This is a genomic window from Rhodococcus sp. NPDC055112 (assembly GCF_053607505.1).
In genome coordinates, this window is record NZ_JBSGTR010000010.1 from 1 (window position 1) to 57,671 (window position 57,671).

Annotated in this window: 43 protein-coding genes and 6 tRNA genes (1 of these 49 running past the window's edge); 23 read left to right on the top strand and 26 right to left on the bottom strand. The window is 69.8% G+C overall.

From position 1 onward, the window contains the following. Positions 1 to 52: 52 nt before the first annotated feature. From pdxS to ACWFRB_RS07610, 12 genes are all read right to left on the bottom strand, one after another. Positions 53 to 955 carry a pyridoxal 5'-phosphate synthase lyase subunit PdxS gene (gene pdxS, locus ACWFRB_RS07555; protein ID WP_452639953.1) on the bottom strand — a complete coding sequence of 301 codons (903 nt, stop codon included), beginning with the start codon at positions 953 to 955 and terminating at the stop codon, positions 53 to 55. 78 nt (positions 956 to 1,033) lie between these two features. Beyond that, positions 1,034 to 2,071: an NUDIX hydrolase gene (locus tag ACWFRB_RS07560; protein WP_452639955.1), complete on the bottom strand. Its 1,038-nt coding sequence runs from the start codon at positions 2,069 to 2,071 to the stop codon at positions 1,034 to 1,036. Next, positions 2,068 to 3,198, bottom strand: a complete 1,131-nt coding sequence (locus ACWFRB_RS07565; RefSeq protein ID WP_452639957.1) for a glycosyltransferase family 4 protein — start codon at positions 3,196 to 3,198, stop codon at positions 2,068 to 2,070. The genes ACWFRB_RS07560 and ACWFRB_RS07565 overlap by 4 nt, the downstream gene beginning before the upstream one ends. Beyond that, the gene (locus ACWFRB_RS07570; RefSeq protein WP_452639958.1) at positions 3,195 to 4,100 is read right to left on the bottom strand and encodes a phosphatidylinositol mannoside acyltransferase; all 906 of its coding nucleotides are present in this window, start codon (positions 4,098 to 4,100) and stop codon (positions 3,195 to 3,197) included. The genes ACWFRB_RS07565 and ACWFRB_RS07570 overlap by 4 nt, the downstream gene beginning before the upstream one ends. After that, positions 4,097 to 4,777 carry a phosphatidylinositol phosphate synthase gene (pgsA, locus tag ACWFRB_RS07575; protein WP_452639959.1) on the bottom strand — a complete coding sequence of 227 codons (681 nt, stop codon included), beginning with the start codon at positions 4,775 to 4,777 and terminating at the stop codon, positions 4,097 to 4,099. The genes ACWFRB_RS07570 and pgsA overlap by 4 nt, the downstream gene beginning before the upstream one ends. An 85-nt stretch (positions 4,778 to 4,862) precedes the next feature. Then, entirely contained in the window at positions 4,863 to 5,402 is a 540-nt protein-coding gene (locus ACWFRB_RS07580; RefSeq protein ID WP_027499599.1) for an HIT family protein, read from the bottom strand. Continuing rightward, positions 5,399 to 7,450: a threonine--tRNA ligase gene (gene thrS / locus ACWFRB_RS07585; protein WP_452640076.1), complete on the bottom strand. Its 2,052-nt coding sequence runs from the start codon at positions 7,448 to 7,450 to the stop codon at positions 5,399 to 5,401. The genes ACWFRB_RS07580 and thrS overlap by 4 nt, the downstream gene beginning before the upstream one ends. Positions 7,451 to 7,539: 89 nt before the next feature. After that, positions 7,540 to 8,328 carry a (2Fe-2S)-binding protein gene (locus ACWFRB_RS07590; RefSeq protein WP_452639961.1) on the bottom strand — a complete coding sequence of 263 codons (789 nt, stop codon included), beginning with the start codon at positions 8,326 to 8,328 and terminating at the stop codon, positions 7,540 to 7,542. Positions 8,329 to 8,330: 2 nt separating this feature from the next. Further along, the gene (locus tag ACWFRB_RS07595; RefSeq protein WP_452640078.1) at positions 8,331 to 8,708 is read right to left on the bottom strand and encodes a TIGR02611 family protein; all 378 of its coding nucleotides are present in this window, start codon (positions 8,706 to 8,708) and stop codon (positions 8,331 to 8,333) included. 71 nt (positions 8,709 to 8,779) lie between these two features. Further along, entirely contained in the window at positions 8,780 to 9,280 is a 501-nt protein-coding gene (locus tag ACWFRB_RS07600) for a DNA-deoxyinosine glycosylase (protein ID WP_452639962.1), read from the bottom strand. A gap of 65 nt (positions 9,281 to 9,345) precedes the next feature. Further along, on the bottom strand, positions 9,346 to 19,929 hold the full coding sequence (locus ACWFRB_RS07605; RefSeq protein ID WP_452639964.1) for an SDR family NAD(P)-dependent oxidoreductase: 10,584 nt from the start codon (positions 19,927 to 19,929) through the stop codon (positions 9,346 to 9,348). Positions 19,930 to 20,087: 158 nt separating this feature from the next. Further along, a tRNA-Val gene (locus tag ACWFRB_RS07610) sits at positions 20,088 to 20,159 on the bottom strand. Between the two features lie 331 nt (positions 20,160 to 20,490). Between ACWFRB_RS07610 and ACWFRB_RS07615 the strand changes: the two genes are divergently transcribed. The 7 genes from ACWFRB_RS07615 (at position 20,491) to ACWFRB_RS07645 (ending at position 22,662) form a co-directional block, all read left to right on the top strand. After that, a tRNA-Gly gene (locus ACWFRB_RS07615) sits at positions 20,491 to 20,562 on the top strand. A 24-nt stretch (positions 20,563 to 20,586) separates the two neighbouring features. Further along, a tRNA-Cys gene (locus ACWFRB_RS07620) sits at positions 20,587 to 20,657 on the top strand. Between the two features lies 1 nt (position 20,658). Further along, positions 20,659 to 20,730, top strand: a tRNA-Val gene (locus ACWFRB_RS07625). A gap of 78 nt (positions 20,731 to 20,808) precedes the next feature. Next, positions 20,809 to 20,880 (top strand) — tRNA-Gly (locus ACWFRB_RS07630). Between the two features lie 30 nt (positions 20,881 to 20,910). Further along, positions 20,911 to 20,985: transfer RNA gene (locus ACWFRB_RS07635), tRNA-Val, on the top strand. A 172-nt stretch (positions 20,986 to 21,157) separates the two neighbouring features. Continuing rightward, on the top strand, positions 21,158 to 22,234 hold the full coding sequence (locus tag ACWFRB_RS07640; RefSeq protein ID WP_452639966.1) for a metallophosphoesterase: 1,077 nt from the start codon (positions 21,158 to 21,160) through the stop codon (positions 22,232 to 22,234). Positions 22,235 to 22,281: 47 nt separating this feature from the next. Beyond that, positions 22,282 to 22,662: a DUF2784 domain-containing protein gene (locus ACWFRB_RS07645; RefSeq protein WP_452639967.1), complete on the top strand. Its 381-nt coding sequence runs from the start codon at positions 22,282 to 22,284 to the stop codon at positions 22,660 to 22,662. Here the strand turns inward: ACWFRB_RS07645 and ACWFRB_RS07650 are convergent. Further along, positions 22,646 to 23,569, bottom strand: coding sequence for an alpha/beta hydrolase fold domain-containing protein (locus ACWFRB_RS07650; RefSeq protein ID WP_452639968.1), 924 nt, complete (start codon positions 23,567 to 23,569; stop codon positions 22,646 to 22,648). The genes ACWFRB_RS07645 and ACWFRB_RS07650 overlap by 17 nt on opposite strands. Then, positions 23,569 to 24,957 (bottom strand): GH1 family beta-glucosidase, encoded by a 1,389-nt coding sequence (locus ACWFRB_RS07655; RefSeq protein WP_452639970.1) that lies wholly within the window; start codon positions 24,955 to 24,957, stop codon positions 23,569 to 23,571. Before ACWFRB_RS07655 ends, ACWFRB_RS07650 begins: the two co-directional genes overlap by 1 nt. A gap of 40 nt (positions 24,958 to 24,997) precedes the next feature. Here ACWFRB_RS07655 and ACWFRB_RS07660 point away from each other — a divergent pair, with 40 nt between their 5' ends. Together ACWFRB_RS07660 and ACWFRB_RS07665 are read left to right on the top strand one after the other, a co-directional pair. After that, the gene (locus ACWFRB_RS07660; protein WP_452639972.1) at positions 24,998 to 26,257 is read left to right on the top strand and encodes an MFS transporter; all 1,260 of its coding nucleotides are present in this window, start codon (positions 24,998 to 25,000) and stop codon (positions 26,255 to 26,257) included. A gap of 4 nt (positions 26,258 to 26,261) precedes the next feature. Next, entirely contained in the window at positions 26,262 to 26,798 is a 537-nt protein-coding gene (locus ACWFRB_RS07665; RefSeq protein WP_452639973.1) for a GNAT family N-acetyltransferase, read from the top strand. Here the strand turns inward: ACWFRB_RS07665 and zapE are convergent. Beyond that, positions 26,795 to 27,808 carry a cell division protein ZapE gene (zapE, locus tag ACWFRB_RS07670; RefSeq protein WP_452639975.1) on the bottom strand — a complete coding sequence of 338 codons (1,014 nt, stop codon included), beginning with the start codon at positions 27,806 to 27,808 and terminating at the stop codon, positions 26,795 to 26,797. The two genes, ACWFRB_RS07665 and zapE, sit on opposite strands and share 4 nt — an antisense overlap. Positions 27,809 to 27,842: 34 nt before the next feature. On the opposite strand from zapE, the gene ACWFRB_RS07675 reads away from it, so the two are divergent. From ACWFRB_RS07675 to msrB, 4 genes are read left to right on the top strand one after another with little or no spacing between them, the layout of a single operon-like run. Then, positions 27,843 to 28,598 (top strand): pyrimidine reductase family protein, encoded by a 756-nt coding sequence (locus tag ACWFRB_RS07675; protein WP_452639976.1) that lies wholly within the window; start codon positions 27,843 to 27,845, stop codon positions 28,596 to 28,598. 22 nt (positions 28,599 to 28,620) lie between these two features. Continuing rightward, positions 28,621 to 30,192, top strand: a complete 1,572-nt coding sequence (locus tag ACWFRB_RS07680) for an alpha/beta hydrolase (protein ID WP_452639978.1) — start codon at positions 28,621 to 28,623, stop codon at positions 30,190 to 30,192. 59 nt (positions 30,193 to 30,251) lie between these two features. Continuing rightward, positions 30,252 to 31,490 (top strand): glycosyltransferase family 87 protein, encoded by a 1,239-nt coding sequence (locus tag ACWFRB_RS07685; RefSeq protein WP_452639980.1) that lies wholly within the window; start codon positions 30,252 to 30,254, stop codon positions 31,488 to 31,490. 13 nt (positions 31,491 to 31,503) lie between these two features. After that, complete coding sequence (msrB, locus tag ACWFRB_RS07690) at positions 31,504 to 31,923, top strand: peptide-methionine (R)-S-oxide reductase MsrB (protein ID WP_452639982.1); 420 nt, start codon at positions 31,504 to 31,506, stop codon at positions 31,921 to 31,923. On the opposite strand, the gene ACWFRB_RS07695 is transcribed toward msrB, so the two are convergent. Then, the gene (locus tag ACWFRB_RS07695; RefSeq protein ID WP_452639984.1) at positions 31,872 to 32,291 is read right to left on the bottom strand and encodes a hypothetical protein; all 420 of its coding nucleotides are present in this window, start codon (positions 32,289 to 32,291) and stop codon (positions 31,872 to 31,874) included. The two genes, msrB and ACWFRB_RS07695, sit on opposite strands and share 52 nt — an antisense overlap. Positions 32,292 to 32,416: 125 nt before the next feature. Here ACWFRB_RS07695 and sigJ point away from each other — a divergent pair, with 125 nt between their 5' ends. After that, a complete protein-coding gene (gene sigJ, locus ACWFRB_RS07700; protein ID WP_452639985.1) occupies positions 32,417 to 33,370 on the top strand; it encodes an RNA polymerase sigma factor SigJ in 954 nt (317 codons plus the stop codon). A gap of 3 nt (positions 33,371 to 33,373) precedes the next feature. Here sigJ and ACWFRB_RS07705 read toward each other — a convergent pair whose 3' ends face one another. Together ACWFRB_RS07705 and ACWFRB_RS07710 are read right to left on the bottom strand one after the other, a co-directional pair. After that, positions 33,374 to 34,624, bottom strand: coding sequence for a serine hydrolase domain-containing protein (locus ACWFRB_RS07705; RefSeq protein WP_452639986.1), 1,251 nt, complete (start codon positions 34,622 to 34,624; stop codon positions 33,374 to 33,376). A 49-nt stretch (positions 34,625 to 34,673) separates the two neighbouring features. After that, positions 34,674 to 35,939, bottom strand: a complete 1,266-nt coding sequence (locus ACWFRB_RS07710; protein WP_452640080.1) for an MFS transporter — start codon at positions 35,937 to 35,939, stop codon at positions 34,674 to 34,676. Between the two features lie 143 nt (positions 35,940 to 36,082). Here ACWFRB_RS07710 and ACWFRB_RS07715 point away from each other — a divergent pair, with 143 nt between their 5' ends. Then, entirely contained in the window at positions 36,083 to 37,015 is a 933-nt protein-coding gene (locus ACWFRB_RS07715; protein ID WP_452639988.1) for a LysR family transcriptional regulator, read from the top strand. A gap of 68 nt (positions 37,016 to 37,083) precedes the next feature. On the opposite strand, the gene ACWFRB_RS07720 is transcribed toward ACWFRB_RS07715, so the two are convergent. Further along, positions 37,084 to 38,040: an MBL fold metallo-hydrolase gene (locus ACWFRB_RS07720; protein ID WP_452639989.1), complete on the bottom strand. Its 957-nt coding sequence runs from the start codon at positions 38,038 to 38,040 to the stop codon at positions 37,084 to 37,086. Positions 38,041 to 38,087: 47 nt separating this feature from the next. Between ACWFRB_RS07720 and ACWFRB_RS07725 the strand changes: the two genes are divergently transcribed. Beyond that, a complete protein-coding gene (locus tag ACWFRB_RS07725; RefSeq protein ID WP_452639990.1) occupies positions 38,088 to 38,510 on the top strand; it encodes a MerR family transcriptional regulator in 423 nt (140 codons plus the stop codon). 75 nt (positions 38,511 to 38,585) lie between these two features. Here ACWFRB_RS07725 and ACWFRB_RS07730 read toward each other — a convergent pair whose 3' ends face one another. Then, positions 38,586 to 40,883: a molybdopterin-dependent oxidoreductase gene (locus ACWFRB_RS07730; protein ID WP_452640082.1), complete on the bottom strand. Its 2,298-nt coding sequence runs from the start codon at positions 40,881 to 40,883 to the stop codon at positions 38,586 to 38,588. Positions 40,884 to 40,978: 95 nt separating this feature from the next. On the opposite strand from ACWFRB_RS07730, the gene ACWFRB_RS07735 reads away from it, so the two are divergent. Further along, positions 40,979 to 43,321 carry a hypothetical protein gene (locus tag ACWFRB_RS07735; protein WP_452639992.1) on the top strand — a complete coding sequence of 781 codons (2,343 nt, stop codon included), beginning with the start codon at positions 40,979 to 40,981 and terminating at the stop codon, positions 43,319 to 43,321. A gap of 29 nt (positions 43,322 to 43,350) precedes the next feature. Here ACWFRB_RS07735 and hemQ read toward each other — a convergent pair whose 3' ends face one another. The 4 genes from hemQ to ACWFRB_RS07755 all read right to left on the bottom strand — a co-directional run bounded on the left by hemQ (position 43,351) and on the right by ACWFRB_RS07755 (position 47,294). Further along, complete coding sequence (hemQ, locus tag ACWFRB_RS07740) at positions 43,351 to 44,046, bottom strand: hydrogen peroxide-dependent heme synthase (RefSeq protein WP_452639993.1); 696 nt, start codon at positions 44,044 to 44,046, stop codon at positions 43,351 to 43,353. 4 nt (positions 44,047 to 44,050) lie between these two features. Continuing rightward, positions 44,051 to 45,406: a protoporphyrinogen oxidase gene (locus tag ACWFRB_RS07745; protein WP_452639995.1), complete on the bottom strand. Its 1,356-nt coding sequence runs from the start codon at positions 45,404 to 45,406 to the stop codon at positions 44,051 to 44,053. Next, positions 45,403 to 46,500 (bottom strand): uroporphyrinogen decarboxylase, encoded by a 1,098-nt coding sequence (gene hemE / locus ACWFRB_RS07750; RefSeq protein ID WP_452639997.1) that lies wholly within the window; start codon positions 46,498 to 46,500, stop codon positions 45,403 to 45,405. The genes ACWFRB_RS07745 and hemE overlap by 4 nt, the downstream gene beginning before the upstream one ends. Before the next feature lie 101 nt (positions 46,501 to 46,601). Then, positions 46,602 to 47,294 (bottom strand): hypothetical protein, encoded by a 693-nt coding sequence (locus ACWFRB_RS07755; protein ID WP_452639998.1) that lies wholly within the window; start codon positions 47,292 to 47,294, stop codon positions 46,602 to 46,604. Positions 47,295 to 47,409: 115 nt separating this feature from the next. Between ACWFRB_RS07755 and ACWFRB_RS07760 the strand changes: the two genes are divergently transcribed. Continuing rightward, entirely contained in the window at positions 47,410 to 48,003 is a 594-nt protein-coding gene (locus tag ACWFRB_RS07760; RefSeq protein WP_452639999.1) for a DUF3000 domain-containing protein, read from the top strand. Here the strand turns inward: ACWFRB_RS07760 and ACWFRB_RS07765 are convergent. After that, positions 47,972 to 49,237, bottom strand: a complete 1,266-nt coding sequence (locus ACWFRB_RS07765) for an alpha/beta hydrolase (RefSeq protein ID WP_452640000.1) — start codon at positions 49,235 to 49,237, stop codon at positions 47,972 to 47,974. The two genes, ACWFRB_RS07760 and ACWFRB_RS07765, sit on opposite strands and share 32 nt — an antisense overlap. A gap of 81 nt (positions 49,238 to 49,318) precedes the next feature. Between ACWFRB_RS07765 and ACWFRB_RS07770 the strand changes: the two genes are divergently transcribed. From ACWFRB_RS07770 to ACWFRB_RS07790, 5 genes are all read left to right on the top strand, one after another. Then, the gene (locus ACWFRB_RS07770) at positions 49,319 to 50,743 is read left to right on the top strand and encodes a WS/DGAT/MGAT family O-acyltransferase (protein ID WP_452640002.1); all 1,425 of its coding nucleotides are present in this window, start codon (positions 49,319 to 49,321) and stop codon (positions 50,741 to 50,743) included. A 54-nt stretch (positions 50,744 to 50,797) separates the two neighbouring features. After that, positions 50,798 to 52,072, top strand: a complete 1,275-nt coding sequence (locus ACWFRB_RS07775; RefSeq protein ID WP_452640004.1) for an HRDC domain-containing protein — start codon at positions 50,798 to 50,800, stop codon at positions 52,070 to 52,072. 70 nt (positions 52,073 to 52,142) lie between these two features. Further along, on the top strand, positions 52,143 to 53,348 hold the full coding sequence (locus tag ACWFRB_RS07780; RefSeq protein ID WP_452640006.1) for a thiolase family protein: 1,206 nt from the start codon (positions 52,143 to 52,145) through the stop codon (positions 53,346 to 53,348). A 2-nt stretch (positions 53,349 to 53,350) separates the two neighbouring features. Beyond that, the gene (locus ACWFRB_RS07785; protein WP_452640008.1) at positions 53,351 to 55,456 is read left to right on the top strand and encodes a 3-hydroxyacyl-CoA dehydrogenase NAD-binding domain-containing protein; all 2,106 of its coding nucleotides are present in this window, start codon (positions 53,351 to 53,353) and stop codon (positions 55,454 to 55,456) included. Positions 55,457 to 55,641: 185 nt separating this feature from the next. Next, entirely contained in the window at positions 55,642 to 56,709 is a 1,068-nt protein-coding gene (locus ACWFRB_RS07790) for an alpha/beta hydrolase (RefSeq protein WP_452640010.1), read from the top strand. A 179-nt stretch (positions 56,710 to 56,888) separates the two neighbouring features. Here ACWFRB_RS07790 and ACWFRB_RS07795 read toward each other — a convergent pair whose 3' ends face one another. Continuing rightward, positions 56,889 to 57,671, bottom strand: the 3' end of a protein-coding gene (locus ACWFRB_RS07795; protein ID WP_452640012.1) for an Ig-like domain repeat protein. Its footprint extends 1,359 nt past the window's final position; the window shows 783 of its 2,142 coding nt (coding positions 1,360-2,142); the start codon falls outside the window, past its right edge — the gene reads right to left on this strand; its stop codon occupies positions 56,889 to 56,891.

Sequence of the window (57,671 nt, forward strand, 5' to 3'; positions counted from 1 at the left end):
CATCAGGGATGCGGGGCCGCGTCGAGAATTCAGGCGATCGAAACGCCGCCGATCACCAGCCGCGCTCGGCGAGCCGATGCGAGACCGGCAGATCGTCGACGTTGATGCCGACCATCGCCTCGCCCAGGCCGCGGGAAACCTTCGCCAGCACGTCCGGGTCGTCGAAGAAGGTGGTGGCCTTCACGATCGCGGCCGCACGCTCGGCCGGGTTGCCGGACTTGAAGATGCCCGAGCCGACGAACACGCCCTCCGCGCCCAGCTGCATCATCATCGCCGCATCGGCCGGGGTGGCGATGCCGCCCGCGGTGAACATGGTGACGGGGAGCTTGCCTTCCTTGGCCACCTCGACCACGAGGTCGTACGGCGCCTGCAGCTCCTTCGCCGCCACGTAGAGCTCGTCCTCGCTCAGCGAACCGAGACGACGGATCTCACCGAGGATGGTGCGCATGTGCGTGGTGGCGTTGGAGACGTCGCCGGTGCCTGCCTCACCCTTCGAGCGGATCATGGCCGCGCCCTCGGTGATTCGACGCAGCGCCTCACCCAGGTTGGTGGCGCCGCACACGAACGGCACGGTGAACTTCCACTTGTCGATGTGGTTGGCGTAGTCGGCCGGGGTCAGCACCTCGGACTCGTCGATGTAGTCGACGCCGAGGGACTGCAGGATCTGTGCCTCGACGAAGTGGCCGATCCGGGCCTTGGCCATCACCGGGATGGACACGGCGGAGATGATGCCGTCGATCATGTCCGGGTCGCTCATCCGGGAAACGCCGCCCTGCGCGCGAATGTCCGCGGGCACGCGCTCGAGGGCCATGACCGCCACAGCACCCGCGTCCTCGGCGATCTTCGCCTGCTCTGCGTTGACGACGTCCATGATGACCCCGCCCTTGAGCATCTCGGCCATGCCGCGCTTGACGCGGGCCGTGCCGGTGGTCGGGGCGGTATCAGGGGTGCTCACGGCAAACTCCATCGGTAGTGACCTGTCAGGGGAACTCGTTCAATTCTAGGACGATGCGGGTTTCTGCCGGTCGGCCGGTCAGCGAATCGATCGGACCTCGGGTTCGACCAGCCTCGCGACCACGACATTCGCCTCCTCCAGGAGGTCCGGCAGCTCCTCCGGGTACACCACCTCGCCGGTCGCGGCGATCTCCCGGATGTCGCTCGGGCTGCACCAGCAGTGACCGGTGATCGCGCGCCGTTCGAGGTCGGTGAAGCCGCTGCGGGTGGGAGTGAACTCGGTTGTCTGCAACGCGAAGAACAGCTCCTCGGAGCGGATCAGCTCGCCGTCGTAGGGGAACACCGCGACCCGGCGCCACATCGGGCCACGCAGCACCGACTCGTCCACCGTCAGCCCGGTCTCCTCGGCGATCTCCCGGACGGCGGCCGCCCGCAGGGTCTCCCCCATCTCGACGGCGCCGCCGATGGTGAACCAGAAGTAGACGTCGGGCACCTGCGGGTCGTGCCCGCGCAGCAGCAGCACCCGGCCCTTCTCGTCGAGCAGCACCACGCGGGAGGACGTCCGCGTCTCGTCCACGTTCATGCCTGCGCCCACCACCGGGGCGGTGCGCTCGGCGATCTCGAAGTAGGTGGGTAGCGGGGCGGTGCCGCCGAGGTGCAGCCAGCGCACCGGTCGCCGGGTCCGCAGCGCGAGGGTGTCGCGCACCGCATCGTTGTGGAAGCGGCGGGCGATCAGCACCCTGGCCTCGGCATCGGCCAGCTCCGCCACCAGCTGGGGCGGCAACGCCTCGGCAGGCACCGACGCCAGCGCGACGGACAGCGCGTTCTCCTCGGTCTCACGGTGTCCGCGATCCGCCCGCTCGGCCTTTATCGCCAACGCCGCAAGGGCTTTTCCGTCCGGGACCGGGGCGACCCCATCAGGTGTGAGCGCGGCGGCCACCGCACGGGCCACCACCGACCTGCGCGCGAGCGAGGAGTCGAGCGCCTGCCAGGACAGGTCGGAACGCACGTGCAATCGGTCGAGCCTGTTGGCGGTGCCGTACGCCCACACGCCGATCGCGATGATGACCGCCGCGATCAGCGCCAGGACGAGGATCGAGGTCGCGGAGAAGGTCACGAGCGGACCTCCACGCCGACGCCGCTGCCGCCGACCGTCACCGTCTCGTAGACGCGCAGGATCTGCTCCGCGACCACCGGCCAGTCGTACTCGGCCACCACCTCGGTGGCCGTGCCGACCAGCGCGCGACGGCGGTCCGGGTCACTGAGCACCGAATCGATCGCGGTGGCAAGCGCGGCCGAATCGCCTACCGGCACCAGCATCCCGGCGGTGCCGTCGCGCAGCACCCGGCGGAAAGCGTCCAGTTCACTGGCCACCACCGCCGTGCCTGCCGCCATCGCCTCCACGAGCACGATGCCGAAACTCTCGCCGCCGAGATTCGGCGCACAGTAGACGTCCGCGCTGCGCAGGGCCGAGGCCTTCTCCGCATCGGTGACCTGACCCAGCAGCTTCAGGTGCCCGGCATACCTGCCCGCGTCCTTGCGCAGCCTGTCCTCGTCCCCGCGGCCGACGACCAGGATCTCCAGGTCGGGATGCTTCTCGACGAGCTCCGGCAACGCCTCGAGCAGCACCGCCATGCCCTTGCGCGACTCGTCGTAGCGACCGAGGAACAGCACGGTGCCGCCTGCGCGCGGGTACCCGGGTAGCGGGTCCGCGTTCGCGAACGCGGGCACGTCGACACCGTTGGGGATCTCGACGGCATCCGAGCCGAGCGACTCCATCTGCCACCGCCTCGCCAGTTCGGAGACGGCGATGCGGCCGCTGATCTTCTCGAGATAGGGCGCGAGCACGCCCTGGAAGGTGCTCAGCACCAACGACTTCGTCGTCGAGGTGTGGAAGGTCGCCACGATCGGGCCCTCGGCGATCTTCATCGCCAGCATCGACAGGCTCGGCGCGTTCGGCTCGTGGATGTGCAGCACGTCGAAATCGTTGTCGACGATCCACCGCCGGACCCGGGCATAGGAGACGGGCCCGAAACTCAACCGGGCCACCGAGCCGTTGTACGGGATCGCGACGGCGCGGCCCGCCGAGACCACGAAGTCGGGGAGTTCGGTGCCCTCCGATGCGGGCGCAAGCACGCTGACCTTGTGCCCCCGTTCGATCAGCACCGATGCCAACTCGACGACGTGGGCCTGCACCCCACCCGGCACGTCGAACGAATAGGGACAGACCATCCCGATCCTCATGGCGCTTCCATCCGCGCCAGCCTGCCCTCGGACAGGTCAGCGAGCCACAGCGGCTGGAGCATGTGCCAGTCCGCCGGGTGGTCCGCGATGTTGGCGGCGAAGCGGTCGGCGAGGGCCTGGGTGGCCGCGGCCACCCCGCCTGCGGTGTCCACCGGCGGATCGACCTGGAAGCCCCAGCCGTCGCCCTCGAAGTAGCAGTGCACCGAGAGCAGCGCGGCACCGGTGTCGATCGCGAGCTTGGCAGGGCCTGCGGGCATCCTGGTGGGTTCGCCGAAGAAGGTCACGGGCACACCGTGTTTGGCGAGGTCGCGCTCCCCCAGCAGGCACACCACCCGGTTCTGACGGAGCCGCTTGGCCAGCTGCTCGAAGGGCGGACGCTCCCCACCGCTGAGCGGGAAGATCTCGAACCCCAGCCCCTCCCGGAAGGCGAGGAAACGCTGGTACAGCGACTCCGGCTTGAGCCGTTCGGCGACGGTCGTCACCGAGCCGAAGCGGTGTACGGCCCACACGCCCGCCATGTCCCAGTTCCCGCTGTGCGGCAACGCGAGCACCACTCCGCGGCCGTCCGCGAGGGCCTTGTCCAGGTGCTCCTGGCCGTACACGTGCGCGTTGAGCCGCTTGGCGAGCTCGACATGATCCATCGACGGCAGCCGGAAGGCCTCCCGCCAGTAGCGTGCGTAGGAGCGAAGCGAGTCCCTGATCAGCTCGTCCGGCACCTCTGCGGCGGGTACCCCGAGTACCCGTGCCAGGTTGCGGCGCAGTTGATCCGGGCCGCCGCCGCGGCGGGCGGCCAGATCCGCGCCCCGGTTGAACAGCGACTCCGCCACCCCCTCCGGCAGCGCGCGAACCAACCGCCACCCGGCGGCGTAGCCGAGGTCACTTGCCCGTTCGGTCCAGCTCACGTCGTCGGCGCCTCTCCGCTCTCCGCGGTGCCGGTCTTCGTCGGCAGCGGATCCCGGGCACCAGGGGCGTTGCGCACCTGCAGGAGCCGCTGGACCACGGTGACGATGCTCGCCACCGCCAGCAGCCACATCGCCACGTAGACAGCCCATTCGAGCCAGTCGATGCCGAAGTGTCCCGCGAGGCCGGTCAGGCCGGAGCCGAGGAGGACGATCACCAGGCGGTCCGACCGTTCGATGAGGCCACCCTCCGCGGACAGTCCGCTCGCCTCGGCGCGCGCCTTGGCATAGGAGATGACCTGCGAGGTGACCAGGCTGATCAGGGTCGCCACCAGCAGCGACCGGCTGTTCTCGTGGTACACCGCCCACCAGGCGAGACCGGCGAAGATGGCACCGTCCGCGATCCGGTCACAGGTCGCGTCGAGCACCGCCCCGTACCGGGTCCCGCCGCCGCGTTCCCGCGCCATCGCGCCGTCCACGAGGTCGAACAGGACGAACGCGGCGATCACGATCGCGCCCCAGAACAGGTGTCCCGAGGGGAACAGGGTGATCGCAGCCACCACACTGGCCGTCGTGCCGAACACGGTCACGACGTCCGGGGACAGCCCGACCGCGACCAAGGCCTTGCCCACCGGCGCGATCACCTTCGACACCGCGGCGCGCCCGAGAACGCTCAGCACCTGTCGACCCCCGTTCCTGTGCTGGAAGTGACCCGATTTCGAGTTGATCTCGTCAACGATCCTGCCATGACGCAGGCGATACGGCTCACGCGTTCCAGGCTGCCGAGAGCAGCGCCCTGGTCTCGCGCAGGAGCTGGGGCATCACCTTCGCCCCACCGACGACGGTGATGAAGTTCGCGTCGCCACCCCAGCGCGGGACGATGTGCTGGTGCAGGTGCTCGGCCAGCGAACCGCCCGCCGCTGCGCCCAGATTCAGCCCGACGTTGAAACCGTCCGGACGCGAGACCCGCTTGATCACGCGGATCGCCTGCTGGGTGAACGCCATCAACTCGGCCGACTCTTCGGGGGTGAGGTCCTCGAGCGCGGCGACGCGGCGGTACGGAACCACCATCATGTGGCCGGGGTTGTACGGGTACAGGTTGAGCACCGCGTAGACGTGCTCGCCGCGGGCGACGATCAACCCCTCCTCGTCGCTCATCTTCGGGATGTCGGTGAACGGTCCCTCGCCCGGGGTCGTGACCTTCGGCGCCTCGGCGATGTAAGACATCCGGTGCGGCGACCAGAGTCGCTGCAGCCGGTCCGGGTCACCGGGTCCGGTGTCGACGACCGAGCCCTCGTCGCTCATCCGAGGTCTCCCAGCAGTTCCGCTGTGGGCGAGGCGTTCTCGCGCCTCGCGATCCAGCCGGTGATCGCCTCGACGGCGTCCGCGACCGCGATGCCGTTGATCTGGGTGCCGTCGCGGAAGCGGAAGCTGACCGCGCCGGCCTCCACGTCCCGCTCGCCCGCGAGCAGCATGAACGGCACCTTCTGCGTGGTGTGGTTGCGGATCTTCTTCTGCATCCTGTCGTCGCTGACGTCCACCTCGGCCCGGACACCGGCGGCCTTGAGCTTGGCCACCACGTCGAACAGGTGCTCCTCGAAGGCCTCGGCGACGGGGATGCCGACGACCTGCACGGGAGCCAGCCACGCCGGGAACGCGCCCGCGTAGTGCTCGGTGAGCACACCGAAGAACCGCTCGATGGAACCGAACAGGGCGCGGTGGATCATCACCGGCTGATGCTTGGCGCCGTCCGACCCGGTGTACTCGAGCTCGAAGCGCTCGGGCTGGTTGAAGTCGAGCTGGATCGTCGACATCTGCCAGCTTCGCCCGAGCGCGTCCTGAACCTGCACCGAGATCTTCGGGCCGTAGAACGCGGCGCCGCCTGGGTCCGGGATCAGGGTCAGGCCCGACGCCTCGGCGACCTCGGCAAGGGTGTTGGTCGCCTCTTCCCAGGTCGCGTCGTCGCCGACGTACTTGTCGGGGTTCTTGGTGGACAGCTCGAGGTAGTAGTCGTCGAGGCCGTAGTCCTTGAGCAGGCCGAGCACGAAGTTCAGCGTGCGGGTGAGCTCGTCACGCATGTCCTCGCGCGTGGTGTAGATGTGCGCGTCGTCCTGCGTCATGCCGCGCACGCGGGTGAGGCCGTGCACGACGCCCGACTTCTCGTAGCGGTAGACGGAGCCGAACTCGAACAGGCGCAGTGGGAGTTCGCGGTAGGAACGACCACGGGACCGGAAGATCAGGTTGTGCATCGGGCAGTTCATCGGCTTGAGGAAGTACTCCTGGCCGGGCTTGCGCACCGTGCCGTCCTCGTTCAGCTCCTCGTCGATGTGCATCGCCGGGAACATGCCGTCGCGGTACCAGTCCAGGTGACCGGAGACCTCGTAGAGGTGCCCCTTGGTGATGTGCGGCGAGTAGACGAACTCGTAGCCCTCCTCGACATGCCGCTGACGGGAGTAGTTCTCCATCTCCTGGCGGATGATGCCGCCCTTGGGGTGGAACACCGGCAGTCCGGAACCGAGCTCGTCGGGGAAGCTGAACAGGTCCAGCTCCGCGCCGACCTTGCGGTGGTCGCGACGCTCGGCCTCCGCGATCAGCTCCATGTGCTTGTCGAGCGCCTCCGAGGACTCCCATGCGGTGCCGTAGATGCGCTGCAGGTCCTCGCGGTTCTGGTCGCCGCGCCAGTACGCGGCCGAGCTGCGGGTCAGCTTGAAGGCGGGAATGTGCTTGGTGGTGGGGATGTGCGGGCCGCGGCACAGGTCGCCCCACACCTTCTCGCCGGTCCTCGGGTCGAGGTTGTCGTAGATGGTCAGCTCGTTGCCGCCGACCTCCATCACCTCGGGATCGTCGATGCCCGACTTGTCGTCGATCAGTTCGAGCTTGAACGGCTCGTTCGCCAGCTCGACGCGGGCGTCCTCGATGTTCTCGACCACGCGCCGCGAAAAGCGTTGCGAGCCCTTGATGATCTGCTTCATCTTCTTCTCGAGGCGGGCCAGGTCCTCCGGGGTGAACGGCTCGTCGACCCGGAAGTCGTAGTAGAAGCCGTCCTTGATCGGCGGGCCGATGCCGAGCTTGGCGTTCGGGAACTCCGACTGCACGGCCTGGGCGAGCACGTGCGCCGCGGAATGCCGGATCACGGTGCGACCGTCCTCCGAGTCGGCCGCGACCGGCTCGACCAGTGCATCCTCCTCTGGGATCCAGGACAGGTCCTTGAGCTGGCCCTCCGCGTCCCGGACCACGACGATGGCGTCGGCACCCTTACCGGTGAGCCCCGCCTCCCGAACCGCCGTACCGGCGGTAGTCCCCGCGGGCACCCGGACGTGGGCGGCTGAGACTGCGGATGCGGGCGTGGTCACGGCGATGTGCTCCTCGATGTTCTGCGCCGACTCGAAGTCGGCAGCTCGGTGAGCCCTCATGCTATCGGCACTCCGATCGGACGGGCCTGTCACCCGAGCAGCGCGCCGAGCCGAGCCGCACGAACCGACGGCTGCTGACGGGGACAGCTGGTGCACTTGACGCCCTCGGCGGCCACCGGGTCGGGTTCCGTTTCGTAGATCAGGCAGCAGGACGACCTGCGGATCACCCGCCGGGAAACCGGTGCGGGCGCGGCCAGTGGGTCCGCACCGGTCAGTCCCCCGCGGCCGACGTCGACGAACCGGGGGCGCGGCATCTCGGCGCCGATCAGATCTGCCAACCGCACCGCCAGCGCGCTGCCGAGCACCGGGCTGCCGAGCGCGGTGCCCGCGTCCAGCGCGCGGTTGCCGAGCGAGTCGGTCGCGATCGCCCACAGCGAGCGCACGCCGGCACCGCTGAGTTCACTCAATGCCGCGATGATCGGGGCGAGCGCGGCGCCGATCCGCTCGGCCAGCACCTCGTCGTCGCGGATGCCTACCTCGGAGCGAATGGTCCCCAGATACCCGTCGGGTCGCAACGTGCAGGTCAGCCCCTCGAGAGCGGGGTCGGGCGCGAGGCCCGTCGCCAGCAGCATCGAGGCGGGCACCGACAGCAACGTCGAGCTCGCCGAGTACCACCACAGCGTGGCGCAGACACGGGGATCCTGGCAGGCCCAGCGGCGCGCGGTGTCGGCGATCCTGGCCGCCAGCCAGTCCCGGTCCACCAGTACACCGCCGGGGTGTTCGACCGCGCCCGGCTCGGGTACGGTCGCCTCCCGCAGCGACGGGATCGCCGCGACCGCGCGCTCGTAGGCCTGGCCGAGTTCCTGATCCGGCACCACGACTAGAGCGGGCTGTCCAGGATCGGGTGCTCGATGCCCACCCAACCCCCGATCAGCCCGAAAGTTCCCAGCACCCACAGGGTTCCGATCACGATGGCACACGTCAGCAACGCGGACAGCGTCTTCACCACGACCGATTGGCGGCCGAACCACGCCATGAACCTGTCGTAGCGCTCCCGGGCGAACCGGAGCAGGCGGTGCGCCCACGCGAATTCCGAGGCGAGGATGCCCAGCCCGGCGAACACGATCAACCAGCCAGGACCGGGATAGGGAATCGCGATGATGCCGACGACGAGGACCAGTCCGCCGACCACGCCGACGCAGATGCGGTAGGCCAGGTTCACCGCGGTGTTGCCTGCGATATCCCGCCGCAGGCGCATCCATCGATTCTCAGTCGTCACCACCCGGCCAACAGTACCGACGGACCGGTCGCGGCGCGCCGGTCGTCGACCTACCTGGCGACCGCCCGCCACGCCGCGAGCTTGTCCGCCACCGGGGTGCCCGCGTTCGCCGGACTCGTCGATGGCAGCCGCGCCATGGCGACCGACTCCGGATGCAGGCCGCGTGCGACGACGGCGCGCCTGTACGCCTGTTCGGCCTTGGCCCCGTTGAAGAAGACCCGGCCGATCCGGGGGTGACGTTCGAACAGGGCCGCGAAGTCGTTCGCCACCTCGGAATCGGGGTCGATGCTCGAGTCGAGGCTGCCCTCCCGCCTGCACAGCTTCAGCACGTCCCACAGCGCGATGCCCTCGTCCTGCAGCCGCTGCAGGCGCTGCGCGTACGTCTGCCGGGGCCCCGCGTCGAACAGCTCGCCCATGATCGGCCAGAAACTGTTGCGCGGATTCGCGTAGTACATGCCCGCGGCCAGCGACGGAATGCCCGGCATCGACCCGAGGATCAAGGTGTCGGCGCGGTCGTCGAGTACGGCGGGAAAGCTGTGGACGACGGTCATGGGCGTCCATTACACCCCAACATCGGCAGGAGAAGAAGGGGGCGGTGTCCCCCACCGGCGCAGATTCACAGGCCACGATCGATCAGGTCGAGGATCTCCTCACTGGTCGCCGCGTGAATCTTGTCGACTGCGTCGGCATGCGCACCCTCGCCCGCGCCGACCTCGGCCAACAGGTTGGCCAGGCGTTTCGTGAGCGCCGCCCTTGCCTCGCTGTCCTCCCCGAACTCGGCGATGGTCGCGCGAAGTCGGTCGACGTCGGCGAACGCCACCGACACCGGATCCGGAACGAGTTCCGCGCGCAGGAACTCGGCGACGGCGCGGGAGCTCGGGTGATCGAACACCATGGTGGGCGGCAACCGCAGCCCCGTGGCCGCACCGAGGTGGTTGCGGAGCGCCACGGCGGCGAGCGAGTCGAAGCCCAGCTCCTTGAACGCCTGGTCGGGGTCGACCGAGTCCCCGGCGTCGTGGCCGAGCACCGCGGCGGCGCCTGCCCGGACCAGTTCGAGCATCAAGTGCCGCTGTTCGGGAATCGACATGTCGGCCAGCCGCTGCGCCCAATCCGACGGCCCCGACCCGCTCGATCCGGCCGAGCCCGACCCCGCGGCACGCCTGCGCGGTTCCCGGATCAGGCCGCGCAGCGGGGCAGGCAGGTACGGCCCGGCCGACCCGGAGAGGTCGAACCGGGCGGCGGCCACGGCCGGGACACCGGCGGCCATGGCGTCGTCGAGGAGGGCGAGGCCGTCGGGAGCGGTCATCGGAACCATGCCACTGCGGCGCGCCCTGGCGAGATCGATCGCTCCGAGGTTGTCGGTCATCGTGCTCGGCGGTGCCCACATGCCCCACGCGATCGACACCGCGGGAAGACCGAGGGCGTGGCGGTGCCGCGCGAGGGCATCGAGGAACATGTTCGCGGCCGCGTAGTTCGCCTGTCCCGGCGCGCCGAGGACACCGCCTAGCGAGGAGAACAGCACAAAGGCCCGCACCCCGGATGTCGCGGTCAGCCGGTGCAGGTGCCAGGCCGCGTCGACCTTCGGGCGCAGCACCGTGTCGAGCCGCTCGGGCGTCAACGAACCGACTGTGGCGTCGTCGATCACGCCTGCGGCGTGGATCACCGCGGTCAGCGGGTGCTCCTGCGGTATCCCGGCCAGCAGCGCCGCGAGGGCGGGCTCATCGGAGGTGTCGCAGGCGAGGATCCTCACCTCGGCTCCCAGATCGGCGAGCTCGCGACGCAGCTGGTCGCTACCCTCCGCGTCGGGTCCGCGCCTGCTGGTCAGCACCAGATGCCGCGCGCCGTGCGTGGCGATCAGGTGCCGGGCCACCAACGAGCCCAGGGTGCCGGTGCCGCCGGTGACGAGAACGGTGCCGTCGGGATCGAACGGTGCCGATCTCTCGACGGCGGGTATGCGCCGCAACCGGGGTGCCAGCAGGGTGCCGTTCCTGACCGCCAACTGGGGTTCCCCGCTCGCCGATGCCGACGTGATCGCGGCTTCGGCATCAGATGCGTCGTCGAGGTCGATGAGCACGAACCGGTCCGGGTTCTCGTTTTGCGCGGACCCCACGAGTCCCCAGACCGCGGCGGCCGCCAGGTCGGCATCCGCGTCGCTGTCCTGCCCGCCATCGGTGACCATCGCGTTGCGGGTCACGATCACCAGCCTGCTGTCGACGACGGCATCGTCGTCCAGCCACTCCTGCAGCAGGCCCAGCTCTCGGGCGCACAGTTCGTGGGTGACGTCCGGACCGTGCTCGCCCCCGGTCCCGCATCCGACCAGCACCGTCCACGGGACCCGATCGTCGCCGTCGGCGACGGACTCCATCGCGGCTCGCAACGCCGCCAGGTCGGGATAGTGGGGAAACGCAGGAACGTCGCCCGGCCACCCGGAACCGAGGACTGCCACCGGTCCAGGTGCCGGCTCCGACGAGGGACCCTCCACCGGAATCCAGCTGAGCCGGTGCAGCGGCGGAGCCGCCCTGCCACCCGGACCCGACCCGTCGACCTCCCTTGGCACCACCCGCAGCGCGTCGACCGTCAGCACCGGCTCACCGCGCGGGTCGCTGAGGGCGACGTGATGTCGCCCGTCCTCACGCACCGCGGACCGCACCGACACCGCCTCCGCTCCGACGGTGTGCAGACGGAGTCCCGACCAGGTCACCGGCCAGCCGTCCCACCCGAGGATCGGCTCGAGCGCGGCCTCCAACAGCTCCGGATGAATGCCGTAGCCGGTCGCGTCGGTGCCTTCCTCCAGCCGAACCTCGGCCTCGACGTCGCCGGGAACCTGTTGCGCGGCAGCCGCGGCGGGGCCCACGACGTCGTCGATCGTCGCGGAGGCGTTCCTGACCCAGGTATCGGGGCTGTCGGCCTCGGCCGCGTTCGACGAGATGGTGACGGTGCGACCGCCGACGGCGTCGGTCGGCGACACGAGCACCCTGATCGATGCCTGCCCAGGCGACGGGAGGGTCAGTGGCCGGTGCAGCGTCAGTTCGTCGATGTGGTCGAGACCGATGTGGTGGGCAGCGTGCAGCGTGAGTTCGACCAGCACCGCGCTCGAGACCGACTGCGGAGCGTCGGGAGACGGCGGCTCACCGTCATCGGCAGGCGGCGGCACGAGCCACGCATCGCGCGGCAACGAGAGCTGTCCGGTGAGCATCAGCGCGCCGTCCTCGAGGCTCACCGCCGCGCCGAGCAGCGGATGCTCCGCCGGACCCAACCCCAGCTCCGTCGGATCACCGGTACTCCCAATCGATGTCGAGGGCCAGAAGGAGCGACGCTGGAATGCGTAGGTGGGCAGGTCGACCCGTCGACGCCCTGGCAGTACCCGATCCCAGTCGATCGGGACGCCCTGCACGTAGGCCGCCGCGACCGCCGCGACGATCCCGTGCGCCTCGTCTCCGCGTCCTGGCAGCGTGGCGATCGCGTTCGGGACGACCTCCGCGGCGAGCGCGGTCAGGGTCGCGCCGGGACCGACTTCGACGAGGCGGGTGACACCGAGCTCGTCGAGGGCGCGAATGCCGTCGTGGAAGCGCACCGATTGCCGGATGTGCTGCGTCCAGTAGTCCGGGGAGACGAGTTCGTCGGCGGTGGCGACGCGACCGGTGACGTTGGAGATGATCGGCACGGTCGGCGGCTGCGGCGTCAGCCTCGACACCACGGTGGCGAACTCGTCGAGGATGGGGTCCATCAGGGTGGAGTGGAAGGCCCGCTCGACCCGCAGGCTCGTGGTCTTCAGCCCGGCGGCCGCCAATTCGGATGCAACGGTGTCCAGATCGCGTTCACCGCCCGCGAGCACCACCGATTCGGCACCGTTGACGGCAGCCAGATCGACCCGGTCGTCGATCCGTGCGAGCACGTCCTCGGCCCGAGCGCGGACGGCGATCATCGCGCCCGGCTTCGTCGACTGCATCAACCGTCCGCGCTCGCCCACAAGGGCTGCGGCGTCGGGCAGGCTGAACACTCCGGCGACGTGTGCCGCGGTGATCTCGCCGATCGAGTGGCCGATCAGGTAGTCAGGGGTGATGCCCCAGTCCCGCAGCAGCCGATAGAGCGCGACCTCGACGGCGAACAAGGCGGGCTGGGTGTACTCGGTGCTGTCGAGCTTGGCGGCGCCGCCCTCGGCGTCGTCCCAGATCACCTCCCGCACCGGGACTTCTACGTGCTCGTCGAGTGCGGCACAGACCTCGTCCAGTGCCTCCGCGAACACCGGGTAGGCCTCGTAGAGGCCACGGCCCATCCCGATCCGTTGCGCGCCCTGGCCGGTGAACATGAAGGCCGTCTTGCCGCGGACGCTGGTCCCCTCGATGACATTGCCGCCCGGTCGCCCCTGCACGATGTGGTCCAGGCCGTCGCGCAGGTCGGCGAACGTCTCGCCGATCACCGCGGCGCGGTGGGCGAAGCCGGATCGGGTGGTGGCCAGGGAGTATGCGACGTCGGCCGGATCGGGGAGTTCTGCCGCATTGTCGAGGAATTCCGCCAACCGAGCTGCCTGCGCCCGCAGCGCGTCGCCGGTCTTTCCTGAGATCACCCAGGCCAGCGGCGCGGCGGCTTGCTGCGGGAGATCGGGCGCAGGAACGTCGGGTGGCTGTTCGAGGATCAGGTGCGCGTTGGTGCCGCTGATTCCGAACGACGAGACCGCCGCGCGACGGGGCCGCCCGGTCTCCGGCCACGAAACCGGTTCGGCGAGCAGCGAGACCTCTCCCGCGGTCCAGTCGACGTGCCGGGTCGGGGCATCGCCGTGCAGGCTCGGCGGCAGCACCCCGTGCCGCATCGCCATCACCATCTTGATCACGCCCGCGACCCCGGCCGCGGCCTGGGCGTGGCCGATGTTCGACTTGACCGAACCGAGCCACAACGGCCTGCCCTCGCGGTCCTGCCCGTAGGCGGCCAGCAGCGCCTGCGCCTCGATCGGGTCACCGAGCGTCGTGCCGGTGCCGTGTGCCTCCACGGCGTCGATGTCGGTGGGTTCGAGCGCAGCATCGGCCAGCGCCTGGCGGATCACCCGCTCCTGGGACGGCCCGTTCGGTGCGGTCAATCCGTTGGAGGCCCCATCCTGGTTGACCGCCGATCCGCGGACGATCGCCAGTACCCGATGGCCGTTGCGTTCGGCGTCGCTCAGCCGCTCCAGCACCACCATGCCCGCGCCCTCGCTGAGCCCGGTGCCGTCCGCCCGGTCCGAGAACGGCTTGCACCGACCGTCCGCGGCGAGGCCGCGCTGGCGACTGAACTCGATCAGCACGCCCGGTGTGGACATCACCGTCGCCCCGCCCGCCAACGCGAGCGCGCATTCGCCGTCGCGCAGGGCCCGCGCCGCGAGATGCATGGCCACCAGTGACGACGAGCAGGCCGTGTCCACGGTGACCGCGGGCCCGGTGAAGCCGAGAGAGTACGAGATCCGGCCGGAGGCAACGCTGTTGCTTGTGCCGGTCATCAGATATCCCTCGGCGTCGACGTTGCGCCTGCTCATCAGGTGGAAGCCGTAGTCGCCTCCCATCAGTCCCACGTACACGCCGGTGTCGGTGAGTCCCGGTCCGTTCGGCTGGATCCCCGCCTGTTCCAACGCTTCCCATGCGCTCTCGAGGAGCAGCCGGTGCTGGGGGTCCATCGCGATCGCCTCGCGCGGGCTGATGCCGAAGAACGCGGCGTCGAACTCGTCGGCGTCGTAGAGGAATCCGCCTTGGCTCATGTAGGTGGTGCCGGTGCGCTCCGGGTCGGGGTGGTAGACCTCGGCGAGATTCCAGCCGCGGTTGTCGGGGTACGCACCCACGGTGTCGTGGCCCTCGCGCACGAGTTGCCACAGGTCGTCCGGGCAGTACACCCGCCCCGGATACCTACAGGCCATCCCGACGATCGCGATCGGGTCCTCGCCCCTCCGAGTTCGCGCCGACCGGGTCGGCAACGGTGCCGCGTCGCCGCCGAGCAGTCGGGCCACGAGCTCCCTGGCGAGCGCATCGGCGGTGGGATGGTCGAACACCACGGTCGCGGCGAGTCCGACGCCGGTGGCGGTCGCGAGCTGATTGCGCAGTTGCACGGCGGTCAGCGAGTCGAAGCCGAGCTGCTTGAAGGCCCGTTCCGGGTCGATCGCCTCCTTGCTGTCGTGACCGAGTACGGCGGCCACGTGGGTGGTGACGAGGTCGAGGATCCGGCCGTGTCGCTCGCCGGGATCGAGTGCCCGCAACTCGTCGGCCAGGCCGGTGGGTGTTTCGGCGGCGGCGACCCGGCGACGGATCCCGAGGACCCGGCGCAGGATCGGCGGCAGGGACTCGGCGTCGGATCGGGAGGGTCGCGTCGAGAGGCGTATCGGAACGATCAGCGGCCGGTTCACGGCCAGCGCCGCATCGAACAGGGCCAACCCCGACTCCGGGCTGATGGTGTCGATGCCGGAGCGCTGCAACCGGTCCAGGTCTGCCGCGTTCAGGTGGGAGGTCATCCCGCTCGGCCGGTCCCACAACCCCCAGGCCAGGGAGATCCCCTTCAGCCCGCGGGCGCGACGGTGCTGCGCCAGTGCGTCGAGGAAGACGTTCGCGGCCGCATAGTTGGCCTGGCCTGCGCCGCCGAGCACACCCGCCGCGGAGGAGAACAGTACGAACGCCGACAGGTCGTGGTCGCGGGTGAGTTCGTGCAGATGCCAGGCACCGTCCACCTTGGGACGCATGACGTCGTGCAACTGGTCTCGGGTCACGGTGGCGGCGGTGGCATCCTCGAGCACCCCGGCCGCGTGGATCACGCCGGACAGGTCGGGGATGTCGGCGAGCAGGGCGGCGACCGCCGCGCGGTCGGCGACATCGCAGGCGGCCAGACGGATCTCGGCCCCCGATTCGGCGACCTCGGCCCGCAGTTCCGCCGCGCCGTCGGCGCCCTGCTCGTGCCTGCTGGTCAACACCAGCCGGCGAACCCCGTATCGCGCCACGAGGTGGCGGGCGATCAGCCTGCCGATGGTCCCGGTGCCCCCCGTGATGAGGACCGTGCCATCCGGACCGAAGGGGGCCGGATCCTCATCGTGTGCGGCAGCGACGGGCGCCTCCGCGGCGAGCATGGGCGCCAGCAGCACGCCGTCGCGGATCGCCAGCTGGGGTTCGTTGCAGGCCAATGCCATTGCCAGCAGCGCGGGATCGGCGGGTTCACCCGCAGGCGCATCCAGATCCACCAGGCGGATGCGGTCCGGGAACTCGTGTTGCACCGCACCGATCAGCCCCCATGCGGGCGCGGCCGACACGTCGTCGATCGGTTCGCCGTCGCGCACGCCGACCCCGAGCCGGGTCGTGACGAGCAGGCGGGTCTGCGCCAGCCGATCCTCGCGGAGCCAGGACTGGACGGCGGTCAACGCTGCCTCCGCGGCGGCGTGCGCCCGGGCCGGCACGTCGGACTCCCCGCCCGGCTCGCAGTCCAGCCACAGCACCCGACCGGAGTGGTCACCGCCCGCCAGTGCCTCCGCGAGCGGCAACAGCTCCGCCCCGCCCGCCGCGGCCGCGCCCACCGGCATCCACTCCACGCGGTAGAGATTCTCGCCTGCACCGGTGGCGGGAAGCTGGGTGTCCCCGAGCGGGCGCAGCGCCAACGAATCGACGGTCAACACGGGTTTGCCTGCCACGTCGAAGGCGGAGACCCGGTACCGCTCGGGACCGATCGCCTCGACGTGCACACGCAGAGCGGTGGCGCCGATGGCGTGCAACTGCACAGCGCCCCAGGCGAAAGGCAGCCGGACCCCGCTCGCGCCGGACCCCGCGCTACCGAGCGCGATCACGTGCAACGCCGCGTCGAGCACGGCCGGGTGGATCCCGTATCCCACGACCGCCTCGGCCGGGTCCTCGCCGCCCAGACTCACCTCGCCGTACAACTCGTCGCCGCGGCGCCACGCCGCCCGCAGGCCACGGAAGCTCGGGCCGTACCCGTAGCCGGCCTCGTCGAGCACTTCGTACAGACCCCGCACGTCGATCGGGGTGACATCGTCAGGCGGCCACTGCTGTTCGGCGGAGTCCGCGGCGCCAACGGCCGCGGTGAGCGTGCCGGTGGCGTGCCTGGTCCATGGAGCCTCCCCCGAGGCATCCGCGGGCCGGGAGTGCACCGCCACCGTCGAGCGGCCGCCGTCTCCCTCGGCGAGGACGCTCACCTGCACCGCCACCTCGCCCTCGGCAGGGATCAGCAGGGGCGCTTCGATCGCGAGGTCCTCGAGCCCGCCGCGCGCGACGCGGTTCCCCGCGTGCAGGGCCAGCTCCACGAACGCCGTGCCGGGCAGGATGACGGTCCCGTTCACCGCATGGTCGCGCAGCCACGGAAGGCGTTGCGGGGAAAGCAAGCCCGTGAACACCACGCCCCGGTCGTCCCCGAGCTCGACCGACGCGGCGAGCATCGGATGTCCCCCGGTGTCCATGCCCGCCGACGCGACGTCACCGTGCCGCGCGGGACCGTCCAGCCAGTAGCGACGATGCTGGAAGGCATACGTGGGCAGGTCAACCCACCGCCTGCGATCGCCGCGTCGCGCCCAGCCGACCCGGTCCCAGTCGATGTGCACTCCGGACACCTGGGCCTCGGCGAGCGCAGCGGTGAACTGGCGCAGACCCGCGCGTTCGCGCCGCAGGGTGCCGATGGCCCGGCCCGCGACACCCGCCGCGTCGAGGGTCTCCTGCAACGGCACGGTCAGGATGGGATGGCTGCACGACTCGACGAACAATCGATAGCCGTCCGCGGCCAGCGATCTGGTCGCCTGCTCGAACCGGACGGGGCGCCGCAGGTTCCGGTACCAATAGTCCGCGTCGAGCGTGGTGCCGTCCAACGCGCCACCGGTCACCGTCGAATAGAACGGAATCCGCGACCGACGGGGCGTGACCGAGGCGAGCGCGTCGAGGATCGGATCGCGCAACACCGACACATCCGCGCAGTGCGAGGCGTACTCCACCGCGATCCGCCTGGCCTGGACGCCCTCACCCTGCAACTGCCCCACCAGCGAGTCGAGCGCGTCGACGGGACCGGACAGCACCGTCGCGGAGGGACCGTTCATCGCCGCCACCTCGATGGCGCCCGCCCACGGTTCGATCTTCGCCCGCACCGCGTCCGCGGGCAGTGCCACCGAGGCCATCCCGCCGCCGCGCCGCGCCGACGCGGCGATCACGCTGCTCCGCGCGGCGACGACCAGCGCCGCGTCGGACAGGCTCAGCGCGCCTGCGACGCAGGCAGCGGCGATCTCGCCCTGCGAATGTCCGACCACGGCCGCCGGTTCGACGCCGTGTGCGCGCCACAGTTGGGTGAGGGAGACCATCACCGCGAACAGCGCGGGTTGCACGACATCGACCCGGTCCAGCGAGGACGGATCGCGGTCGCGGAGCACGTCGAGCAGGGAGAACTTCGTGTAAGGCGCCAGCGCGTCGGCACATTCGCGCACGCTGTCGGCGAACTGCGGCGACGTCTCGAGCAGTTCCGCGGCCATGCCAACCCACTGCGCACCCTGACCCGGGAAGACGAACACCGGCCGGTCCCCTGCTTCGAAAGCCAGCCCGGTGACCACATCGGGGCTCGGCGCGCCCCGGCCAAGCGAGTCGAGGCCCGCCAGCAGTCCCGAGGGCTCCGAGCCGATCACGGCGGCGCGATGGTCGAAGGTGGCCCGCGAACCCAGCAACGCCCCGGCCACCTCGGCAGGCGTCAGTTCGGGATGGTCCGCGACGTACTCGCGCAACCGCTCGGCCTGGGCGCGCAGCGCGGGTTCTGTGTGGCCCGATACGAACCAGGCCACGACCTCGCCTTCGGGAGCTGACGATTCTTCGGACGGCGGCGCGACGGACGGTGGCTGCTCCAGCACGACGTGCGCGTTGGTGCCGCTGATGCCGAACGAGGACACCGCCGCCCGCCTGGGCCGACCGGCTTCCGGCCAGTCGCGGTTCTCGGTGAGCAGGGACACCGAACCGGCGGACCAGTCGACGTGCGGGGTCGGCCGGTCGATGTGCAGCGTCTTGGGTAGGACCCCGTGCCGCATCGCCATGATCATCTTGATCACCCCGGCCACGCCCGCGGCCGCCTGGGTGTGCCCGAGATTCGACTTCACCGAGCCGAGCCACAGTGGCCGGTCTGCGGGGCGATCGCGGCCGTAGCCTGCCAGCAGGGCGGACGCCTCGATCGGATCGCCCAGCGTGGTTCCTGTGCCATGCGCCTCGACCGCGTCGACGTCGGCGGGGCCGAGCCCGGCACTGGCAAGGGCCTGCCGGATCACCCGCTCCTGCGCCTGCTTGTTCGGAGCGGTCAGGCCGTTGCTGGCACCGTCCTGGTTCACCGCGCTGCCACGGATGACGGCCAGTATCCGGCGACCGTTGCGCTCCGCGTCGGAAAGTCGTTCCAACGCGACCATTCCCGAGCCCTCGCCCCACGCCGTGCCGTCCGCGGCGGCGGAGAAGGCCTTGCACCGCCCGTCCCTGGCCAGTCCGCGCTGGCGACTGAACTCCACGAACACCGCTGGGGTCGCCATGACCGTCGCCCCGCCCGCGAGGGCCAGTTCGCACTCACCGCTGCGCAGCGCCTGCATTGCCAGGTGGATGGACACCAGGGAAGAGGAGCACGCGGTGTCGACGGTGATCGCGGGTCCACACAGGCCGAAGCTGTACGCCACGCGTCCGGAGGCGACGCTCATGGCGTTGCCGGTGATGAAGTAGCCCTCGAGGTCCTCTGGCGGCGCCCCGCCTGCCCGCGCCGCGTAGTCGATACCGGACAGCCCGGTGAAGACGCCGACCTGGGCACCGTGCACCGACCTCGGATCGATGCCGGCGTGCTCGAGGGTCTCCCAGCTCGTTTCGAGGAGAAGACGCTGCTGCGGGTCCATGGCCAGCGCCTCGCGCGGCGAGATACCGAAGACCTGCGGATCGAACCCCGCCGGGTCGTCGAGGAAGCTGCCCTGCACCGTGTAGGTCTTGCCGGACTGCTCGGCCTTCGGATCGTAGAGGTCCGCGATCCCCCAGCCGCGGTCCTCCGGGAACCCGGAGACGGTTTCCGAACCCGACTCCACCAGACGCCACAGGTCCTCCGGCGACCGGACCCCGCCCGGATACCGGCAGCCCATACCGATCACCGCGATCGGTTCGCGGCTGACCTCCTCGGCCTCACGAAGCTTCTCCCGCGTCTGATACAGCTCTGCGGTCACCCGCTTCAGATAGTCGAGGAGCTTCGCCTGATCGGCCATTCGAGATCAGCTCCAATCTGAGAGCCCCCCGACGCCAGCGCGGAACATCGATTGTATCCGCCACCACCTCCCCGAGGCAGCCGTCTGCTGGTCACGAATGCTTCCGGCTACATCGAGAACACAAAAAAGCCCCCCTCGAATGAGGGGGGCTTTCGTTGTGGTCCCGGCTGGGATCGAACCAGCGACCTTCCGCGTGTGAAGCGGACGCTCTCCCACTGAGCCACGGGACCGAGCCGCGCGTTGAACTCTCGCGGCCGGACGGGATGGAACATTAACACGACTTCCGCGGAAGTGAAAAACCGCTGTCCGACCCCGCCCCCATCCCCGCCGAACCACATCCCTGTCCCCGCCAACCCTCGTTCTCCGTCCGCCCGGTCCTCCGACCCGGAAGCAGCAAGAAAGCAGGAGACCACCCCTGCAATGCGCGGCAAGTGTGCAGTAAATGCGCTGCACCCGATCCCCGATTCCGTCACTGAACTGGCGATTTGTGACTACACACCCCGTGGGCTAATGTTTCATCTCGCACCACGGAGGCAGCAACGCAGCCCCCGGAAGTGCAATGCGGATGTAGCGCAGTGGTAGCGCATCACCTTGCCAAGGTGAGGGTCGCGGGTTCGAATCCCGTCATCCGCTCTCGAGGTTGGACTCGACCTTGACGGTGGAGTGGCCGAGTGGTGAGGCAACGGCCTGCAAAGCCGTGCACACGGGTTCGATTCCCGTCTCCACCTCGCGCGATTAGCTCAGCGGGAGAGCGCTTCCCTGACACGGAAGAGGTCACTGGTTCAATCCCAGTATCGCGCACGAAGGAAAAGGCACCCGGACGGGTGCCTTTTCTGTACGCACTCTCGGACCTACACAATGGGTCCGATGGTGCACAATGCGGATGTAGCGCAGTGGTAGCGCATCACCTTGCCAAGGTGAGGGTCGCGGGTTCGAATCCCGTCATCCGCTCGTTTGGGCCGGACCCGGTTCCGGCTTCTCGCGCGATTAGCTCAGCGGGAGAGCGCTTCCCTGACACGGAAGAGGTCACTGGTTCAATCCCAGTATCGCGCACCATCTTCGAAAGCCCCGGCCACTGGCCGGGGCTTTCGTCGTATCGGGGGTACGACGAGGTGCACGCTGACTGAACGGCGGGTGAACACCGAGGTCGGCCCGGCCTGTCGAGTTGAACGGTCGTTCACATTAAGGTTTGCTCGTCCGGATACCGAACCGATGCGACCCGAGGACTGTGATGGAGTTCAACCAGATCGATCGCCGCCGATTCCTGGCAGGCGCAGCCGCGGCGGGCGCTGCCTTGCCGCTGGCAGCCATGGCACCCGGGATCGCGACCGCCGCCGATACCAAGGCAGCAGGCTCGGGCAAGTTCCCGTTTCCCACCGGCACCAACCCTCGGGTGCTGATCACCGGCGACGCGGGCACCGGCACCAAGGCACAGTGGGCGGTCGCGGACGCGATTCGCGACCTGCACAGTCGCGAGCCCTTCTCGATGGCGCTCGGCCTCGGCGACAACATCTACGAGATGGGACCGACCAACGAGAACGACACCCAGTTCGCGGCGAAGTTCGAGGACCCCAACCACGGCCTCGACTTCCCATGGGTGATGGCCCTCGGCAACCACGACAACAGCGCGATCTTCCCCGGCGACGGCGGCTGGCTGCTGCGCGGCGACGAAGAGGTGGACTACCACCCGCTCTCCCGGCGGTGGTGGATGCCCAGCCGCTATTACTCGGTCCGCATACCCGAGAAGAACCCGGTGGTCGAGTTCTTCGTCCTCGACATGAACCCGGTCGCCGCCATGCTGCCCCCGATCCTCGCGCCCTACTGGGCTGCGGACGGACAGTTCATGAACGAGCAGCGCGCGTGGCTGGACGCGGCGATCGCCGCGTCGCCTGCGAAGTGGAAGATCGCCTGCGCCCACCACCCCTACCTGAGCAACGGATCCCACGGCAACGCGGGCAAGTACGACGGGATGCCGGTACCGCCCGCGAACGGCGCCGACGCGAAGAAGTTCTACGAGGAGCACGTCCTCGGGCGTTGCCAGTTCCTCCTCGCCGGGCACGATCACTCGCTGCAGGTCCTCGAGCCGACCGTCGAGTCCAAGGGCACCCGTCAGATCGTCTCTGGTGCCGCAGGAAAGACCAGCAGCGGCAAGGCCGGCTCCACCACGAACAAGAGCCTCTTCGAGAACTTCGCGGACGTCGGATTCATGGTGATGGACCTCTCGCCCACCGCCGCCACGCTCCGCGTGTACACGGTCGACATCACGACCTCGAAGGCCAAGGAAGTGTTCAACCGCCGCCTGTAACAACGCAGGTGTACCCCTCCGGATCGACCCGGAGGGACAATGACCTCATGGTCTTTCGGGTGCTCGCCGAGGCGACGATGACCGTGCACTTCGCGTTCCTGGTGTACGTCGTCGCCGGCGGGTTCCTGGCCTGGCGATGGCCGTGGGCGATCTGGCCGCATCTCGTGCTCGCGGGCTGGGGCTTCTCGACCATCGTGTTCGGGCTCGACTGCCCGCTCACCCACCTGGAGAACTGGGCCAGGCACGAGGCAGGCGAGCAGGGGCTGCGCACCGGATTCATCGACACCTACCTGACCGGTGTCGTCTATCCGGAGCGCTACACCACACTGCTTCAGGCCCTCGCCGGGCTCGTGGTCCTGGTGTCCTGGACCGGCTTCCTCATCCGGCGCAGGCGTCCGGCCCGCGCCCGGGTCACCGCGTCGAACTGATCGCGCCCCTCGGGTCGACGAGGCCGCGCAGGGTCCGCCTGGCCGCCCTGCCCTCGGGTGTCGGCAGCAGCGGGTAGACGTGCAACATGTCCCGCTCCTCGTGGTACTCGAACTCGGTGTTGCTGAGCGCGATTCGCTCGCGCAGCCGCCGCGCGTCCGCGTTGAGGATGTCGCGGGTGCCGGTGAACACCGTGATGTGCCCCAGGTCGTCGAGGTCGGCGTTGATCGGGCTCACCCGGACATCCTCCGGCTCCAGTGCGCCGCGGTACGCCTCGCCCGCCACCCGCAGCCCGTCCGGACTCAGCCACGGGTCGTGCGCCGCGAGGCCCGCGATGGCCGGGTCGTCGACGGTGATGTCGAGCCACGGCGAGATCAGCACCGTGCGCCGCGGCGGCACGAGGGTGCGTTCCCGCAACGCCACCGCGACGGCCAGCGCCATCCCCCCTCCCGAGGAGTCACCGAGCAGGGCGAACCGCTCGGCGCCGTGCTCCCCCATCAGGCATTCGGCGAGGTCGGCTGCCGCGGGCACCACGACGTCCGCCGTCGCGACGGGGGCGAGTGGGTAGATCGGGACCACCACCTCCACCGGCAACGACCGGGCCAGGCCCGCGACCAACTGCCAGTGCTGACGGGTGATCTCGCGGAAGTACGAGCCACCGTGCAGGTACAGCACGCTGTCCAGATCCCGCCGCGATGCGCCGTGCGCGGCCAGCGAGTACACCGGCCAGCCCGCCGCGGTGCGCTCCAGGCGGATGTCGACCCGCCGGTCGAGCCCACGCGGCGGGCTGAACGAACGAGGTCGCAACGCCCGGCCCGCGATCTCCCGGCGGGTGGCCTCGGCGCCCACCCGCCTGCTGCCCCGCAGCGCGAGCGCTGCGGGCATCAATCGGTTCGCCAGGCTGGTCATCAGTTCACGCTCGCGTGCCCGGCGATCAGGTCGCGATACCAGAAATAGGAGTCCTTCGGCGTCCGGGCCAGGGTCTCGTAGTCGATGTGGACGAGGCCGAATCGCTCCTTGTACCCGGCCGCCCACTCGAAGTTGTCGAAGATCGACCAGGCGAAGTAGCCGCGCACGTCGACGCCGTCCTCGATCGCCTCCCGCACGGCGTGCAGGTGTTCGCGGTGGTAGTCGATCCGCCGACGGTCGTCGACCCGGCCGTTCTCGTCGGGGTCCTCGTCATGGAACGACGCCCCGCTCTCCGTGATGTAGATCGGCGGCAGCGCATCGCCGTACCGGTCCGCGAAGATCCCGAGAATCTCGCGCAGGCCGGCTGGGACGATCGGCCACCCGAAGTCCGTCCGCTCATAGCCCTCGAGCGCGACCGGCTGGAACGGCATCCCCGGCGGCAGGTCGACCTCGAGGACCCCGCTGCTGCCCTCGTCGGAGGTGGGCGCGGCGATCAGCGTCGGCTCGTAGTAGTTGATGCCGAACCAGTCGATCGGCTGCGAGATCACCTCGAGGTCCTCGGCGACCGGCCCCTGCAGCGCCGCTGCCAGCTCCTCCGCCGGGTAACTGCCCCGCAGGATCGGGTCGGCGAACGTCCAGTTCACGATGTGGTCGTAGATCTCGGCGGCCGCGACATCGGCCTCCGATTCGCTGGCCGCGTGTACCGGCGCGTGGTTGGAGGCGATGCCGATGTTGTCGCACCCCGCCGCGCGCAACGCCTGCACCGACAGCCCGTGGCCGAGCAGCTGGTGGTGGGCGGCCTGCAGCGCACCGAAGCCCAGTTCCTGGCCGGGGGCATGCACGCCGAGCGCGTGCCCGTAGAGGGTGTGCACGACCGGCTCGTTCAGCGGCATCCACATGCGCACACGATCACCGAGCCTGCGACCGACGATGTCGGCATACTCGGCGAGCCGATAGGAGGTCTCGCGGTTGAGCCAGCCGCCCGCCTCCTGCAGCTCGATCGGCAGGTCCCAGTGGAACAGGGTGACGGCCGGATCGACCCCGGCCGCGACGAGCTCGTCGACGAGGCGGTCGTAGAAGTCCAGCCCCTCCTCGTTGACCGGACCACTGCCGGTGGGCTGCACCCGGGACCAGGACACGGACAGCCGGTAGGCGTCGACGCCAAGGTCGCGCATCAGCCCGACGTCCTCGCGGTAGCGGTGGTAGTGGTCGATGGCGACCACGCCCGTCTCGCCTCCTACGATCACGCCGGGCCGCTCGCAGTACTCGTCCCAGATGGAGCGGCCTCGGCCACCCTCATCCACTGCTCCCTCGATCTGGTACGCGGCCGTGGCCACGCCCCACAAAAACCCCTGAGGGAACACCGGATTCGTTTCAGTCGCAGTCATCAGCCAAGTTTGCAGAAATGTTGGACGCACGTCCAGCGCAATGCTTGAATTCATCAACACACCGCCCGAACGGGCCCGGCGAAAGCACACTGGCCTCATGACGCTCCCCACCCCCGCATTGCGGGCCGCTCGCGTGTCGACCGCCGTTGGCTTCGGCCTGCAGGGCATGTTCCTCGCCGCACTCCTGACGCAGCTCCCCCAGTTCAAGGACCGGTACGGCTTCGACGACTCCACCATCGTCGTCGCCGTGGTGCTGGTCTCGCTGGTCGCGGCCGTCGGCAGCGTGATCGCCGAGCACCTGGCAACCAGGACCTCCAGCAAGACCACCCTGCGAGTGGGACTGTTCGTCATCGCCTGCGCAGGCACCGGGATCGCCTTCGCCCCGTCCCCCGCCGCGTTCTTCACCGGATTCGCCGTGTACGGCGTCGGCCTCGGCATGGTCGACGCGGCCACCAACATGCAGGCCGTGGCGATCCAACACCGCTACGGCCGATCGATCCTGTCCTCGTTCCACGGCGCGTGGAGCGTCGGCGCCATCGTCGGTGCGCTGTACGTCTCGGCCTGTTCGGCGCTCGAGGTGAGCCTGCCGGTGTCGATCTTCGGCGCCGCGCTCGGGGTCGCCGCCGGAACGCTGCTGATCGGACCGCGACTGCTCGAGGTCGGACCCGAGGCCGAGGCAACCACCTCCGCCGCGCCGCTGACGATCCCGATCCGCCCGTTCCTCGCTCTCGGTGCGGCGATGGCACTGTTCTTCGCCATCGACTTCAGCGTCGGCAACTGGTCGGCGCTGTACCTCAAGGACCTGCTGCTCGCCAGCGCCAGCACGGCGGCCCTCGCGGTCGCCGCCTATCAGACCGCGGGCCTCGCCTCCCGCCTGACCGGCGACTTCTGGGTGCGGCGCCACGGCGAGGTCGCGGTCGTCCGGGTCGGCTCTGCGATCGCCGCGCTCGGGCTGGTCGTCGTGATCGTCGCGCAGAGCCCGACCGTCGCGATCATCGGGTTCCTCATCGTCGGACTCGGCGCCCCCGTCATCGCCCCGCTGTGCTTCAGCGCCGCCGGTCGGCTCGCCCCGCCGGACCAGACGGACGCCGTGATCGCCCGACTCAACCTGTTCAACTACGCGGGCACACTGGTCGGCGGCGCCATCGTCGGTGCGGTCGCGGCCGTCTCCGATCTGCGAATCGGCTTTGTCCTGCCGCTGCTGTTCGCCGTGGCCCTGTTCCTGCTGGCCCCCTCGTTCCGGCCCAAACGGGTCGCCGCAGGGGCCGATTCCGCCGACCTGACACGTGTGGTCGACTAGACGCATGCCCGCTCAGTTCGCCGTCGTCCGCGCCATCTCATCCGACGCGGCCGAGCTCGCCGCCGTTGCCGCCGAGACCTTCCCGCTGGCGTGCCCTCCGACGGCAACCGAGGCCGACATCGCGGACTTCATCACCACTGTGTTGTCCGAGGCCCGCTTCACCGAGTACCTGGCCGCGCCGGACCGAACGGTGCTCAAGGCCGTCGGCGCGGACGGGATCATCGGCTACGCGATTCTCGTCGACGGCACCCCCGATGATCCCGATGTCCGGGCGGCGGTCACGCTGCTGCCGACCCTGGAGATCAGCAAGCTGTACGTGCTGCCGGACCGGCACGGGGACGGTGTGTCGGTGGCGCTGATGACCGCGGCGCTCGACCACGCGCGTGCCCTGGACGCCGCGGGTGTCTGGCTCGGGGTGAACCAGCAGAACACGCGGGCGCAGCGCTTCTACGCCAAGCACGGCTTCGAGCGGGTCGGCACCAAGACGTTCCTGGTCGGCGAGCAGCTGCACCACGACTTCGTGATGCAGCGCGCGGTCTAGGCAGCGACCTCGAAGCGGGACAGCGCGAGCAGCCGCGAGGTCGCGCGCAGGTACTTCTTCCGGTAGCCGCCCGCGAGCATCTCCGGGGTGAAGATCTCGTCCAGCTTGGCGCCGGAGACGGTGACCGGGATGCTCGCGTCGTACAGGCGGTCGGCCAGCACGACCAGTCGCAGCGCGACGGACTGGTCCTGGGCCGGGTGCACGCCCCGCAGGAACACCGCGGGCACGTCCGCGATCAGCTTGTTGTAGCGCGAGGGGTGCAGGGTGCTCAGGTGCGCGCACAGGGCGTCGAAGTCGTCGAGGGTCGCGCCGGGGATCCCGTCGGCGCGGTCGGCGAGCTCGGCGTCCGAGATCGGCTCCGGCGCGGGCGGCAGGTCGCGGTGACGGTAGTCGGGGCCGTCCACCCGGATCGTCTCGAAGATCGACCCGAGCTTCTTGATCTCCCGCAGGAAGTCCTGAGCCGCGAACCGGCCCTCGCCCAGCTGGCCGGGCAGGGTGTTGGAGGTGGCCACGATCGACACGCCACGCGCGGACAGCTCGGTGAGCAGACGCGAGACGAGCATGGTGTCGCCCGGATCGTCGAGCTCGAACTCGTCGATGCAGAGCACGCTGTGGCCGGATAGCTGCTCGACCGCGTTGTTGAAGCCGAGCGCGCCAACCACGTGGGTGAGCTCGACGAACGTTCCAAACGCCTTGGGCGATGGCACGCTGTGGAAGATCGATGCCAGCAGGTGGGTCTTGCCGACGCCGAAGCCGCCGTCGAGGTACAGGCCCGCGCCGCTGGCCTGGGCCTTCTTGCCGAACAATCCGCGCCGACCGCCGGAACGGATCTTCGTCACCTTGGCCGCGAACTCCTCGGCCTTGCTCACGGCAGCGGCCTGGCTCGGCTCGTTCGGGTCGGGGATGTACGAGGCGAAACTGACTTCGTCGAACATCGCCGGCGGGACCATTTGTGCGATCAGCTGGTCCGCCTGAACCACCGGACTGCGATCAACAAGACGCTCGTGCATGCATGGAGGTTATCGACGTGCTGTCATCTCCCATATGCACCGCCTCGATATTGCGACCCACCTCACACCGCTCGACGACGATGAACTGCGCGACCTGCACGTCTATCCGGACACGACGTCCGCGCCGTGGGTCCGGGTCAACTTCGTCTCCAGCATCGACGGTGCGGTGAGCGCCGACGGGACGTCCGCGGGACTGGGCACTCCGGCCGACAAGCGCCTGTTCGGAGTCCTGCGCGAGCTGGCCGACGTGATCCTGGTCGGCGCAGGCACGGTGCGGGCCGAGAACTACGGCGGCGCCCGGGTGTCAGCCGAGCGCCGCGCACGCAGACGCGAGCGCGGCCAGGCCGACGCGCCGCCCGTCGCCGTCGTCACCGCGAGCGCCGACATCGACCCGACGTCCCGGCTGCTGACCGACACCACGACCGCACCCCTGATCCTCACCACCGCCGCCGCGCCCAGCGACCGGAAGGCCGGGCTCGAGGCGGCGGGCGCGCGGGTTCTCGAACTCGGCGAGTCCGCCGTGCCGCCTGCGGCGATCCTCGACACCCTCCACGGGCTCGGACTCACGCGGGTGCTCTGCGAGGGCGGCCCAGCACTGTTCGGTCAGCTGCTGGCGGCCGATGCGGTCGACGAGCTGTGCCTGACCACGGCCCCGCTGCTGGTGGCCGGTCGCGCACCGCGGATCGCGCTCTCCCCCGACGCCGCCCCGAGGACGATGCGTCGGGCGCACCTGCTCGGGGACGAGGACGGCACGCTGCTCGCACGCTGGGTACGCGAGCGGAACGGCTGAGCGACCTGGCAGGCTGTGCACCGTGACATCCCCACTGCGCAGGACGTGGCCGCTCGCCGTGGCGCTCGCCGTCTGCTGCGCCTGCAGTGCCGGGCCGAGCGTGCGCCCCGACGTCGCGGTCGCGCAGCGTCCGGGAGAGACGACGGGCCGAACCGCCGACGCCGAGCAGGAGCCGCCCCCGCTCGAGGTGCCCCGCACCGACCTCGACTGGAGCGACTGCACCCGCACCACCCTTGACACGCTCGGTCTCGGACCGGGACCGGCGGGGCTGATCATCGAATGCGCACAGCTCGCGGCCCCGATCGACCCGTCTTCCTCGATCCCCGGCACCTTCAGCCTCGGGGTGTCCAGGGCCAGGCTCCCGCAGACGCCTGCCGACGCAGGCCCGCTCGTCCTCACCTCCGGCGCGGACCGGGCCTCGACCGCCACCCTCGCGGCGCTGGCCGCGGGGCCCATCACCGACCTGCTGGCCACCCGGCCCGTGGTGGCCGTCGACCGTCGCGGGATCGGGACCTCGACCACCATCGAGTGCATCGACACCCCTGGCCTGCGCAGGGCCATGCTCGACCTCGGCCAGTTCTCCCCGCCGGACCCCGACGGCGGCGACGCCGCGGACAAGGTGATGACACTCAGCCGCGACGCCACGGTCGGCTGCACCGATTTCCTGCAGCCACAGGAGCTTGCCTTCGACGCGGCGCACGCCGCGGACGACCTCGAGCAGCTGCGCAAGGCGTGGGGTGTCGAGCGGTTGGGCCTGTTCACCACCGGAAACGGCGCGGCCGTCGGGCTCTCGTACGCGGCGCAGCACCCGGACCGGCTCTCCCGGCTCGTCCTCGACGCCCCCGGTTCGGTCCGCGCCGACGCCGTGACCACCGCCGAGTCCCGTGTCGCAGGGCAGGAGGCGGCACTGGCTGCCTTCGCCCGGCAATGTGCCGCGCTCGACTGCGCGCTTGGCCCCGACCCCCGGTCGGCGGTGGCCGACCTGGTCCGCCGCGCCTCTGCCGGCGAGCTGACCCCGGTTTCCTCGAACGGATTGCTGACCGCCCTCACCGGCTTCCTCGGCGCGCCCCGCGGCGATCAGCAGGCGCGCATCCGCGAGTTCTCGGACGTGCTGGCGGCGGCGGGCCGCGGCGACATCGGCCCACTCGACTCCCTCATCGGGCACACCGCGGTCGCCACCGACTCGGACGGACAGTTCATCGCGCGCTGCTCCGACGGGCATCAGTGGCCGACGCCAGGTCGTGCACGTGAGCTGCGCACCACCTGGGCCGAGCAGTACCCGGTCTTCGGCCCGGACACCGCGCTCTCGCTGCTGCTGTGCACGGCGTGGCCCACCACGCCGCCGCCGGAGCTGCCCTCCACACTCGACGTCGCCGTGCTCACGCTCAGCGGGGCGGCGGACCCGGTCGTCGGCAGCGCAGGGGCCGGCTCCGTGACCGGGGCGGTCGCGGCGGCGGGTGCCGCCAACTCGACCGTCGCCTGGCTCGGCAGCGGACATCCGGTGTCGACGCATTCCGGTTGCGGACAGCTGGCGATCGCCGACTACGCCCGCACCGGCGTGTTACCCCCGGACGGCGGCGCCTGCCCGGGCTGAGGTGGCCTCGCGGAGTGTCAACCGAACGCCCGGGTGCCCGCTCGGTGTACCGTGCCACGGTGTTCCTTCGACATCTCGAACCGCGCACCGGCCGGACGACCGCAGAGGTGGTCAAGTTCGCGCTGTGGCCGCTCGCCATCATGACGGTGCTGCATCGAGTGCTCGTCAAGGCAGTGAACGGGTTCCGGACGGACGACTTCGCGCCGGTCTACCGGGCGGCCCTGGCCTTCCTCAACCACAAGCCGGTGTACACCGCGAACTTCAACTGGGTGGACCCGCACTACCTCTACCCGCCCAGCGGAACCCTGCTGATCGCCCCGATCGCGCTCGTCGACCCCGAGCGCTCGCGCTGGCTGTTCATCCTCGCCAATGCGGCGGCCGTCATCATCGCCGGCTACCTGATGCTGAAGATGTTCAACCTGGCGCTCGACTCCATCGCGGCGCCGATCCTGCTCTTCGCGATGTTCGCGTCCGAGACCGTCACCAACACCCTTGTCTTCACCAACATCAACGGCCTCGTCCTGCTGGGCGAGGTGGCGTTCATGTACCTGCTGCTGCGCAAGAAGGACGCGTGGTCGGGTGTAGCCCTCGGATTGACGTTCGCGGTCAAACCCGTGCTCTGGCCACTGCTCCTGCTGCCGCTGGTGAGCAAGCAGTGGAAGGTCTTCGTGACCGCCGTCGGCATCCCGCTGATCCTCACCGCGATCGCCTGGCCGCTGTCGGCCGATCCGATGGACTTCGTGCACCGCACCGCGCCGTACCTGATGGAGTCCCGCGACTACTTCAACAGCGCGATCGTCGGCAACGGCGCCTACTACGGGCTGCCCGACCTGCTGATCCTGGCGCTGCGGGCCCTGTTCGGCGTGATGGTCCTTGTGTCGCTGTGGCTGCTGTACCGCTACTACCGCGACGATCAGCTCTTCTTCGTCACCACCGCCTCCGGCGTGCTGCTGACCGCGACGTTCCTGCTGGGCTCGCTCGGCCAGATGTACTACTCGATGATGCTGTTCCCGCTGCTGATGAGCGTGGTGCTGCGGAACTCGGTGATGCGGAACTGGCCCGCCTGGCTGGCCGTCTACGGGTTCATGAGCTACGACAGCTGGCTTTCGGTTCGGTTCCCGGCCGCGGGCCGCGCGGCCGAGTACATGAAGACCACCCTCGGCTGGAGCCTGCTCCTCATCGTGATCTTCGCGGTGCTGCTCGGCCGGTATCTGATCGCGAAGCGCGAGAACAGGCTGGACGGTGGCATCGACCCGGCATTCCTGCTCGAGGAGCGCCCGAAGGCGGCCGTCGCCTGAGTACCGTGGTGCCATGAGTTCCTCGGCAGATCCGGCACCCGTCCAGTTCACCGAAGCGCAGTGGCGCGAACGCCTGAGCCCCGAGGAGTACGCGGTGCTCCGTGAGGCGGGCACCGAGCGCCCGTTCGTCGGCGAGTACACCGACAGCACCACCGTCGGCGAGTACCACTGCCGCGCGTGCGACGCGCTGCTGTTCACCAGCACGGAGAAGTTCGAATCCCATTGCGGGTGGCCGTCGTTCTTCGACCCGGCGGACTCCGACGCGGTCATCCTGCGCGAGGACACCACCCTCGGCATGCGCCGGGTGGAGGTGCTGTGCGCGAACTGCCACAGTCACCTCGGCCACGTCTTCGAGGGCGAGGGCTACCCCACCCCCACCGATCAGCGGTACTGCATCAACTCGATCTCGCTCCGCCTGGTCCCGAAGGCCTGAGACCCGCTCTGGCCCAGCGCCAGCACGCTCAGGCCGAACATCAGGACGCCGAGGGGAACATGGAGCGAGGGCATGCGCGCTATGCCCAGCACCACCTGCACCGAAGCGAGTACGAGGAAGCCGGACGCGTACAGGATCGGGCGGGGCGAGCCGCCGCCAGGCCGCCACGCCAGGATCGCGGCGAGCACGTACAGCATCGACGCGCCGTACATCACGCGCGCTCCGACGCCGTGCAGTGTCTCGCCGTACGACGAGGACAGCAGCATTCCGGCGGTGACCGCCTGGAAGAAGATGGTCAAGGTCTGCAGGGCTGTCGCCACCCGCAGGAAGGTGTGTCTGCCCCGTACTGCCGTCGTCTGCGTCGCCATGGTGCGGTCCCCTCTTCTGACTCGCGGCTGTGAATCGGTAGTGTCTCGATACTCCGACGACACGGGCCCGCGAAATGTGAGGCGAAGCGAAGCGGACGAGAAGAACCAGGGAGCGGTCGCGACCAGTGAGCACCCCATCCGAGCCAGGGCACGACCGGTCCGAACCGGGCCCGAGCACGATCGTCGCCGAGCGGCGTCATCTGACCAATCTCGCCTACCGGCTACTCGGTTCGCTCTCCGAAGCCGAGGACGCGGTGCAGGAAACCTACGCCCGCTGGTACGCGATGTCGCGGCAACGGCGGGAGGCGGTCGAGTCGCCCGGCGCCTGGCTGACGACCGTGGCCGGTCGCATCTGCCTGGACGTGCTCGGCTCGGCGCGGGCCCGGCGTGAGCGCTACGTCGGCGCCTGGTTGCCGGAGCCCCTCCCCGACCGCACGGAGTGGTTCGGCGGGAGGGCGGGCGACGGCAGGGCGGGGCCGACCGACCCCGCCGACCGGGTCACCCTGGACGAGTCGGTGAACATGGCCTTCCTCGTCGTGCTGGAGTCGATGACGCCTGCCGAACGCGTGGCGTTCATCCTGCACGACGTTTTCCGGTACCCCTTCGCCGAGATCGGCGAGATCGTCGGCCGGACGCCCGCGGCCTGCCGGCAGCTGGCGTCCTCGGCCCGTCGGAGGATTCGCGCCGCGCAGGTTCCCGCGGTTCCGACGGCCGGGCAGGCCGGTCTGGTGCGGCATTTCAAGGAGGCATGGGAAGCCAGGGACATCGAGGCCCTCGTCGACCTCCTCGACCCCGACGCCGCGATGACCGCCGACGGCGGCGGCCTGGTCGGCACGGTCCTCCGCCCTGTCGAAGGTGGCAAGCGCATCGCCCAGTACCTGGTCCACATCGCAGACAAGGCCCCCGGGCTGGTGCTCCTGGAGCGGACGGTCAACGGCAGACCCGGCCTCGTAGCCCAGCACGCAGGCGTCACCGTGACCGTGGCGGCGTTCGGCCTCGCGGGCGGCCGCATCACTCGAATATGGGCGGTCCGCAACCCGGAGAAACTCCGTCCGTGGACTGCGAACGGGCAGAGCTGAACCTCACTTCGGAGCGAACATCTTCTCGATGATCGTCTTGGCGATGGTGCTGGCCGGGTCTTGACCGTTGGCGCCGGGCGCGAGGTTGGCCCAGACGACCAGCGTCACGCCGCTCTCCGCATCGGAACCCATGAACGAGTTGTAGCCGGGCAGTTCGCCGGTGTGGCCGTAGAGCGGGCCCAGCTTCGCGATCGCCCAGCCGTAGCCCGGTCCGTCCGGCGTGCTCGGATCGACCGGCTGCACACTCGCGAGGCGGCGTGCCTGCATCTCGGCGTCGAGGGACTTGCCGTCGGCCAGGGCCTCCACCCAGGTCGCGAGGTCGTGCGCGGTGGAGATGCCCGATCCGGCCGACCACGCCCAGGAGGGGTTGCCGTCGGTGACGTCCTTCGGCGCCAAGGTGCCTGCCGTCGCCGCGGCCTGCATGTCCGGCGGAATCGCGGGGTCGGTCATGGTCAGCACGTTGTCCCCGAACATGTAGCCGCGTGAGTACGGGGTGGGGATGGCGTTCGAGGTCAGCGCGGGAAATTCGGTGTGCTCCAGGCCGACCGGAGTGAACAGCCGGTCCCGGAAGATCTCCTGCAGCGGCTTGCCGTCGAGTTGCTCGGCGATCAGGCCGAGCAGGACGAAGTTGGTGTTCGAGTAGTGGTATCCCTGCCCGGGCGGGAAGTACGGCGGATGCGCGAATGCCAGCGACAGCAACTCCTCCGGCGCCCACACCTTCTGCGGGTCCCGGTCGAGGGACTCGTTCAGCTCGAGCGTCTCGCTGTAGTTGAACAGCCCGCTTCGCATGTTCAGCAGCTGCTCGATCGTGATGCCGTCGCCGCCGGGGACCTCGGGCCGGTATTTCGAGACCGGGTCCTCGAGGACGAGCTTGCCCTCCTGCACCAGCTGCAGGATCACCGTTCCCGTCCAGGTCTTGGTGTTCGAGCCGACCCGGACGTGGTCGTCGAGAGTGACCGGCGCACCGCCGTCGCGTTCGGTCGTGCCGTAGGTGACGGTCTGTTCACCCTCCGGCGTGCGCAGCAACACCACCGCGCCGGGCAGCAGGAACTCCTTGGCCGCCTCCTGCACGGTCGACTGCAGGGTCGCATCGTCGATCGCGGGGGCGGACGCTGCCGGCGAGGTCGCCGCGGAGGTGGGACCCGAGTCCGATCCGGTGTCCGAGGAACAGGCACCGAGCAGCAGGGTGAGGGCGAATGCGGCGCCGGCCGCTCGGAGATGGCGTGGTCGACAGGTCACCGCACGACGGTCCATGCCTGACGACCGTACGCCGCCGAGATGCAGTGCATCGGCGAACGGGACTTCACGCGCTCTCGCGGGCATGGACCGGCTCCTCGTTCGGCGGGATCGGTCCGGCCGGATCCGGCGTGATGACCTGCCGCGGCAGCAGCAACGGCGTGGCCAGCAGCAGTACCCCGGCCAGGGCGATGGCTGCACGCAGGCTGGTGAATTGCGCCAGGAGACCCCACAACACGGTGACGCCAGCGATGCCGATGCTGCTGGTGATCGACCACGCGGCGAGGACCCTTGCCTGACGATCGGTTTCGGTGTTGGTCAGCCGGTAGGCGGCGAAGACGGGATTGAAGATGCTCGCGCAGAGGGTCAACCCCAGCTGGGTGGCCATCACGATCGCCAGCCCGGCCCAGCCCGGCTGGATGAACGCGAGGCCGAGTGGCCAGCAGGCACGGAGCGCTCCGACAACCCGCAGCACCCTCGGTCCGCCGCAGCGGGACGCGACTCGGCGAGCGAGTCGCGACCCGATCAGGCCCCCGATACACGGGACCGCGAACGCCAGCCCGTACTGCCAGACGGGGAAGTGCAGGTGCGCAAGCATCAACACCGCCACGAGCGGCTCAGTGGCCATGATCAGCGCGTTGACCAGCACGGTATTGAAGAAGAGCGGACGCAGCGCGTGGTGGGCGAGGATGTAGCGCCAACCCTCGACGACCTCGCTCCACCGACGTGTCGGCGCCCTCGGGGTCGGGGGGCGCTCGGGTTCCCTGATCGCGGTGACGCCGAGCGCTGAGAGGAGGTAGCTCGCCGCGTCGACGAGGACGGTGGTCACCGGCCCCAACAGCCCGATGGCGGCGCCGCCCAGGGGTGGTCCGACGATCGTGGCCGACCAGGTGGTGGACTCGAACCGACTCATCGCCACCACGAGCCCGTCAGCGCGCACGATGGTCTTGAGGTAGGCGCCGCTGGCGGCGGTGAACGCGATCTTCGCGGCTGCGGTGACGGTGACAACGATCAGGAGTTGCGCAAAGGACAACGCCCCCAGCCAGTAGGCGAGCGGTACAGATGCCAAGGCCGCGAAGCGAATCACGTCCATGGCGATCATGACCGGCCGCTTGGCGCGGAACTCCATCCACGGCCCGAGCGGGACCGCCAGCAGCGCCCCGATTGCGAGCCCGGACGCCGACAATGCCGCCACCTCTGCGGAGCTCGCGTTCAGCACCGTGATGGCAATGACCGAGAACGCCCCGAACCCGAGCCCGGTCCCGTAGGCGCTCACCGCGTAGGCGGCCCACAACCACCCGAACGACCCGCCCAGGCTCGCGCTCCGCCACATCTTCGGCACTCGCCTCGCTCCGCTCCACACGTTCGGGACAACCGTCTGTTGTCGGGGAGAGTGAAACCGATCGAGGGACACCGACACCAACAACAGATCGAGCGGAGTGTCACAACCCATAGTTGTGTGGTTAGTCTTCGCTCGTGGATCTCGATGCGGTTCGTACCTTCGTTGCCGTCACCCAGACCTGCCAGTTCCAAGCCGCTGCCGACGATCTGGGCATCACCCAGCAGGCGGCCTCGAAACGGGTGGCCAACCTGGAGCGGGAGCTCGGCGTGCAGCTTCTCTCGCGGACCGCCAGGGGTGTCCGGCTCACCGTCGACGGGCAAGCCCTACTCCCCCACGCACGTGATCTCCTACGCGCCGCCGAACGCGCCACGGCGGCCGTGACTCCGGGGCGCAGGGCCCTGCGGATCGACGTTGTCGCCCGCAGGATCGCACCCTCGACCATCCTGCATGCCTACTACCAGCAACACCCCGGCATCGAGCTCGATGTCGTCACCCTGGTCAACGCCGACGCCGCGTCTGCGCTGGCCGAGGTCGGCGCCGGCACGCTGGACGCCACCTTCAGATCCCTCCGAGCCACCGCCCGCACGGTCCCGAGCGGACTCCGGTCATCGCGCGTGATCGACGATCGGCACCAACTGCTGGTCGGCCCGCAGCATCCGTTGGCGAACGCCGAGACCGTGACGCTCGCCGAGCTCACCGATCACCCGATCTGGATGCCGGGCATGTCCGACTCCGAGCCGATCGGGTACTACGACGATCTGGCGCAGGCGTTCGGACTCACCATCGACACGATGGGTCCGATGTTCGGCATCGAAGCGCTCCTCGCCGAGATCGCGGACTCGACCCGGCTCGCCACCTTCGTCGGCGAGGGCTCGCGATACCTCTGGCCGGAGAGTTACGACCTCCGCCGGGTCCCCGTCGTCGATCCGACTCCGGTCTACCCGCTTTCGGTGATCTGGCGAGCGGACAATCCACACCCGGTTCTCGCAGGATTTCTCGATTACCTCGAGACCAGATACCAGGCGACGTCCGGCGGCGACCTGTGGGCGCCCGACTGGGCACGGTGAGACCGCACCCGGGGGCAGGATCTCACCGTGACCGGATCGCGGGCGGGCGTACGGCGATCCCCATGGGTTCACGGTAGCGGCTCGGCGCCCTCCGTAGCGGGGGTGCTGAGGCGCTGAGCGGCGACGTGGTCGTGGGTGGGGATGATCGGGACCAGTCGTTGGGCCAAGTGGAGGCGGTGCAGGGTTTTGAAGGTGGCGTCGCGGTCGTGGTCCATGAAGACGCCCGGGTAGGTGGCTTTCTGGCGGATTCGGTCGATTTGCAGTGTGTGCCAGGCGGCGTCGCCCGCGAGTAGCTTCCAGCCGTGCGGGGTGTGGGCGAGAACGCCGATGCTTCCGGGGGTGTGTCCGGCGAGATCGACCAGGACGACGCTGCCGTCTCCGAAGAGGTCGCGGCTGCGGGTGAAGGTGAGGATCGGGGGACCGTCGAGGTCGTACTCCTGGATCGGACGGTCGACGAGGGAGTCACGGACACCGCCCACAGGAGCGACGGGACCGGTCATGACCCAGTCTCGCTCGACACTGTGCAGGTGGACGGGCAATCCCGGCAGATCGAGCAGGCCGCACACGTGGTCCCAGTGCGCATGGGTGGGCAGCGCGAAGTCCAGTGCGGGCAGGCCCGGTTCGGCGAGCAGGGCGGTGGCGGTCGGAACGGTTTCGGCGGGCGGGCGCGCGACGGGACGGATAACGGCGGGCAGTTGCGCGATGGCGCGGCGCTCGGCGTCGATGCAGAATCCCGGGTCCACGATGAAGGCGGCTTCCGGATGCTGAACGACGAAGGAGCTCAATGAGCTCGTGATGCGTCGCGGAGTGGACACGCCTTCCACGACCACCTGGGTCGGAACCGGGCGCGGGAAGTTGTGCAGAGCCGTCACGGTGACGGTCCGCTCGGCGCGCGGCAGCCCTGCATCGGTGATGGAGGCCAGGAACCGTTGGTCGGCAGGCCGTGGACGGACCGCACCGTGGAGGGTGCCGACTGCCGCGGTGCAGCATTGCATGAGCGTGGGCTTGTGTACTGGATCGGACATGAAGGAACGCTAATACTTGAGGTCGACATGAAGTAAAGGGGAGAATCGTGACCACAGCGCAGGACCTGAGAATCGGTGACGCCGCCGCGGCAGTCGGTGTGGAGACGCATGTGCTGCGGCACTGGGAATCGGTGGGGCTGCTCGCCCCGCCACGCAGCCCTTCGGGTCACAGGAGTTACAACGAGCACATCCTCGATTACGCCCGCGTGATTCTGACCCTGCAGCGAACCGGCCTGTCGCTGGGCCAGATCCGGCAGCTCGGGATCAGCGGCCACACCGATCGACGGGCCATCATCGACGACCGTCGCGCCGACGTGCGTGAACGGATCGCACTGCTCGAGGCCACCGACAGCTTCCTCGAGCACCTGCTCACCTGCAGCCATCCGATCATCGCCGAGTGCGACGAGTGCTCGGCCTATGTGGCGCAGGCGCACCGGCGGCGGTCACCGGAGTTCCCGGACCGCCGCTAGGCGCGCGGCGCTGCACCGGAGGGGTTCATCGGCGACCGATACGACGAGGGCGACGGCGTCTTGCGGTGGGAGTGTCTACTGCTCACCGCGCGCGTGGACCTCGCCCCGCACCACCGGCGGGTCGTAGGCGCGGATCGGCGGCAGCTCGTCGTCAAACCGCTCGACCTGCACGAGAACGTGCTGGCCGGTGCAGCCGCGCGCCAGGCTCGAGGTGCCGACGTCGGCGGTCAGAACGTTCGGATTGCCGTGCACGCACATCGAATCCGGGTCCGCGGGGTCCAACGGGTCGAACCAGGCGCCCGTCGAGAGTTGGACGACGCGGACCCGCACGCCCTCGTCGAGCACGGCCCCGGCCAGGCAGGCGCCGCGGTCGTTGAACACCCGGACCACGTCTCCGTCCGCGATACCGCGGGCGGCCGCGTCGTCGGGGTGCAGCCGGATCGGTTCGCGCCCCTGCACTTTCGAGTTCTGACTGGTGGCACCGTGGTCGAGTTGGCTGTGCAGTCGGGTCTTCGGCTGATTCGCGATCAGGTGCAGTGGGAACGCCTCGGCCCGCCGCCCACCGAGCCATTCCTCAGGCTCGTACCAGGTCGGATGTCCTGCGCAGTCCGCGTAGCCGAAGCCGTCGATGTCGGCCGAGAAGATCTCGATCTTGCCGCTCGGGGTGCGCAGCGCATTGACCTCGGGATCGGCCCGGAACTCCTCGAAGAGCGTCAACTCCTCCTCGGTGCGCATCCGGACGTGCCCGCGCCGCCAGAACTCGTCGAACTCCGGCGCCTCCCCTCCGTCCGCGAGGACGTACCCGCGCCACTGGCCGTAGAGGTGCTCGATCCATTGCCCCGCGGTGCGGCCCTCGGTGAAACGCTCCCCGAACCCGAGCCGGTATGCGAGCGCGGCGAAGGTGTCGTAGTCGTCGCGGGCGTCGGCGAATCGCATTGTGGCGGAGTGCATCGCGACCATCAACGGATCGTTGCGCGTGCAGGACAGGTCCTCGCGTTCGAGAGACGTCGTGGACGGAACGACGATGTCGGCGTGCTTGGCCATCTGGGTCCAGTACGGGTCGTGCACGACGATCGTGTCAGGCCGTGCCAGCGCGCGGCGCAGTCGGCCGAGGTCCTGGTGGTGATGAAAGGGATTGCCCCCGGCCCAGTACACCAGCCGGATGTCGGGAAACGTGCGGCGCTGACCGTCGAAGTCGTACTCCTGCCCCGGATTCAGCAGCAGGTCCGAGATCGCCGCCACCGGGATGGAGTCCGACACCGGGTTCGTCCCCTGGAACAGGGTCGGCAACGGGTACGGCACCGGCGCCAGCCCCGGCTCGTTCATCGAGCCGTACCCGTGCCCGAAACCGCCTCCCGGCAAACCGATCTGGCCGAGCATGGCGGCCAGTGTGATGCCCGCCCACGGCGCCTGCTCACCGTGCCGCACCCGTTGCAGCGACCAGGTGACGGAGATCAGGGTGCGCCCACGGGCCATTCGGCGGGCCAGGTCCGCGATGGCATCCGCGGGCAGGCCCGACAGCGCTGCCGCCCACTCGGGCGTCTTCGCGACTCCGTCCGCCGTGCCCAGCAGGTACTTCTCGAACACCTCGTAGCCGGTGCAGTAGCGGTCCAGGAACTCCCGGTCCGCGAGCCCCTCGTCGGCGAGCACGTAGGCGCAGGCGAGCATGATCGCCACGTCGGTGCCCGGACGCGGTGCGAGCCACTCCGCCTCGCCGTGCAGGTCGTCGCGCAACGGGCTGATGGACACGATCCGGCCGCCCCGCGCCCGCAGCGCGTCGAGCGCGCCGCGGGTCGGGTGATGACTGGTGCCACCGTCGTTGACGGCGGTGTTCTTGAGCGGCACTCCCCCGAAGCACACCATCAGGTCGGTCTCGCGGGCGATGACGTCCCAGTTCGTGGAGCGGGCGAACATCTTCCAGTGCGTCCCGACCACGCGCGGCATGATCACGCCGGTCGCGCCGAGAGAGTAGCTGTGCTCGGATCGGGTGTAGCCGCCGAGCATCTTGAGGAATCGGTGGACCTGGCTCTGTGCATGGTGGAAACGGCCAGGCGAGGACCAGCCGTAGGAGCCGCCGAAGATCGCGCGGTTGCCGTGCGCGTCCACGACGCGACGCAGCTCACCGGCGAGTAGATCGGCCAGTTCGTCCCAGGACACCGCGACGAACTCGTCGGATCCCCGCCCCTCGGACGGACCTGGACCCCGCTCGAGCCAGCCGCGCCGGACGGCCGGGCCCGTCACCCGTGAGCGATGCCGGACCGAGCCCACCGCGTTGATCAGAATCGGGGAGGGGTCGCCGTCTCCGGGGTACGGGTGCACCGCGGTGACCTCGGTGCCGTCGGATTCCGCCTCGAACATGCCCCAATGCGCCATGTGCTGGCGGCGCGTGGTTCCCGAACTCATGGCGGCCAGTCTGCCATCCGGCCGAAAGCCGTCCGCTTCGTCGAACCGGGGTGTATCCCTGAGAGATGACACGCAGCCGCGATGTCGTAGGGCCCGATGTCCTGGAACTCCGCATCCACGGAGTCAGCAACACCCCTCCGCATCGCATGCTCGATGTTCAGCCGGACGAGGTGCGCCGGGTCGGCGGCGACGACCTGGCCGGTTTCTGGGCGGTCTCCGGCGATGCCGCCGCCGAGCTCACGCCCGACCAGCGGGGGTACACACCGCCCGGCATCCGCCGCGAGGCGTACTCCTGGGGAGCATTGGCGCGGACCACCAGCGGCGTGGCCCTGCCGATGTACCGGACGCTGCTCGCGGTCCTCATCAGGGCGGCCTGGTGCCTGGTGTTGCCGTACGGGCTGGCCAACCTCGCGTACTGGGCGCGTGATCTCGGCAGGAACACCCGACACGTCTTCTGGACGGCGGCGGTGGTCCGCCTGTTCGGGCTCGGTCTGACTCTGCTGTTCGTGAGCACCGTCGTCACGGTCTGTTCCGACCTGATCGCGCTGCAATACCTCCACTTCGGGATCGGCCGCCTCCCCACGCAGATCGGCGCGGTGGCGGACTGGACCCCCACGCAGCGGCTGGCCGCGTCGATGGTGGTGCCGGTCCTCGCGGTAGCCCTCCTGTGGGGCGTCTCCTGGCGCTCGCGCACCCGATATGACGTCGACAACTCCGTCCAGAACACCCGGGTTGCCGAGGAGACGCCGATGGTGCGGCGCCCGGGCTTCTGGAACAACAGCGCACACGCCGCGGAGACCGCCCTGATCCACGTCGGCGCCAGTGTGGCGGCCGTCGTCGCGATGACCGCGTTGTTCGAACTGCCGAACGGCCAACAGTCCCCCCGGTGGATGTGGGTGACGGCGGCGGTCGCGGGAGCCGCGATCGTCGGCGCCGTCGTCCGCCTGGTTCGGACGAGCGCGAACGCGTCGGACGTACCGGTCGCACCGGCCCGGACCGTCCACTGGACCACCTGGGCCGTCCTCGCGGTCAGCGTCGCCGTGTTCGTCGCGCACGCCCTGCTGCTGACCCTCGGTCCCGGCTCCTGTCGCCAGGACGGAGAATCAGCGGCGCGACTGGAGGGGCTGATCGCGATCCCCGCGACGCTGCTTGTCCTGCTGTTGGTGCCTGCCCTCGCTTTCGCAGCGCGCGGCAGGAAGCCCTTGCGCGCGTGGGGCGGCCGGGCCGTCGGCGTGTTCCTACTGCTCGCGCTCGGCGCCGCGATGCTGCTGTCGAACCTGGTCGTGGTCGGGGTCGGCAACTGGTTGAACGGGACGGGCGGAGCCGCCGACCTGGTGGCGACCGAACCGACCACCAACGCCGACACGATCCGCATCCCGGCCTTCTTCGCCTGGTTCGGCGTCGGGCTTGTCGTGTCGGGTGCGTTGGTGCTGGCGGCCGTGCCGGTGTTCGCGATCGCCGCGACCCGATGGGCCGCGGCGATCCGTCGGCTCCCGCCTCCTGCGCCTCCCCCTGCCCCTCCGACGTTGGCGGACCCGAGCACCGGCCGGGCCCGGCTGGTGGCGTCCGCCGCGCACCGGGCCGAACCGATGGTCGGGGTGCTCGCGGCACTCACGATCGTGGCGCTGACCCCCTGCGTGCTACTCGCCGGGTGGCAGTCCCAGGAGCATGACGAACCGTCGGCGGCTCAGGTGCTCGCCGATCTCGGGGTGCTACCGGCGACGGTCCTCGTGGTGGCCCTGGCGGGCGCACTGATCCTGCGTCCCGACGGCGCGCGACCGCTCGGCATCGTGTGGGATCTGTTGTGCGTGGTTCCCCGTGCCGCGCACCCGTTCGGACCTCCGAGTTACTCGGAGCGGGCCGTGCCGGAGCTGGTCATCAGATGCGAATCCTGGCTGAGGGACCCGAATCACAAGGTCGTGTTGTCTGCACACTCGATCGGGTCGGTGCTCGCGGCCGCCGTCGTCCTCGATCCGCGATCGACGGCGCTGGTCGAGCGCGGCGCCCTGCTCACGTACGGATCGCAACTGCGGGGGTACTTCGGGCGGATCTTTCCGGAACTGTTCGGTCCGGATGTTCTCGCGACCGTGCCTGCCAGGGCCGCGCGACTGATCGCGACGGACGAGTTCCGCGACGACACAGCCGACACGCGCCCCGCCGCGGGCCGGCAGACGCTGGTCGGCCTGCTCGACACGTCCGAGGGCGACCCGCGATGGGTCAACCTGTGGCGCGACACGGACTATCTCGGGTTCCCCGCCTACTCGCGGGCGGCGAACCCCGTCGACGTGGCGGCCGACGAGATCGACCGCTCCGGCTACCTGCCGGAGGTGGCGAGTCACAGCGGCTACGTCCGGACACCGCAGTATCGCGAGGCCCTCACCGGACTGGTGGGCAGGATCGGCTCCTGAGCGGGGCCGAACCGGCCCACCCGTCGGCCTCAGGGCAGGGACGCGATGAGCTTCTCGACGTCCACCCGGGGGCCGGTGAAGAACGGGACCTCTTCGCGCACGTGCATCCGCGCCTCGGTGGCGCGCAGGTCACGCATGAGGTCGACGATGCGGTCGAGCTCCGGTGCCTCGAACGCGAGGATCCACTCGTAGTCGCCGAGGGCGAAGGCGGGGATGGTGTTCGCGCGCACGTCCGGGTAGCCGCGACCGGCCTTGCCGTGGTCGGCGAGCATCTTGCGGCGCTCCTCGTCCGGCAGCAGGTACCACTCGTAGGACCGCACGAAGGGGTACACGCAGATGTAGGCGCCCGGCTCCTCACCCGCGACGAAGGCGGGCAGGTGGCTCTTGTTGAACTCCGCGGGACGGTGCAAGGCGACGTTGCTCCACACCGGGTCGCTCGCGCGACCGAGGATCGTGGTGCGCCGGAAGTCGGCGTAGAGCTTCTGCAGATCCTCCAACCGCTCCGCGTGCGTCCAGATCAGGAAGTCCGCGTCGGCGCGCATCCCGGCGATGTCGTAGACGCCGCGGACGGTCGCGTCGGTGTCCTCGAAGGATCCGAAGAACGCCTTCGCGTCGTCGATCGCCTTGGTGCGGTCCTCTTCGAGGACACCCGGCTGCACCTGGAACACCGAGAACATCGCGTAGCGGAGCGTGGAGTTGAGCTTGTCGTAATCGAGGCGTGCCATGGCTCTATCGTGCCATCTGCTCCGCGACCGTGGTCGCCGCCGTCGTCGCCGCCGCCACGCACGCGGGCACACCGACTCCGTGCAGCAGCGCCCCCGCGACGGCGAGCCCGGGCAGCGCGCCGGTCGACTCCTCGATGACCTGCACGCGCTCGAGGTGGCCCGGCCCGTACTGGGGCAGCCCACCGTGCCAGCGCTGCACGACCGCGTCGACCGGATCGACCCGAAGGCCGGTGACCGTCTCGAGGTCGGCGCGAGCGGCCGCGACGAGGTCGGTGTCGGGGGCATCGACGATGTCCGCGTCCCCGAACCGCCCGAACGAGGCCCGTACCAGCGCCCCGCCGCGCTCGGCCAGGTGCGGCCATTTGCGGCTGGACAGCGTGAATGCCTTGGCGCGCACGGCTTCCCCGGTGGCGACCAGGATGCCGGAGTTCTGCGGCAACGGAGTCCCCTCGGCCAGCGCGAGAGCAACGACGACCGACGAGGCCAACGGGATCTGTGCGGCGGCCGCACTCGCGGCGGGCGCGACGCCGGCCAGCAGTGCGGCAAGCGACGGTGCGGGCACGGCCAGGACCAGCCCGTCGACCCGGCCGACCGGATCGATCCACCAGCCCTTCCCGTCGGGCGAGCGCGAGAGGCCCGACGCGTCCGCGCGCAGCACGGTCGCGTCCGCCCGTTCCCTCAGCGCATCGAGCAGCACGCCGTAGCCGTCGCGGAGCCCGCCGAACACCGGGCCGGGGCTCGGCTCCGGCAGGGCCTCGGCGACCGCCGCGGACAGGCTGGCGGCGCCGCGGTCCAGCGCCGCGGCCAGGGTCGGCAGCGCGGCGCGCACGCCGATCGAGTCCGACAGTCCCGAGTAGACGCCGCCGAGCAGCGGGTCCACCGAACGCCGCACCACCTGCTCGCCGAAGCGGGAACCCACCAGGGTCGCGACATCGGTGTCGGAGCCGGGCCGCCAGTCCAGCGGGACGCCCGGCTCGGCGGCGATCCGGGCCAGCGTCTGCTCGTCGACGAGTCCCGCCATCGACTCGGGTCCAGCCGGGATGCCCATCAGGGTGCCCCCCGGCAGCGGGTGCAGCGTGTCCCCTGACCAGATCAGCGGGCGCACTCCTGCCGGGGCGACGATCTGGTCGGACAGGCCGAGTTCGGCGAGCAGCGCGGGGACCTCGGGCCGCCGCGCGATGAAGGCCTCGGCGCCGACGTCGACGCCGTCGCCCGCCAGCTCCGTGGTCCGCAGCTTGCCGCCGAGGCGCCCGGACGCCTCGACCATCGTGATGACGGCGTCGGGCCCGAGTCGTTGTCGCAGTCGATACGCGGCCACGAGGCCGGAGATGCCCCCACCGATGACGGCGACCGATGTCACAGCGAGTGCACCAGCTCCACCGCCGCGGTCAGCACGCCCGGATCGGTGTCAGGGAGCACCCCGTGGCCGAGGTTGAAGATGTGGCCGATCGCGCCCGCCGCGACGGCCCGGTCCGCCTCACCCGCAATCCGGCGGACCTCGCGTTCGACGGCGTCCCAGCCCGCGAACAGCACCGCCGGGTCGAGGTTGCCCTGCAGCGCCTTGCCAGGGCCGACGCGACGGACGGCCTCGTCGAGCGGGATCCGCCAGTCGACGCCGACCACGTCGGCGCCGGCCTCGCCCATCGCGCCGAGCAGTTCGCCGGTGCCGACACCGAAGTGGATCCGCGGCACGCCTGCCTCGGCGACCTCCGCGAACACCCGCTCCGAATGCGGCAGCACGAACGTGCGGTACTCGGCGAGCGAGAGCGCACCCGCCCAGGAATCGAACAGCTGCACCGCGTCGACGCCCGCGTGCAGCTGCGCCTTGAGGAAGGTGATCGTGGTGTCCGCGAGCGAACCGAGCAGCGCGTGCCAGGTCTGCGGATCCGAGTGCATCAGTGCCTTGGTGCGCTCGTGATTACGGCTGGGACCGCCCTCGACCAGGTAGGAGGCCAGGGTGAACGGCGCCCCCGCGAACCCGATCAGCGGGGTCTCGCCCAGTTCCCTGGTGAGCAGCGAGATCGCCGCGGTGACCGCGCCGACCTCCTCGGTGCGCAGCCGCGGCAGCGCCGTGACATCGGCCGCCGAACGGATCGGTGAGGCGACGACGGGGCCGGTGCCTGCCACGATGTCCAGATCGATGCCCGCCGCCTTGAGCGGAACGACGATGTCGGAGAACAGGATCGCCGCGTCCACTCCGTGCCTGCGGACCGGCTGCATGGTGATCTCGCAGACCAGTTCGGGGTTGAAGCAGGATTCGAGCATCCCGATCCCGGCCCGGATCTCGCGGTACTCGGGCAGTGACCGGCCTGCCTGCCGCATGAACCACACCGGCCGGTGTGCCGGTGTGCGCCCGGTCGCCGCCGCCAGCAGCGGTGCCTGGGGCAGCATCCGCCGGAACGGGTACTGCGCGCCGGTGGTCATGGCCGCATTCGTGTCTTCCAGGTCGCTCATATGTCCCAACGCTCGTCGCCCGCCAAGTTTCCTTTCCGGTCATGCTGCCAGATCCGCGACCGGGAACCCGACTCCAGCCGACGCGGGCGGGCCAGGGCGACTCATGCGCCGATCTGTCCGGCAATCCGATGCTCGAGCTGTGCTCGTGCACCGGCCGGTAGCACGATCAGCCCGTCGAGGTCCTTACGCGCCTTCGCGTACGCGCTCTGCCGCTCTTCCTGGGTGGCCCCGTCATCCATGGCCAGCCGCAGCAGCCGCTGGGCACGCACCAGCCGCTCCTGCTCGCGAGCGGTGAATCCGCTTCGACGCCGTCGCTTCGCCTCCGCTTCGCAGACGTCGAAGGCAATCGCGTAGCAGTGCACGGCGTCGCGGTATTCGACCTGCGCCTCGTGGTTGCCCACCATCGATTCCTGGTCCTCCGGCCGAAGCAGATCCGCCCGTCGCTTGGCCTTGTGGAATTCGACCGTCAGCGGTTCGCGCATATCCGTGATCATCGGGAAGTCGAGCAGCGTCACCAGACTCATCTCGTAGCCGAACCAGCGCGCATCGGTCTGATCGTGCTCGTCGACGGTCTTGGCGATCTCGCGTCGCTGGGTCCGCTCGTCGGTGTGGATCTGCGCCTTGGCGCGAGCAACCTCGATCTTGGTCTGTTGCTTCAGCCGGTAGCGCTCCAGCCGCCGCTCGACGCGGCGCTGGTTGGCCGCACCGACTGCTTTCACCGCCCCGCCGATACTGCCGCCGAAGACAAACAGCAGCCACCAGGAGTGCGAGAGAAACCCGAGCAGCTGGTCCACCACTTCATGATGCCTCCGGCGGGACCAACGCGCGAAGAGGAGCGCCGGGAGCCGAAGCCGCTAGAACCGGCGCGCCTCCACCGGCGACGATCGGGGCAGGTCTAACGTCCGCGGTGTGACCACGTCGGGATCCCCTGCCGAGCCTGCTCAGTTTCGCAGCGCGATAGCTGCGATGCAGAAGGCCGCGGTTCACCCGCAGATCGAGATCGGTCCGATCCGGCCGCCTCAGCGGTTGGCGCCGTACAGCTACGCGCTCGGCGCCGAGGTCCGGCATCCCGAATCCGACATCGTGGCCGAGCAGTCCGAGGGTGACGCCTTCGGACGGCTGATCCTGCTGTACGACCCCGAAGGCGACGAGGCCTGGAACGGCACCATGCGTCTGGTCGCCTACATCCAGGCCGACCTCGACGCCGATCTCGCCGCGGACCCGCTGCTGCCGGAGGTCGCCTGGAGCTGGCTGGTCGACGCGCTCGAGTCCCGCGGCGAACCGATGACCGCGCTCGGCGGCACCGTGACAGCGACCAGCTCGGTGCGATACGGCGACATCGCGGGACCGCCGCACGCGCATCAGCTCGAGCTGCGCGCCTCCTGGACCGCGACCTCCATCGAACTCGGACCCCACGTGGAGGCGTTCTGCGAGGTGCTGGCCTACGCCGCGGGCCTGCCGCCGGTCGGCGTCACCCAGCTCGGGAGTCCGTCGAAGGGTTGAGCTCGGTGTGCGGGCGCTCCGCGGGCTCCGCGCCGGACGCCTGGCCCGCCCTGACCGACTCGAGGAACGCGGCGATCGCGCGGATCACCTGGTCGCTCCTGATCGAGTGGAAGATGTCGAAGGCGTGCTGTGCGCCGCGCAGTTCCGCATAGGCGACCGGGCTGGTCGACACCGCCCGCAGCCTCGCAACGAACTCCCTTGCCTCCGTCACCGGCAGCAACGAGTCCTGGGTCCCGTGCACGACGAGGAAAGGTGGCGCATCGGCGCGCACCTTCGCCAGCGGCGACGCGGCCAGGTAGTCATCGGGGAATCGCGCGCCCTTGCCGAGCACCATCTCGCTGATCCTGGACTCGACCCGGGCCCGCACCTGCCTGATGCCCGTCTCCGCGGCGAAGTCGTACGCGCCGTACATCGGCACACAGGCCGACACCGAGGTGTCGATGTCCTCGAAGCCCGGTTGGAGCGCGGTGTCGTTGGCGGTGAGCGCGACCATCGCGGCCAGGTGCCCACCCGCCGATCCGCCGGTCACGGCAAGGAAGCCGGGGTCACCGCCGTACTGGTCGCCGTTCGTCCGCAGCCAGGCGACGGCCTGCTTGAGCGCGATGAGATGGGCGGGCCAGCTGGCGCGCGGCGAGAGCGGATAGTTGACCGCCGCGCACACCCACCCGCGGGAGGCCAGCTCCACCATCAGCGGAAGGCCCTGGTGATCCTTGCTGCCGATCACCCAGCCGCCGCCGTGGATCTGCAGCAGCATCGGCGCGTCGGGCGGTAGGTCGCGGTGGTGGTAGACGTCCACGCGGAACCGGGCACCACCGGGCGCGTACTCGAGGTTGCTGACCCTCGCGACATCGTCGCGGCGCATCCGGAACGGTCTGCTGCTCGAGCGCCAGTCGATGGGACTGCCTGCACCGGGATCGTCCACGCCGATCTCGCGCAGGGCGTCCGCCATCTCCTGGCCTGCGCGACGAGACGAGACCATCGCCGCCGTCAGCCCGGCCGCGGACGCGGCCGCGAGCGCGAGACCAAGCCGGTCGCTGCGCGTGGATGCGCCGTGGCGGGCCAGGTGGACGCCCGCGTCGAGGACCGTCGCCCCGAGTTGCTGCGGCGCCAGTTCGGACGTCAGCCAGCCGGCGAAGAACGCGGGCACGGAGGCCCACATGCCGGGCACGGGCCGCAGCGCGTTGGCCGTCAGTGCCGCGTTGACCGCCTGCCGGATCAGGAAACCCCGTGTCATGTGACCTCTTTCACCCCTTCGCCCGGAGCGGGCTTTTCCGTTCACCCGATTCAATATTAGAAGCGCCTCTAAAGTTGGGACATGGAGAGACTGAGCGGTCTGGATTCAACGTTCCTCTATCTGGAAACCCCCACCCAACTCCTGCACGTGTGCGGGCTGATCGTCCTCGACGTCTCGACGATCCCTGACGGTTACGACTTCGATTCCTTCAAGTCGGAGCTCACGGCCCGGGCGCAGGGCATGCCCGTCTTCCGCAGGAAGCTGCACGACTCCGTGCTGAACCTCGACCACCCGGTCTGGGTCGACGACCCCGAGTTCGACATCGACCGGCACGTGCACCGGATCGCGGTACCCGGCCCCGGCGGCCGCAAGGAGCTCGCCGACCTCTGCGGCCACATCGCGGGCCAGCAGATGGACCGCACCATCCCCCTGTGGGAGATGTGGGTGATCGAGGGCTCCGAGGACGGCACCGTCGCGATCATGTCCAAGATGCATCACGCGAACGTGGACGGTGTGACCGGGGCGAGCATGATGGCGCAGCTGTGCGGGCTGGCCCCCGACGCGCCGCGCCCGGAGGTCGACCCCGACCAGCGCACGGCGGGCGACGCGGACACCCTCGATCTCGCCGTCAGCGGCCTGCTCGGTTTCGTCAGCCGCCCGCTCAAGCTGGCCCAGGCACTACCGAGCGGGATCGCGCTGCTGCCGAAATGGATCACTCGCGCGCGACGCGGCGAGGCGATGCCCGCGCCCTTCACCGCGCCGCGGACCTCCCTCAACGGGGCGCTGACCGGCCACCGCAACATCGCCTACACGCAGCTGGATCTCGCGAAGGTCAAGCTGGTCAAGGACGCCTTCGGCGTCAAGGTCAACGACGTGGTGCTGGCGATGGTCGGCGGCGCGCTGCGCCGCTACCTCAGCGACCGCGACGAGCTTCCCGACACCTCGCTGGTGGCGATGGTCCCGGTCTCGGTGCACGAGACCTCCGATCGGCCGGGGACCAACCAGATCTCGGGGATGTTCACCCAGCTGGGTACGCAGATCGGCGACCCCGTCACCCGGCTCACCGAGGCCAACGCGCACAACACCATGGTGAAGTCGCACAACGCCTCGCTCGGCGCCAGCCTGCTCCAGGACTGGTCCCAGTTCGCGGCGCCCGCGGCCTTCGGCCCGGCGATGCGGGTCTACTCGTCGCTCAAGCTGGCCGAACGCCATCCCGTGGTGCACAACCTGGTGGTCTCCAACGTCCCGGGTCCGCCGGTCCCGCTGTATCTCCTCGGTGCCCGCATCGTGGCCATGTTCCCGCTCGGACCGATCTTCCACGGCGCCGGGCTCAACGCCACGGTGATGTCCCTCGACGGCAGGTTGAACGTCGGCCTGATGTCCTGCCCGGAGCTCGCCCCCGAGCTGTGGGACCTTGCCGATGCCTTCGGACCCGCCCTCGACGAAATGGTCAAGGCCGCCCGCGCCAAGACCCGCAAGCGCAAGGCCACGCCTGCCCGGACGTGACGCGCACCCGGCGTCTGCTGAAGCGGCCGGGTGCGCGCCGTAAGGTCATTGTTCATGTCCGATGTCAGCGACCAGGCCGCCCCCGAGCGCACCGCCGTGCCGCTCCTGTCCCCCGCAGGCGGGCTCCCCGAGCTCGTCGACTCGACCCGGTTGCTGGCCGCGGCCGTTGACCGGCTCGCCGGGGGCACCGGCCCGCTCGCGGTCGACGCCGAGCGCGCATCCGGCTTCCGGTACTCGAACCGCGCCTACCTGCTGCAGTTCCGGCGGGCAGGCGCGGGCACCGTTCTGGTCGATCCCATCCCGATCGCGGGCGAACTGGCCCCGCTCGCCGAGGTGATCAACCCGCTCGAATGGGTGCTGCACTCGGCCGATCAGGACCTCCCCGGGCTCGACGAGCTCGGTATGCGGCCCGCCGCCCTCTATGACACCGAGCTCGCGGGCCGGCTGGCCGGTTACGAGCGGGTCGGCCTCGCCGCGATCGTCGAGCACAAGCTCGGGTTCGAACTGAAGAAGGGGCACGGGGCCGACGACTGGTCCAACCGCCCCCTGCCCGAGACGTGGCTGAACTACGCGGCCCTCGACGTCGAGGTGCTGCTGGAGTTGCGCGACGCCGTCGCCGAGGACCTGGAGTCGCAGGGCAAGACCGAGTGGGCAGCACAGGAATTCGAGCACGTGCGGCTCGCGGGCCCGCCGAAGCCCAAGCCCGACCGCTGGCGACGCACATCGCAGATCCACTCCCTCAAGTCGCCGCGCCAGCTGGCCGCGGTGCGCGAACTATGGACCGCACGGGACGAGCTGGCGCGCAAGCGTGACGTCGCGCCGGGACGGGTCCTGCCCGACTCGGCGATCGTCGCGGCGGCGTCCGCCGACCCCAGGACCGTCGATGCGCTGCGGTCGTTGCCGGTGTTCGGCGGACCGCGTCAGCGCCGGTCCTCGGCACTGTGGATGCAGGCACTCGAACGGGCAAGGGCACTCTCGCCCGAGGATCTCCCCCCTGTGACACAGCCGTTCACCGGTCCGCCGCCGGTCAACCGCTGGTCACGCCGCAATCCCGAGGCCGCCGATCGGCTGGCGGCGGCCCGCGCGGCCATCACCGAACTCTCGGAGCGGGTGAAGGTCCCGGTGGAGAACCTGCTCACCCCGGAGCTCGTCCGGCGCCTGTGCTGGGACTTCGATCCCGCCGGTCATCCAGGAGACCTCGCACAGGTGACCGCCGAGATCGACGAGACACTGGCGGCGGGCGGCGCCAGGCAGTGGCAGCGCGAGCTGACCGCCCCCCTGCTCGCGGAGGCACTGCGCACGGCACCCACCCATGTTACTGGTGAGTAATACGCGCTAGAGTGGACGGGCCGGACGTCGTGTCCGGCCGTTCGTCCACTCCAGCCAGGAGGAATCCAGCGTGGCTGCTCCCGCATCACAGCGCAGCGTCGTCTTCGTCGACGGCATCCGTACCCCGTTCGGCAAGGCCGGACCGAAGGGCATGTACGCGGAGACCCGTGCCGACGACCTCGTCGTCAAGGCCATCCGCGAACTGCTCCGCCGCAACCCGCAGCTCGACCCCGCCCGCATCGACGAGGTCGCCATCGCCGCGACCACACAGACCGGCGATCAGGGCCTGACCATCGGCCGCACCGCCGGAATCCTCGCCGGCCTGCCGGAGACCGTGCCCGGCTTCGCCATCGACCGCATGTGTGCGGGCGCGATGACCGCCGTCACGACCACCGCGTCCGGCATCGGCTTCGGCCAGTACGACGTCGTCATCGCCGGCGGCGTCGAGCACATGGGCCGTCACCCGATGGGCGAGGGCGCCGACCCCAACCCGCGCTTCCTGGCCGACCGCCTTGTCGATCAGAGCGCGCTGGTGATGGGCAACACCGCTGAGAACCTGCACGACCGGTTCCCGACCATCACCAAGGAGCGCACCGACGCCTACGCCGTCGCGTCGCAGGCCAAGTACCAGGCGGCCAAGGAGGCCGGCTACATCGCCGACACCCTGGTGCCCGTCGCCACCCGCTCGGCCGCGGGCTGGGGCCTGGCGACCGAGGACGAGCCGCCGCGCCCCGGCACCACCACCTCGGACCTCGCCGGCCTCAAGACCCCGTTCCGTCCCGCGGGCCGGATCACCGCGGGTAACGCGGCCGGCCTCAACGACGGCGCCACCGCGGCGATCCTCGCGGGCGAGGACACCGCCGTCGAGCTCGGCCTGCCGATCGGCATGCGTATGGTCGGCTTCGCCTACCAGGGCGTCGACCCGGCCGTGATGGGCTACGGACCGGTCCCGGCGACCGAGAAGCTGCTGGCCCGTACCGGATTGAAGATCGAGGACATCGGGCTCTTCGAGCTCAACGAGGCATTCGCCGTCCAGGTCATCGCCTTCCTCGAGCACTACGGCATCGCCGACGACGACCCGCGCGTCAACCAGTGGGGCGGCGCCATCGCCTGCGGCCATCCCCTCGCCTCCTCGGGAGTGCGTCTGATGACGCAGCTCTCCCGCCAGTTCGCCCAGCGTCCCGACGTCCGCTACGGCCTGACCAGCATGTGCATCGGTCTCGGCATGGGCGGAACCGTGATCTGGGAGAACCCGAACTTCGACGGAGCCAAGTAACCATGTCTGAAATCGCAACCGCATTCGCCGACGAGGTCGTGACGAACGCGTTCACCAAGCTCGTGTCCGTTCCCGGGATCGAGGGCCAGGTCGCCCTGATCACCCTCGACAACGGCTTCGACCACACCAAGCCGTCGTCCTTCGGCCCCGGCGGGCTCACCGCGCTCGACGCCGCGCTCGACGAGGCCTTCGCCGCGAACCCCACGGCGATCGCCATCACGGGCAAGCCGTTCATCTTCGCCGCGGGCGCAGACCTCAAGGGCGTGCCGTCCATCACCAGCCGCGAGCAGGGCCTCGAGCTGGGCCGCCTGGGCCACAAGGTGTTCCGTCGCCTGCGTGAGTCCACCGTCCCGACCTTCGCCTTCGTCAACGGCGTCGCGCTCGGCGGCGGCCTCGAGGTCGCGCTGCACAGCCACTACCGCACCGCATCCGAGAGCGCGGGCGCGCTCGGCCTGCCCGAGACCATGCTCGGCCTGGTCCCCGGCTGGGGCGGCACGCAGCTGCTGCCGAACCTGATCGGCGCCGACAAGGCGGTCACCCTCGTCCTCGAGAACCCGCTCAACAACGGCCGGGTCATCAACCCGAAGAAGGCCCTCGAGCTCGGCGTCGTCGACGCGGTGTTCGGTTCCGCCGACTTCATCGAGCAGTCCCTCGCCTGGGCGGCGCAGGTCCTCGCGGGCGACGTCACCCCGGCCCGCCCGGAGATCGACCGCGGCCAGGGCTGGGACGAGGCCATCGCGCGCGCGAAGGCCCTCGTCGCGGGTAAGACGAAGAACAACGCGCCTGGCGCGGTCCGGGCCATCGAGCTGCTCGAGCTGGCCCGCACCACCGACCTCACCGATCCGGCCTCGCTGGACGCCGGCTTCGCCGCCGAGGACGAGGCGCTCGCCGACCTGCTGATGGCCGACGAGCTGCGCGCGGGCCTCTACGCCTTCGACCTGGTGAACAAGCGGGCCAAGCGTCCCGCGGGCGCGCCGGACAAGTCGTTGGCACGCAAGGTGACCGGCGTCGGCATCATCGGCGCAGGCCTGATGGCCAGCCAGCTCGCGCTGCTGTTCGTGCGCCAGCTCAAGGTCCCGGTGATCCTCACCGACATCGACCAGGAGCGCATCGACAAGGGCGTCGGCTACGTCCACACCGAGATCGACAAGCTGCAGGGCAAGGGCCGGCTGTCCGCCGACGCGGCCAACCGCCTCAAGGCGCTCGTCTCCGGATCGCTGGACAAGTCCGCGTTCGCCAAGACCGACTTCGTCATCGAGGCCGTCTTCGAGAACCTCGACCTGAAGAAGAAGATCTTCGCCGAGCTCGAGGAGTTCATCGCCCCCGAGACGATCCTCGCGACCAACACCTCGTCGCTGTCGATCACCGACATGGCGGCCGAGCTCAAGCACCCCGAGCGGGTCGTCGGGTTCCACTTCTTCAACCCCGTCGCGGTGCTGCCGTTGCTCGAGATCATCAAGGGCGACAAGACCGACGACGCAACGCTGGCAACGGCTTTCGCGACCGCCAAGTCGCTGAAGAAGTCGGCCGTGCTGTGCGGTGACAAGGCCGGATTCGTCTTCAACCGCCTCGTCACCCGCACCCTCGGTGAGGTCATGACCGCGGTGGACGAGGGCACCCCGTTCGACGTCGCGGACAACGCGGTCGGCGAGCTGGGCATGCCGATGAGCCCGTTCACGCTGCTGGCGCTCGTCGGCCCCGCGGTCGCGCTGCACACCGGCGAGACCCTGCAGGCCGCGTACCCGGCGCGCTTCAAGAGCTCGCCCGGGCTCGAGGCGCTCGTCGAGGCCCGCAAGCCCGGCGTGTGGACCTACGGCCCCGAGGGCCAGGTCGTCGACCCCGAGGTCGCCGCGCTGTGGCCCCAGGGCGACAAGGCGTCCACCGCCGAGGAGGTCCTCGAGCGCACGCGTCGCGCCTTCGCCGAGGAGATCGCCATCATGCTCGACGAGGGTGTCGTCGCGGCGGCCGAGGACATCGACCTCTGCCTGATCCTCGGTGGCGGCTTCGGCTTCTGGAACGGCGGCATCACGCCGTACCTGGACCGGACCGGCACCTCGGAGGCCGTGAACGGCAAGCGCTTCCTTGCGCCGGGCGTCGCGAGCGTCTAACCAGAGAAACACCACGTCACGAGGCGGGCGCGGCACGGGAATCCCCCGTGTCGCGCCCTTTTCGCGTGGACACGTGCCTCCCCCGGCGACGTTTTGGGCGCCTCCTGCACCGATACAGCGTTATGGTGACAGATGCCCGTGAACGGCGGCCGTGCTCGGCCGCACCGACGAAAGGCACTAACAGAATGCGAGTCAGACGTCTCAGGGGTGGGAGGGCCGTCTCGAGGCTCAAACACTCGATACTGGTGTCGATGGCGATCGTGCTACCGCTCGGGGTGTCGGTAGCAGGTCCGGTTGGCACCGCCTCGGCCGCGTTCGACCCGAACTTCGGATTCGACTTCTGGGTCGACTCCGACATGGGCGGGATCAAGTCGCGGATCTTCCGCGCGGCCGATGGCAACAGGGACCGCGTGGTGTACGCGCTCGACGGGATGCGCGCCAGGGACGACCTGAACGGCTGGGAGATCGAAACCGACGTCGCACGAGCGCTGACCAGATGGAACATCAACGTCGTGATGCCGGTCGGCGGCCAGTCCAGCTTCTACGCGGACTGGAACGCGCCGAGCACCTTCGGACCGGATACCGGTTCGGGCGAGGGCTCGACGGGCTCAGCGGGCTCGTCGGCCGTTGGTTCGTCCGCTGCTCCGACCGACGTGGCGGGCAAGCGGAACACCTACAAGTGGGAGACGTTCCTGACGCGCCAGCTGCCCGACGCCCTTGGCGCCAGGCTCGGCTTCAGCCGGGATCGCAACGGCGTGTTCGGCCTGTCGATGGGCGGAAGCGCCGCGCTGACCCTGGCCGCGTACTACCCGCAGCAGTTCAGCTTCGCGGGCTCGTACTCGGGCTTCCTCAACATGTCGGCACCCGGAATGCGGGAGGCCCTCCGCGTCGCGATGGTCTCGGCGGGCGGCTTCAACATCGACGCGCTTGCGCCGCCGTGGGGTGAGCAGTGGCTGCGGATGGACCCGTTCGTGTTCGCACAGCGGCTGAAGGACCAGAACACCCGACTGTGGGTCTCTTCCGGCAGCGCCCTGCCCGGCAACGGGGACGTCCAGGATGCCCTCGGAATCGTGCAGGCCGTTCCGTTGGAGGCGTTGGCACTGGCCAACACCCGCGCGTTCGAGGTCCGGATGGCCACCATCGGAGCACGTAACGTCCACTACGACTACCCCGCCACCGGAGTCCACAACTGGAAGAACTGGGAGGACCAGGTCAACCGGATGATTCCCGACCTGTCGGCAAACATCGGTTGAGTCGATCACAGGCCCTTCCGAGACTTGGGTTCACACGGTCGTCGCAACACTCTCGATTTGGGAGGTTGCGACGACCGTGTCGTTTTCTGCGAGTACGTCGCCCGCCAACTCACAACCCGCCCACGCACAACGCTCGACTGGGATGCCCCAGCCGAGCGCCTGCGTGATCTGTCAACCCGCTAGTTGGTGCGGACCTTCAGGCCGGGGTTGGCCGCGAGGATCATGTTGATCGGGGTCCCGTACAACTCCTTGTTGGGGACGCCCTCGCACTCCCAGGCGTTGGTGCCGGTCGTGATGCCGATCGCCTTGGTGCCGGACACGATGGCTCCACCGCTGTCGCCAGGGATCACACAGACCTTCGCGGTGAAACCCCTGGGGTCGACGGCGGTGATGGGGCCGCAGGTCCAGCCGGTGGTTTCGCCGGACTTGCACGCAGGCGCCCCGATCACGGCATCTGCGGTGCCGGTGATCCGCACCGGGTCCCCACCGTGGGTGCTGACGAGGTTGTTCTGGAATCGGCGGGCCACGCTACCGTCGATCTTGATCCACCCGTAGTCAGGGCCGTTACCGTAGAGCGCCTTAGCGAATTCGCCGACGTAGGTTCCCGCCTTCCGCACCTTCGTGGCCCTCCACCCACCGGCGTTTTCGCGGTGCTGGTCACAGTGTCCGGCGGTGATGCTCACGGCGTTGCCGTCACCGTCGGTGCCGTTGAAACCGAACGAGCAGGGATCGCTGTCGGTCTCGCCGGAGCGGTAGCCCTCGCCACCCATGACGGCGTCGGGGGCCGGCGTGGTGTCGGCCTTGGCGACGGTGACCTGCGCAGTGGTGGTGGATCCGGCGACACCGTCACGGCCGGAGAAGGTGGCGGTGATGGTGTGCTTGCCGTCAGTTCCGGGGGTCCAGCTCCTGACGGCGGTGCCGTCAGCCTTGACCTTTTCGGTGCCGAGGACGGTTTTGCCGTC

What these genes read in the sequence shown, in the direction of transcription:
- ACWFRB_RS07790 (WP_452640010.1), top strand. Translation starts at nt 55,642, where the DNA reads ATGCGAGTCAGACGTCTCAGGGGTGGGAGGGCCGTCTCGAGGCTCAAA.
- ACWFRB_RS07565 (WP_452639957.1), bottom strand. Translation starts at nt 3,198, where the DNA reads ATGAGGATCGGGATGGTCTGTCCCTATTCGTTCGACGTGCCGGGTGGG.
- ACWFRB_RS07735 (WP_452639992.1), top strand. Translation starts at nt 40,979, where the DNA reads ATGACACGCAGCCGCGATGTCGTAGGGCCCGATGTCCTGGAACTCCGC.
- ACWFRB_RS07775 (WP_452640004.1), top strand. Translation starts at nt 50,798, where the DNA reads ATGTCCGATGTCAGCGACCAGGCCGCCCCCGAGCGCACCGCCGTGCCG.
- ACWFRB_RS07705 (WP_452639986.1), bottom strand. Translation starts at nt 34,624, where the DNA reads ATGGACCGTCGTGCGGTGACCTGTCGACCACGCCATCTCCGAGCGGCC.
- zapE (WP_452639975.1), bottom strand. Translation starts at nt 27,808, where the DNA reads ATGCACGAGCGTCTTGTTGATCGCAGTCCGGTGGTTCAGGCGGACCAG.
- ACWFRB_RS07655 (WP_452639970.1), bottom strand. Translation starts at nt 24,957, where the DNA reads ATGACTGCGACTGAAACGAATCCGGTGTTCCCTCAGGGGTTTTTGTGG.
- ACWFRB_RS07695 (WP_452639984.1), bottom strand. Translation starts at nt 32,291, where the DNA reads ATGGCGACGCAGACGACGGCAGTACGGGGCAGACACACCTTCCTGCGG.
- ACWFRB_RS07720 (WP_452639989.1), bottom strand. Translation starts at nt 38,040, where the DNA reads ATGTCCGATCCAGTACACAAGCCCACGCTCATGCAATGCTGCACCGCG.
- ACWFRB_RS07675 (WP_452639976.1), top strand. Translation starts at nt 27,843, where the DNA reads ATGCACCGCCTCGATATTGCGACCCACCTCACACCGCTCGACGACGAT.
- ACWFRB_RS07600 (WP_452639962.1), bottom strand. Translation starts at nt 9,280, where the DNA reads ATGACCGTCGTCCACAGCTTTCCCGCCGTACTCGACGACCGCGCCGAC.
- msrB (WP_452639982.1), top strand. Translation starts at nt 31,504, where the DNA reads ATGAGTTCCTCGGCAGATCCGGCACCCGTCCAGTTCACCGAAGCGCAG.
- ACWFRB_RS07580 (WP_027499599.1), bottom strand. Translation starts at nt 5,402, where the DNA reads ATGAGCGACGAGGGCTCGGTCGTCGACACCGGACCCGGTGACCCGGAC.
- ACWFRB_RS07605 (WP_452639964.1), bottom strand. Translation starts at nt 19,929, where the DNA reads ATGGCCGATCAGGCGAAGCTCCTCGACTATCTGAAGCGGGTGACCGCA.
- hemQ (WP_452639993.1), bottom strand. Translation starts at nt 44,046, where the DNA reads ATGGCACGCCTCGATTACGACAAGCTCAACTCCACGCTCCGCTACGCG.
- ACWFRB_RS07770 (WP_452640002.1), top strand. Translation starts at nt 49,319, where the DNA reads ATGGAGAGACTGAGCGGTCTGGATTCAACGTTCCTCTATCTGGAAACC.
- ACWFRB_RS07595 (WP_452640078.1), bottom strand. Translation starts at nt 8,708, where the DNA reads ATGCGCCTGCGGCGGGATATCGCAGGCAACACCGCGGTGAACCTGGCC.
- hemE (WP_452639997.1), bottom strand. Translation starts at nt 46,500, where the DNA reads ATGAGCGACCTGGAAGACACGAATGCGGCCATGACCACCGGCGCGCAG.
- ACWFRB_RS07765 (WP_452640000.1), bottom strand. Translation starts at nt 49,237, where the DNA reads ATGACACGGGGTTTCCTGATCCGGCAGGCGGTCAACGCGGCACTGACG.
- ACWFRB_RS07650 (WP_452639968.1), bottom strand. Translation starts at nt 23,569, where the DNA reads ATGACCAGCCTGGCGAACCGATTGATGCCCGCAGCGCTCGCGCTGCGG.
- ACWFRB_RS07710 (WP_452640080.1), bottom strand. Translation starts at nt 35,939, where the DNA reads ATGTGGCGGAGCGCGAGCCTGGGCGGGTCGTTCGGGTGGTTGTGGGCC.
- ACWFRB_RS07660 (WP_452639972.1), top strand. Translation starts at nt 24,998, where the DNA reads ATGCTTGAATTCATCAACACACCGCCCGAACGGGCCCGGCGAAAGCAC.
- ACWFRB_RS07785 (WP_452640008.1), top strand. Translation starts at nt 53,351, where the DNA reads ATGTCTGAAATCGCAACCGCATTCGCCGACGAGGTCGTGACGAACGCG.
- ACWFRB_RS07730 (WP_452640082.1), bottom strand. Translation starts at nt 40,883, where the DNA reads ATGGCGCATTGGGGCATGTTCGAGGCGGAATCCGACGGCACCGAGGTC.
- ACWFRB_RS07645 (WP_452639967.1), top strand. Translation starts at nt 22,282, where the DNA reads ATGGTCTTTCGGGTGCTCGCCGAGGCGACGATGACCGTGCACTTCGCG.
- ACWFRB_RS07665 (WP_452639973.1), top strand. Translation starts at nt 26,262, where the DNA reads ATGCCCGCTCAGTTCGCCGTCGTCCGCGCCATCTCATCCGACGCGGCC.